General features: G+C 60.3%; 42 protein-coding genes. 22 read left to right on the top strand and 20 right to left on the bottom strand.

The annotated features are described in order from the left end of the window. Nucleotides 1-66: 66 nt before the first annotated feature. The gene (locus EJA70_RS10340; protein ID WP_008087386.1) at nucleotides 67-2,256 is read right to left on the bottom strand and encodes a patatin-like phospholipase family protein; all 2,190 of its coding nucleotides are present in this window, start codon (nucleotides 2,254-2,256) and stop codon (nucleotides 67-69) included. Nucleotides 2,257-2,327: 71 nt separating this feature from the next. On the opposite strand from EJA70_RS10340, the gene EJA70_RS10335 reads away from it, so the two are divergent. Beyond that, the gene (locus EJA70_RS10335; protein WP_016771139.1) at nucleotides 2,328-2,615 is read left to right on the top strand and encodes a SelT/SelW/SelH family protein; all 288 of its coding nucleotides are present in this window, start codon (nucleotides 2,328-2,330) and stop codon (nucleotides 2,613-2,615) included. Here the strand turns inward: EJA70_RS10335 and EJA70_RS10330 are convergent. Together EJA70_RS10330 and EJA70_RS10325 are read right to left on the bottom strand one after the other, a co-directional pair. Continuing rightward, entirely contained in the window at nucleotides 2,609-3,502 is an 894-nt protein-coding gene (locus tag EJA70_RS10330) for a DMT family transporter (protein ID WP_158830674.1), read from the bottom strand. The two genes, EJA70_RS10335 and EJA70_RS10330, sit on opposite strands and share 7 nt — an antisense overlap. Nucleotides 3,503-3,688: 186 nt before the next feature. After that, the gene (locus EJA70_RS10325) at nucleotides 3,689-4,453 is read right to left on the bottom strand and encodes an AraC family transcriptional regulator (RefSeq protein ID WP_158830673.1); all 765 of its coding nucleotides are present in this window, start codon (nucleotides 4,451-4,453) and stop codon (nucleotides 3,689-3,691) included. A gap of 133 nt (nucleotides 4,454-4,586) precedes the next feature. Here EJA70_RS10325 and EJA70_RS10320 point away from each other — a divergent pair, with 133 nt between their 5' ends. Then, nucleotides 4,587-5,402: a UDP-2,3-diacylglucosamine diphosphatase gene (locus EJA70_RS10320; RefSeq protein ID WP_008087323.1), complete on the top strand. Its 816-nt coding sequence runs from the start codon at nucleotides 4,587-4,589 to the stop codon at nucleotides 5,400-5,402. Between the two features lie 115 nt (nucleotides 5,403-5,517). Here EJA70_RS10320 and EJA70_RS10315 read toward each other — a convergent pair whose 3' ends face one another. Next, nucleotides 5,518-6,108, bottom strand: a complete 591-nt coding sequence (locus EJA70_RS10315) for an HD domain-containing protein (RefSeq protein ID WP_158830672.1) — start codon at nucleotides 6,106-6,108, stop codon at nucleotides 5,518-5,520. A 24-nt stretch (nucleotides 6,109-6,132) separates the two neighbouring features. Further along, on the bottom strand, nucleotides 6,133-6,444 hold the full coding sequence (locus EJA70_RS10310) for a DUF962 domain-containing protein (protein ID WP_158830671.1): 312 nt from the start codon (nucleotides 6,442-6,444) through the stop codon (nucleotides 6,133-6,135). 164 nt (nucleotides 6,445-6,608) lie between these two features. Here EJA70_RS10310 and EJA70_RS10305 point away from each other — a divergent pair, with 164 nt between their 5' ends. Then, nucleotides 6,609-7,670 carry an AraC family transcriptional regulator gene (locus EJA70_RS10305; protein ID WP_202949192.1) on the top strand — a complete coding sequence of 354 codons (1,062 nt, stop codon included), beginning with the start codon at nucleotides 6,609-6,611 and terminating at the stop codon, nucleotides 7,668-7,670. Here EJA70_RS10305 and EJA70_RS10300 read toward each other — a convergent pair. Beyond that, on the bottom strand, nucleotides 7,627-9,081 hold the full coding sequence (locus tag EJA70_RS10300) for a TrkH family potassium uptake protein (protein ID WP_008087314.1): 1,455 nt from the start codon (nucleotides 9,079-9,081) through the stop codon (nucleotides 7,627-7,629). The two genes, EJA70_RS10305 and EJA70_RS10300, sit on opposite strands and share 44 nt — an antisense overlap. 121 nt (nucleotides 9,082-9,202) lie before the next feature. On the opposite strand from EJA70_RS10300, the gene EJA70_RS10295 reads away from it, so the two are divergent. Next, nucleotides 9,203-9,769, top strand: a complete 567-nt coding sequence (locus EJA70_RS10295; protein ID WP_158830670.1) for a nitroreductase family protein — start codon at nucleotides 9,203-9,205, stop codon at nucleotides 9,767-9,769. A 95-nt stretch (nucleotides 9,770-9,864) separates the two neighbouring features. Here the strand turns inward: EJA70_RS10295 and EJA70_RS10290 are convergent, their stop codons facing one another. From EJA70_RS10290 to EJA70_RS10265, 6 genes are all read right to left on the bottom strand, one after another. Beyond that, a complete protein-coding gene (locus EJA70_RS10290) occupies nucleotides 9,865-11,205 on the bottom strand; it encodes a cell wall metabolism sensor histidine kinase WalK (RefSeq protein ID WP_158830669.1) in 1,341 nt (446 codons plus the stop codon). A 196-nt stretch (nucleotides 11,206-11,401) separates the two neighbouring features. Further along, a complete protein-coding gene (locus tag EJA70_RS10285; protein ID WP_123452623.1) occupies nucleotides 11,402-11,851 on the bottom strand; it encodes a Spy/CpxP family protein refolding chaperone in 450 nt (149 codons plus the stop codon). Between the two features lie 255 nt (nucleotides 11,852-12,106). Further along, complete coding sequence (locus EJA70_RS10280) at nucleotides 12,107-12,784, bottom strand: response regulator transcription factor (RefSeq protein WP_158830668.1); 678 nt, start codon at nucleotides 12,782-12,784, stop codon at nucleotides 12,107-12,109. Nucleotides 12,785-12,791: 7 nt separating this feature from the next. Further along, entirely contained in the window at nucleotides 12,792-13,202 is a 411-nt protein-coding gene (locus tag EJA70_RS10275) for a hypothetical protein (protein WP_008088823.1), read from the bottom strand. Between the two features lie 363 nt (nucleotides 13,203-13,565). Next, nucleotides 13,566-13,865 (bottom strand): YciI family protein, encoded by a 300-nt coding sequence (locus EJA70_RS10270; RefSeq protein WP_007919677.1) that lies wholly within the window; start codon nucleotides 13,863-13,865, stop codon nucleotides 13,566-13,568. 1 nt (nucleotide 13,866) lies between these two features. Next, nucleotides 13,867-14,466, bottom strand: coding sequence for a septation protein A (locus EJA70_RS10265; RefSeq protein WP_158830667.1), 600 nt, complete (start codon nucleotides 14,464-14,466; stop codon nucleotides 13,867-13,869). Between the two features lie 87 nt (nucleotides 14,467-14,553). On the opposite strand from EJA70_RS10265, the gene EJA70_RS10260 reads away from it, so the two are divergent. The 6 genes from EJA70_RS10260 (at nucleotide 14,554) to rluB (ending at nucleotide 19,542) form a co-directional block, all read left to right on the top strand. After that, on the top strand, nucleotides 14,554-15,417 hold the full coding sequence (locus tag EJA70_RS10260; protein WP_008088825.1) for a PHP domain-containing protein: 864 nt from the start codon (nucleotides 14,554-14,556) through the stop codon (nucleotides 15,415-15,417). Nucleotides 15,418-15,430: 13 nt separating this feature from the next. Continuing rightward, the gene (locus EJA70_RS10255) at nucleotides 15,431-16,060 is read left to right on the top strand and encodes an L-threonylcarbamoyladenylate synthase (RefSeq protein ID WP_038363745.1); all 630 of its coding nucleotides are present in this window, start codon (nucleotides 15,431-15,433) and stop codon (nucleotides 16,058-16,060) included. Further along, a complete protein-coding gene (locus tag EJA70_RS10250) occupies nucleotides 16,061-16,882 on the top strand; it encodes a ScpA family protein (RefSeq protein ID WP_008088827.1) in 822 nt (273 codons plus the stop codon). An 11-nt stretch (nucleotides 16,883-16,893) separates the two neighbouring features. Next, the gene (gene scpB / locus EJA70_RS10245; protein WP_158830666.1) at nucleotides 16,894-17,868 is read left to right on the top strand and encodes an SMC-Scp complex subunit ScpB; all 975 of its coding nucleotides are present in this window, start codon (nucleotides 16,894-16,896) and stop codon (nucleotides 17,866-17,868) included. A 104-nt stretch (nucleotides 17,869-17,972) separates the two neighbouring features. Then, nucleotides 17,973-18,164, top strand: a complete 192-nt coding sequence (locus EJA70_RS10240; RefSeq protein WP_008088829.1) for a DUF1289 domain-containing protein — start codon at nucleotides 17,973-17,975, stop codon at nucleotides 18,162-18,164. A 154-nt stretch (nucleotides 18,165-18,318) separates the two neighbouring features. Continuing rightward, complete coding sequence (rluB, locus tag EJA70_RS10235) at nucleotides 18,319-19,542, top strand: 23S rRNA pseudouridine(2605) synthase RluB (protein WP_158830665.1); 1,224 nt, start codon at nucleotides 18,319-18,321, stop codon at nucleotides 19,540-19,542. Nucleotides 19,543-19,774: 232 nt separating this feature from the next. Here rluB and EJA70_RS10230 read toward each other — a convergent pair whose 3' ends face one another. After that, on the bottom strand, nucleotides 19,775-20,740 hold the full coding sequence (locus EJA70_RS10230) for a leucyl aminopeptidase (protein ID WP_158830664.1): 966 nt from the start codon (nucleotides 20,738-20,740) through the stop codon (nucleotides 19,775-19,777). A gap of 72 nt (nucleotides 20,741-20,812) precedes the next feature. Then, nucleotides 20,813-20,950: a hypothetical protein gene (locus tag EJA70_RS30820; RefSeq protein ID WP_003222780.1), complete on the bottom strand. Its 138-nt coding sequence runs from the start codon at nucleotides 20,948-20,950 to the stop codon at nucleotides 20,813-20,815. An 893-nt stretch (nucleotides 20,951-21,843) separates the two neighbouring features. Here EJA70_RS30820 and EJA70_RS10225 point away from each other — a divergent pair. Together EJA70_RS10225 and arfB are read left to right on the top strand one after the other, a co-directional pair. Next, a complete protein-coding gene (locus EJA70_RS10225; protein ID WP_158830663.1) occupies nucleotides 21,844-23,256 on the top strand; it encodes an amino acid permease in 1,413 nt (470 codons plus the stop codon). A 189-nt stretch (nucleotides 23,257-23,445) separates the two neighbouring features. Then, complete coding sequence (arfB, locus tag EJA70_RS10220) at nucleotides 23,446-23,859, top strand: alternative ribosome rescue aminoacyl-tRNA hydrolase ArfB (RefSeq protein ID WP_007920134.1); 414 nt, start codon at nucleotides 23,446-23,448, stop codon at nucleotides 23,857-23,859. Here the strand turns inward: arfB and EJA70_RS10215 are convergent. The 6 genes from EJA70_RS10215 to phhA all read right to left on the bottom strand — a co-directional run bounded on the left by EJA70_RS10215 (nucleotide 23,856) and on the right by phhA (nucleotide 28,334). Then, nucleotides 23,856-25,043 (bottom strand): MFS transporter, encoded by a 1,188-nt coding sequence (locus EJA70_RS10215; RefSeq protein WP_178116844.1) that lies wholly within the window; start codon nucleotides 25,041-25,043, stop codon nucleotides 23,856-23,858. The genes arfB and EJA70_RS10215 overlap by 4 nt on opposite strands. A 114-nt stretch (nucleotides 25,044-25,157) precedes the next feature. Next, entirely contained in the window at nucleotides 25,158-25,376 is a 219-nt protein-coding gene (locus EJA70_RS10210; RefSeq protein WP_256677660.1) for a hypothetical protein, read from the bottom strand. 34 nt (nucleotides 25,377-25,410) lie between these two features. Further along, a complete protein-coding gene (locus EJA70_RS31085; protein ID WP_016987951.1) occupies nucleotides 25,411-25,542 on the bottom strand; it encodes a hypothetical protein in 132 nt (43 codons plus the stop codon). Between the two features lie 381 nt (nucleotides 25,543-25,923). Continuing rightward, nucleotides 25,924-27,117, bottom strand: a complete 1,194-nt coding sequence (locus EJA70_RS10205; protein ID WP_158830661.1) for an amino acid aminotransferase — start codon at nucleotides 27,115-27,117, stop codon at nucleotides 25,924-25,926. Beyond that, on the bottom strand, nucleotides 27,117-27,473 hold the full coding sequence (locus tag EJA70_RS10200) for a 4a-hydroxytetrahydrobiopterin dehydratase (protein WP_003222798.1): 357 nt from the start codon (nucleotides 27,471-27,473) through the stop codon (nucleotides 27,117-27,119). Before EJA70_RS10200 ends, EJA70_RS10205 begins: the two co-directional genes overlap by 1 nt. A 69-nt stretch (nucleotides 27,474-27,542) precedes the next feature. After that, nucleotides 27,543-28,334: a phenylalanine 4-monooxygenase gene (gene phhA, locus EJA70_RS10195; protein WP_158830660.1), complete on the bottom strand. Its 792-nt coding sequence runs from the start codon at nucleotides 28,332-28,334 to the stop codon at nucleotides 27,543-27,545. Between the two features lie 374 nt (nucleotides 28,335-28,708). Between phhA and EJA70_RS10190 the strand changes: the two genes are divergently transcribed. The 10 genes from EJA70_RS10190 to EJA70_RS10145 all read left to right on the top strand — a co-directional run. Continuing rightward, complete coding sequence (locus tag EJA70_RS10190) at nucleotides 28,709-30,271, top strand: sigma-54-dependent phenylalanine hydroxylase transcriptional regulator PhhR (protein ID WP_007920121.1); 1,563 nt, start codon at nucleotides 28,709-28,711, stop codon at nucleotides 30,269-30,271. Between the two features lie 271 nt (nucleotides 30,272-30,542). Next, nucleotides 30,543-31,283 carry a flagellar basal body rod protein FlgF gene (locus tag EJA70_RS10185; RefSeq protein ID WP_103305337.1) on the top strand — a complete coding sequence of 247 codons (741 nt, stop codon included), beginning with the start codon at nucleotides 30,543-30,545 and terminating at the stop codon, nucleotides 31,281-31,283. A 45-nt stretch (nucleotides 31,284-31,328) separates the two neighbouring features. Beyond that, the gene (gene flgG / locus EJA70_RS10180) at nucleotides 31,329-32,114 is read left to right on the top strand and encodes a flagellar basal-body rod protein FlgG (protein WP_008085973.1); all 786 of its coding nucleotides are present in this window, start codon (nucleotides 31,329-31,331) and stop codon (nucleotides 32,112-32,114) included. Nucleotides 32,115-32,166: 52 nt separating this feature from the next. After that, complete coding sequence (flgH, locus tag EJA70_RS10175) at nucleotides 32,167-32,862, top strand: flagellar basal body L-ring protein FlgH (protein WP_158830659.1); 696 nt, start codon at nucleotides 32,167-32,169, stop codon at nucleotides 32,860-32,862. A gap of 27 nt (nucleotides 32,863-32,889) precedes the next feature. Beyond that, nucleotides 32,890-33,978: a flagellar basal body P-ring protein FlgI gene (locus EJA70_RS10170; RefSeq protein ID WP_081500479.1), complete on the top strand. Its 1,089-nt coding sequence runs from the start codon at nucleotides 32,890-32,892 to the stop codon at nucleotides 33,976-33,978. A gap of 11 nt (nucleotides 33,979-33,989) precedes the next feature. After that, nucleotides 33,990-35,282 carry a flagellar assembly peptidoglycan hydrolase FlgJ gene (gene flgJ / locus EJA70_RS10165; RefSeq protein ID WP_158830658.1) on the top strand — a complete coding sequence of 431 codons (1,293 nt, stop codon included), beginning with the start codon at nucleotides 33,990-33,992 and terminating at the stop codon, nucleotides 35,280-35,282. Between the two features lie 22 nt (nucleotides 35,283-35,304). Then, on the top strand, nucleotides 35,305-37,365 hold the full coding sequence (flgK, locus tag EJA70_RS10160) for a flagellar hook-associated protein FlgK (RefSeq protein ID WP_158830657.1): 2,061 nt from the start codon (nucleotides 35,305-35,307) through the stop codon (nucleotides 37,363-37,365). A 13-nt stretch (nucleotides 37,366-37,378) separates the two neighbouring features. Next, nucleotides 37,379-38,950, top strand: coding sequence for a flagellar hook-associated protein 3 (locus EJA70_RS10155; RefSeq protein ID WP_158830656.1), 1,572 nt, complete (start codon nucleotides 37,379-37,381; stop codon nucleotides 38,948-38,950). A 123-nt stretch (nucleotides 38,951-39,073) separates the two neighbouring features. Next, nucleotides 39,074-42,646, top strand: a complete 3,573-nt coding sequence (locus EJA70_RS10150) for a glycosyltransferase (RefSeq protein ID WP_158830655.1) — start codon at nucleotides 39,074-39,076, stop codon at nucleotides 42,644-42,646. A 199-nt stretch (nucleotides 42,647-42,845) separates the two neighbouring features. Next, nucleotides 42,846-43,113: calcium-binding protein (locus tag EJA70_RS10145; protein ID WP_371924546.1), on the top strand; the 268-nt coding region annotated here is incomplete at its 3' end.

Raw genomic sequence — 43,113 nt, 5'->3', positions numbered from 1 at the left:
GCCGCAGGCTGCGATCTTTTGATCTTGCCTTAAAAAGATCGCAGCCTGCGGCAGCTCCTACATAGTTCAGAAGGTCTGGCCGAGGTTGAGGTACACCGCCTGCTCGTTCGCATCATTCAGCCCGTAACTGAAATTCAGCGGCCCCAGTGGCGTATCGAAGCCGATGAACACGCTCGCCGCATTGATGTAGCCACTGTCGAATTCATTGTCGTTGTTCCACGCCCGACCCCGTTCCAGCGAAGCGCCGGCGTACAGCGGGAAGTCCAGCGGCAGGTACGAACGCGGCGTCAGCCGGCGGTAGTACACCGCGCGCATCAGGCTGACGTTCTGCCCGGACACCGCATCCTCGCGGAACCCGGACAACTGCCGCGCACCGCCGAGCAGAAAACTCGACGTCACGACATTGGCATCGTCCAGCGTACGGCCGTAGCGGCCACCCAGGATCAACGTATCCGGCCCGTGACTCATGGCTTTGTCGAGTTTGAACTCCCATTGACGATAGCGTGTGTCCGAGCCCAGGCCGGGCTCGAACTGCATGAATGTCAGGCTGACGTCCTTGCCTTCGTGGGGGAAGTAGACGTTGTCCAGCGAGTCGTACGAGTACTTCAAACTGTAGAAACCCTCGTTGAAACTCTCGCTCGGCAGATCCTGATCGCCAATGCGCACATCCGCCTTGCCCCAGGCCTCACCCACCCCGAAGCGCACTTCGCCGTTGTTGCCGATCTGCCGACCGAGGTTGAGACCGAAACCGTAACGTTCTACGCGATACTGCGCGATCGGGTCGTTATCGAGCACCGAGTCGACGTTCTGCGCCTCGAACGAGGCATACGGTGCGACGAAGTAGCGCGAGCCGACGTCCAGCGGCTGATAGAACTCGGTGTACAGCTCCTGTTTGTCGCCGATCTGCGCCCGGGTCAACCATTCCGCACCGAGGCGGTTGATGCCGTTGATGCGATAACTGGCGCCGAGGTTGAAGGCGCTGTCGCCACGCATGTCGTCTGACAGGTTGAGGCCGACGCGCAAGTAATCGGTGCCGCTGCGCTTGCCACGGGCGCTGATCACCAGCGTGTGTTCCTGGCCTTTGTGCACTACGCGGTATTGCACCTGTTCGAAGTAGTCGAGGCCATACAAGGTGCCCATGTCCGAGTGCAGTCGACCCAGGTCGAGGGGCTCGCCGATGTGCTGACGGATGTAGTAGCGGATCACATCGTCGTCGACTTTCGAGTCGTTCTCGACGCGGATCGCGGTGATGATCGGCGTCCGTTGGCCGGGCGAACGGGCGGCGTTGAGCTCGGCGTCCTGGGCTTCTTTGGGTTTGAGCACGGCGAGGCGCGCATCGAGAACTCGGGTGGCGCGGTAGCCGGCGTCGATCATTTCCTGAGCCTTGCCGAAATCGGTGGCATCGAATGCCGCCAGCGGCGGCTGGATCAGCACATCAGAAGATTTCAGCGCCGCCAGTTGTTCTTCCGAGTTGCTGCGAGTCATCAGGGTAATCGACTGGTTCAATACGTCGACCACGGTGGTCAACTGCTTGCGGTTGCGCAGCGGTGTGCCGATATCGACGACGATGGCCACGTCGACGCCCATTTGCCGTGCCACATCGAGGGGGATGTTGTCGGTCATGCCACCGTCCACCAGCAGGCGGCCGTCGAGTTCGACCGGGGCGAACACGGCCGGGATCGACATGCTCGCGCGGATCACCTGAGGCAAATGCCCTTTGCGGAATACCACTTTTTCGCCATTGGAAATGTCGGTGGCGACGGCGCGGAACGGGATCGGCAGTTTGTCGAAATCGCGGGTGTCACTGGTGTGCGCCAGCAGGCTTTCCAGCAGCAGCGCAAGGTTCTGGCCCTGAATCACTCCCAGCGGCAGGCCAAGGCTGCCGTCGTCGCGGAAGCTGAGTTTCTGTTTCACCAGAAAGTCGCGGTCATCCTGCTTGCGCCGAAACGGCACGTCTTCGCGCGGCGGGGCATCGGAGAGCGCGGCTTGCCAGTCGATGTTCAGCGCGAGTTTTTCCAGCTCATCAATCTTGTAGCCCGAGGCATACAGGCCGCCGACCACCGCGCCCATGCTGGTGCCGGCGATCGCATCGATCTTGATGCCTTGCTCTTCCAGTGCTTTAAGCACGCCGATATGCGCCAGCCCGCGCGCCGCGCCGCCGGACAGCACCAGGCCGACTTTCGGCCGTGGCGCGTCACTGGCGTGAACCAGGAGTGGAAGGAAACCAAGCAGCAGGCAGAACAGCAGACGGCGCATTGTGAGTCTCGGGGCAAGCGATAAAGCCGGCTATTATAGCGGCGCCCTCTGTCTCAGGAGTTTCCGCGAACATGACCGTTGCCAAAGCTGAAGTTGTCATCACCTATTGCACTCAATGCCAGTGGTTGCTGCGCGCCGCGTGGCTGGCGCAGGAACTGCTCAGCACGTTTGCCGACGATCTCGGCAAAGTCTCGTTGGTGCCAGGCACCGGCGGGGTCTTTCACATCACCTGCGCAGGCGTGCAGATTTGGGAGCGCAAGGCCGATGGCGGTTTCCCTGAGGCCAAGGTGCTGAAACAGCGAGTTCGCGATCAGATCGATCCAGATCGCGACCTCGGCCACAACGACCGAACTCAGTGAGACGCGGCCTCGGCGGCGATGGTTTTCTTGTCGGCATTGCCTGACATTCGCGCCGACACGACGATGGCGACAATGATCAACGCGCCGCCGATCAACATCTTCGGCGTCGGGTTTTCATTGAACAGCAGCCAGGCGATGGTGATGCCGTAGACCGGCTCCATCGCGAACACTACCGCCGCCGTGCGCGCCTTGATCACCGCCAGGCTGGCGACGAACAGGCTGTGGGCGACGCCGGTGCAGAACACGCCGAGCAGGGCGATCCACAACCAGTCCAGCGCGCGCACTTCGCTCAGTTGCGGCGCCGCGACCGGCAGCAGACACAGGGCCACCACCACGTTTTGACACAGCGCCGCCTGCACCGCCGGGATGCGTCCGGAGCTGGCGCGGTTGGTCAGCGACAGCAGCGAGAACAGCAGCCCGGACAACACCGACCAAAGCAAACCGACGGTAGCGCCGCTGCCCAGATCGAACGCCGGGGTCACCAGAATCAGGCCGATGCTGACCAGCACCACCAGCAGAATTTCATTGGCACGGATGCGTTCGCGGAAGATCAGCCCTTCGAGAATCACCGTGAATGCCGGGAAGCTGGCAAAACCCAAGGTGGCGATGGCGACGCCGGCGATCTTCACCGAAATGAAAAAGCTCACCCAGTGCCCGGCCAGCAACACGCCGCTGAGGGCCAATCGACGCCAGTCCACGGCCTGAAGTTTTTGCCAGCCCTGTTGACTGGCAAAACGGGCGAAAAACGCCAGGGCGAGCACGGCAAAAGCGGCGCGCCCGAAGACGATTACGGCGGGGGAGGCGGCAGCGAGTTTGCCGAACACGCCGGTCAGGCCAAACATCAAAGCACCAATGTGCAGAGCGCCGAGGGCGGTACGCGGAGTCATTGCAATCCTTCTATCTAAATCACAGTCATTGACACAATTTCACTGTAGGAGCTGCCGAAGGCTGCGATCTTTTGATCTTGCTTGATCGTTCCCACGCGGAGCGTGGGAACGATCAACATCAAAAGATCGCAGCCTTCGGCAGCTCCTACATTTAAGCGTGTAGAGGTCAGTAAGTCTGTCGGCGGACTATCGTCGTTTGTCGCAGGAGTCGCGACGAAGCTGGCCGGGTGATGCGCCGAACTCGCGTAGCACGGCGGCCGAGAAGGCACTCTGCGAACTGTAACCGACGCGACTGGCAATTTCGCCCATCGGCAACAGCGTGTCGCGGAGCATTTGCACGGCCAGATGCAATCGTCGACTGCGGATGTAATCCATCGGTGTCTGCCCGCACTCGGCCATGAAGCGTGCATGCAGGCGCGCGCTTGAGAGCCCGGCAACCCGCGCCAGATCGGCAACCTGCAGCGGATATGCGGCGTTTTGCTCGATGTGCGCATCCAGCGCCGCATAGGGCAGGCGTCGGGCCGCCAGCTCGGCCGGCCGCGCCTGATTGAGGCTGGCCAGGAGCAACACTGAACCTTGCTGCGCGATCAACGGATCGCTGACCGGGCTGTTCGCCAGCCAACTGACCAACTGACTCTGCCCGGAATCCAGCGACAGACGCGCGGGCTGATCAAGCAAGCGGCGGCTGGCGTCGGCATGATCGCCCAGCGAGTCGACCAGCCATTGCCCGTCAGGAATATCCATCACCAGACAGCGGCTGCCATCGGGACTGCCGCAAGCGTGATGCGCACCCGAAGGAATAACCACGAAACTCTGCTGACGCACCTGACTGCCACAACCCTCGACTTCGAAATCCAGCGCGCCCGACAACCCGAACACCAGTTGGGCGTGTTCGTGGCTGTGCACGATCAGATCGTGGGTGTACTGACGCAGGGTGAGAATCGGGCGCATGAACAAGTCTCCGGGCAGGCCTGCAGTCTACACCGACCCGCATCGGGTGCGTTGTCACACGACTGACGCACGCTTGTCATGGTCGATTAACCGGGCGCGCGCACAGTGGCGAAAACATCGCAGAGGGTTGCCCATGACCAGCGCCGAGCTCGCCAGACCCAGTCGCAAACAACGGGTGCGAACCCTGTGGATCTCCGACGTGCACCTGGGCACGCGCGATTGCCAGGCCGAGCACTTGTCGACGTTCCTCAAGGGCTATCACGCCGACAAGATCTATCTGGTCGGCGACATCATCGACGGCTGGAAACTGCGCGGTGGCATGTACTGGCCGCAGGCGCACACCAATGTGATTCGTCGATTGCTGACCATGAGCAAGCGCGGCACCGAAGTGATCTACGTCACCGGTAATCACGATGAGTTTTTGCGCCGTTATTCGAAGCTGATTCTGGGCAATATCCAGTTGGTCGACGAGGCGGTGCACGTCACCGCGGACGGGCGCCATCTGCTGGTAATTCATGGCGACCAGTTTGATGTGATCACCCGATATCACCGCTGGCTGGCCTTCCTTGGCGACTCGGCCTACGAAGTGACCCTGACGCTCAATCGCTGGCTCAACCACTGGCGTGCGCGTTATGGCTACGGTTACTGGTCGCTGTCGGCGTACCTGAAACACAAGGTGAAGACGGCGGTGAGTTTCATCAGCGATTTTGAAGAAGCCATCGCCCATGAGTGCGTGAAGCGCGAGTTGCACGGGGTGGTCTGCGGGCACATTCACCATGCCGAGATCCGTAAGGTCGGCGAGGTGGATTACCTCAACTGCGGCGATTGGGTGGAATCGTGCACGGCGCTGATCGAGCATTGGGATGGCACGATCGAGTTATATCGGCTGGCGGATGCACAGGCCCGGGAGGCGGAGCTGAAGGCCGCCAAAGTCGCCGAACTTGCCTGATTCTCGGGTTTTTTAGAGGGCCTCATCGCTGGCAAGCCAGCTCCCACATGTTTTATGAGCGCCACAGAATCCTGTGGGAGCTGGCTTGCCAGCGATGAGGCCAGAACAAACTACATCAAACCGTGCTGTGTTCTTCCATCGCGGCCGTGTAAATCGAGTTCTTCGGCTGTGCAAACAACCGCTCCATCATCGGCTCGAAAAAGCTCAACGGCAGCGTGTCATAGTCAGGATCAAACGCCGCCGCATCGTACTTGGCGCAAAACTCGGCCGTCGCCTGAAACTGCGGATGCCCGGCGAATTGCTCGCGCAGATGCCGATCCATGCCCAAGTGATGAAAGAAGTAATAACCCTGAAACACCCCATGCTTCTCGACCATCCACAGATTCTCGGCACTGACGAACGGCTTGAGAATCGCCGCCGCAATGTCCGGATGGTTGTAAGAACCCAGAGTGTCGCCAATGTCATGCAGCAACGCGCAAACCACGTATTCCTCATCGCGACCATCACGGAAGGCGCGGGTCGCGGTTTGCAGCGAGTGGGTCAGGCGATCCACCGGGAACCCGCCGAAATCACCTTCGAGCAATTTCAGGTGGGTGAGGATCCGCGACGGCAATTGTTTGGCGTAAGCGCTGAAGTCGGCGGCGATGATCGCCCAGTCTTCCTGTGTGCCGTCCTTCATGTGCGTGAAACGGGCATTGGCATTCATCGGCAAACCTCTGGTTCTTATTGTTCAGAACGCGACGCGACCCAGAATCATGTCGCGGTACATGACGAAGTCGCCAAGCAGGCTGTACAGCGGATGCTGAAACGTCGCCGGGCGGTTCTTTTCAAAGAAGAAGTGCCCGATCCAGGCGAAACTGTAACCAGCCAGCGGCAAGGCCAATAACAGCAGCCAGGCGCCTTTGGCGATGGTCATCGCGAGAATGAAAATAACCAGCGTGGTGCCGATGAAATGCAGGCGCCGGCAGGTGCTGTTGCTGTGTTCGCTGAGGTAATACGGATAGAGCTCGGCGAAGCTGTTGAATTGCTTGATATTTTCCACGACCGCGGTCTCTGTGGTTATTGTTCTGGCGACGAGTTGTTCTGCGGGTAGCTTATTTGAGTCTAGAGTGATCATTGGCGTGGGCCAGTGACAATCGGCGCCACTTTAGTATCCTTCGCAAATCAGGCCGTAGCATGCGGCCCCTCATGTAAAAGAAAAACGCCATGAGCGAACGAACGACTTCTGCAAGCTGGGCGATGGGGATTGTCAAAGCATTGGAGATGGACGGCCTGGATTGCCGGGTTCTGTTCAAGCAACTGGGGCTCGATTACGCGGCTCTGGATGATCCGGATGCGCGCTTCCCGCAAGACTCCATGACCCGGCTCTGGCAACGGGCAGTCGAGCTGTCGGGTAATCCGGCGATCGGCCTGAACATGGGTAAAGTGGTGCGACCGGCCTCGTTTCATGTCGCCGGCTATGCGCTGATGTCGAGCAATACCCTCGCCGAAGGCTTTCAGCGGCTGGTGCGTTATCAGCGGATCATCGCCGAAAGCGCCGACTTGAGTTTTCGTCTGCTCGAAGAAGGCTATGCGCTGATTCTGACGGTGCACGGCGATCATCTGCCGCCGACCCGACAAAGCGCCGAAGCCTCGCTGGCCTGTGCCTTGGGCCTGTGCGGCTGGTTGAGCGGGCGTACGCTGCACCCGGTCAAAGTGCTGGTGCAGGGCGCCCAACCCGCCGATCTCGAACCGTATAAACAAGCCTTTCACGCGCCGTTGGTGTTCAACGCACCGTACGATGCGCTGATTTTCGAGCGCGCCGACATGGAAGCGCCGCTGCCCACCGCCAACGAGGCGATGGCGCTGCTGCACGATCGTTTTGCCGGAGAATATCTGGCGCGGTTTTCCGAGAGTCGGGTCACGCACAAGGCGCGGCAGGTGCTGTGCCGGTTGCTGCCGCAAGGTGAACCGAAGCGCGATACCGTGGCGCAGACCCTGCATTTATCGCAGCGTACGTTGCAGCGGCGCTTGCAGGAGGAGGGCACGAGTTTTCAGCAACTGCTCGATGACACCCGCCGCGAGCTCGCCGAGCAGTATCTGGCGCAACCGAGCATGACCTTGCTGGAAATCGCTTATCTGTTGGGGTTTGCCGACCCGAGCAATTTCTTCCGTGCCTTCCGCCGCTGGTTCGACACCACGCCCGGCGATTACCGGGCGCGGCTGTTGCAGGCGCCGGGTACGGTCAGTGACGCCAAAAGGCCGGAATACACAGCACAAACACCGTAATGATCTCGAGTCGGCCGAGCAGCATGCCGAACGACAGGATCCACTTGGCTGCGTCCGGCAAGGTGGCAAAGTTGCCCGCCGGGCCAATGGTTTCGCCCAGGCCCGGGCCAACGCCGGACACGGTGCTGGCAGCGCCGGTCAGCGCGGTCATCCAGTCGACGCCAAGCAGCGACAGCAGCAGGGCGATCACGCAGATAGTGATGGCGAAGAAAAACGAAAAAGTCAGAATCGAACGCACGATCTCTTCGTCGAGGCGATGACCGTTGTACTTCTGCTTGATCACCGCGCGCGGGTGAATCAGCTGATTAAGGTTGGCCTTGAGCAGGATGTAGGCGACCTGGAAACGGAAAATCTTGATCCCGCCCGCCGTCGAGCCGGAACAGCCGCCGACAAAGCCCAGATAGAAGAACAACATCAACGAGAAGTTGCCCCACAGGCTGTAGTCGCCGAGGGCGAAGCCGGTGGTGGTGACTACCGAGGTCACGTTCAGCGCCACGTGGCGCAATGCGTCCAGCCAATGCAGGTTGGTCGTCCACCAGTACCAAGTGCCGAGTACCAGCCACGTCACCAGCAACATGCCGAGCAGACCCTGCACCTGCTGATCGCGGATCAGCGCCTTGCGGTTGCCGCGCATGGTCGCCACGTACAGGGTGAACGGCAGGCTGCCGAGAATCATGATCACCACCGCCACCCAGTGCACCGCCGGTTGCGTCCACTTGGCCAGCGACTGGTCGGAGGTCGAGAAACCGCCGGTGGAAATCGCCGACATCGCGTGGTTGATCGCATCGAACGGGCTCATCCCGGCCCACCAGAATGCGAGGCTGCCGACAATGGTGATGCCGACGTACGCCGCCACGATCAGGCGCGCCACCATGTGCGAGCGCGGCATGACCTTTTCCGAACGGTCGGACGATTCGGTCTGGAACAGGCGCATGCCACCGATGCGCAACAGCGGCAGGATCGCCACCGCCATACCGATAAAGCCGATGCCGCCGATCCAGTGCAGCAATGAGCGCCACATCAGGATGCCGGGGGACATATCATCGAGATGATTGAGCACGGTCGAACCGGTGGCGGTGATCCCGGACATGCTCTCGAAAAACGAGTCGGTGTAACTGATGTGCTGGGTCAGCAGAAACGGCAGCGCGGCGAAAATGCACACCACCAACCAACTGCTGACGGTCAGCAAATACATGTCGCGCGGGCGCAAGTGAATGTGTTCGGGACGGCCGGGGATCACCAGCGCGAGGCCGGCGACGAAGGTGATCATGCTCGCCCAGAGGAACGACGGCAGGTCGCTGGTGCGATCAAAGATCACCAGCGTGGCCATGGGCACGACCATGGCGACGGCCAGGGTGATCAGGAAGATGCCGATGATGAAACCAATGATCCGTAAGGTCGGCAACGCCATGAAGTCCGCTCGGGCTGTGGTGGGAAGGGCGCCATTCTACCTGCGGGGCAGGGCATGTAAACCGGCATCCTGTTGGCAGATAAAGCTAGAATAGCCGCACATATTTTTCAGGAGGTGGCCGATGCAGGCTCTCGACGCGTTGCTCAACCGTGTTTCCGTTCCACGACTGGTCGAACCGGCCCCCACTGCCGAACAGCGTGAAGCCTTGTTTGCCGCAGCCTTGCGTGCGCCGGATCACGGGCATTTGCAGCCGTATCGCTTCTTGACTGTCGAAGGCGCTGCGCGCGAGCAGATGGGCGAGTTGCTGGCTGAAGCTGCGCAGCAGCAGGCAGGCGAAGTCACCGAAGCGATGATCGATAAGGCCCGCAATGGCCCGCTACGGGCGCCGCTGGTGGTTGTGGTGATCGCCAGGTTGCAGGATCACGTCAAATACCCGAAAGCTGAGCAGTTGCTCGCGGCGGGGTGTGCGGCCCACGGGATTTTGCTGGCAGCGTATGCGCAGGGGATTGGTGCGGTGTGGCGTACGGGGGATTTGGCCTATTCCCGGCACGTGGCGCAGGGTTTGGGCTTGGCGGAAGGTGAAGAAGTGATCGCGTTCTTGTACCTCGGCACGCCGCAGAAAGAACCGCGTGTGGCGGAGAAGGTAGATCTGACTGAGTTCGTCAGCGCCTGGCCGGGTAAAGCTTAAAGTCAAAAGATCGCAGCCTGCGGCAGCTCCTACATTGGAATGCGTTTTCCTGTAGGAGCTGCCGCAGGCTGCGATCTTTTTGCATCACCGAAAATCTACGGCTGAACCACCGCGCCCGGCACCAGCGGCAATTCCAGGCTGGCAATAAACCCGCCCTGCGGATGATTGACCAACGTCAAACTCCCGCCATGCCGCTCCGCCGCCCGCCGCGCAATCGCCAGGCCCAAACCATGTCCCGCCGCCGTCTGCCCTGGCGCCCGATAGAACGGCTCACCCAACTGACTCAAATGTTCGGCCTGCACGCCCGGCCCATGGTCGCGCACGCTCACAATAATTTTCTCGCCCTGACGTGAGGCCTGCATTTCAATCGCCTGACCCTCCGGGTTGAAACGCTGGGCATTACGCAGAAGATTATCGACGGCCCGCTCAATCATCGTTGGCCAACCTTTGAGTTGCAGATGCGGTTCCACGTCCAGACGTACCGTCTGCTCAGGCGAACCGAGTTTCGCGTCCTTCTGCAAAGTGCCGAGCAGCGCATTCAAATCCACGTCTTCCGCACTGGCGTTGTCGGCATCGACCCGTGCCAACACCAGAATCTCGCTGATCAACGCTTCCAGGCGATCGCACTCGCGGGTCAGGCGCGGCCAGAGCTTTTCGCGTTCTTCAGGGTTGGCTCGTTCGGCCAGCGCCAAGGCAATGCGCAGCCGCGCCAACGGTGAGCGCAGTTCATGAGAAACGTCGCGCAGCAACTGGCGTTGACTGCCGATCAGGCTTTGCAGTCGCGCACCCATGCGGTTGAAGTCGGTGGCGAGTACGCCGAATTCATCACGGCGGTTGGCCAGTTTCGCCAGGCTGTTTTGCTGATAGGTGGTCTGCCCCAGATCATGTACAGCACCGCGCAGACGGCTGAGCGGGCGGGTGATGGAGAAGGTCACCAGCAAACTGAACAGGGTCAGCACCACCAGCGCGATGCCCAACGCACTCAATGGCCAGAGCAGGCTTTCGCGGTGCCAGGCGTCGAGTTCCGGGTGCGGGATGCGGTAGATGAACAGGTAGGTGTCACCGGTTTTTTCACTGGTGAATTCGTCGGTCAGGCGGCGCCATGGCAGGCGACGGTCATCGTTGTTCTGCCGCGCTTCGAAAGCGGCGGCGCGGCGCGGGAAGGTGCCACGCACCACCGGATCGCCGGATTCGTTGAGCACCTGGACGTCGATGTGATATTGGCGTTTGCGTTGTTCGAGGATGTCCTGCGCGGCTTCTTCGCCTTGCGCTTCGTATGACTGCGTCCATTCAGCGGCCAGGGTGTTGAGGCCCGGATGGCGACTGAGGATCCACGCGTCCTGATTGAGCATATGCCCGAGTAGAATCGACAACCCGGCCACCAGTGCGATGGCCAGCCAGAAGCTCGCGAGAATACGCCAGAACAATGAACGCACAGAAAATCCTCAATCAAACATAAACCTTTGTAGGAGCTGCGGCACGCTGCGATCTGATCGTTCCCACGCTCTGCGTGGAAATGCAGCCGGGGACGCTCTGCGTCCCACAGTCAAAAGATCGCAGCGTGCCGCAGCTCCTACAGGGGCAAGTGCAAACAGGCCCGACGGGGTTAGCCGTCGGGCCATGGTCAGAACATTATTGCGCTTTTTGCGGCTGTTGCGCTTTCCACGCCTTGAACTCGGCCCATTCAGCGCGGCGTTCGGCCTGTTTCTTCTGGATCTCGTCGAATTTCTTCTGTTGATCCGGTTTCAGCACCGCACGCACATCGGTCTCGGCTTTCTTGTGGTTGGCCGCCATCTCGTCTTTCATGGCTTTCTGGTCAGCCGGCGAGAGTTTTTCCAGGTACTTGTCGACCACTTGCTTACGCTCGTGCATCTGCTCGCCCATGATCTTGCGGATCTGCTCGCGTTGTTCGCGGGACAGGTCGAGTTGGCTGTACGGGCCTTTGCCGTGCATGCCGTGCATCTGACCGCCGTGGCGTGGGCCGTCGAGCGGGCCACCCATCGGGCCGCCATCTTGCGGCATGGCCATGGCGACGGTTGGCAGAGCGGCAGCGAACATCAGAGCGATAAGAGTCTTGCGCATGGTGAATCTCCTTGTCTCGTTCCCGGTACGTTCCGGATGAGTTCAGATTACGGAGATCAAGGTCAGCGGCGGTCAGCACTGCGTAAAGCTTGGGTAAAGACGTTTCGCGCCCAACCTTACACATATCCCTGTAGGAGCTGCGGCACGCTGCGATCTTTTGATCTGTCTTTTAAAAACAAGATCAAAAGATCGCAGCCTGCGGCAGCTCCTACAGGTGGAGGCGTCGGTTACCGTTGGCCGGGGGATGTGTGCGGTTCAGAGGCTGTAGTAGTAACCGCGGCTGCGTAGGGCGACGATGCGTGGGCGGCCATCCGGGTGCGGGCCGATCTTTTTGCGCAGGTTGCTGACGTGCATGTCGAGGCTGCGGTCATACAGGGTCAGCTTGCGGCCGAGGGCGATCTGCGCCAGTTCCTGTTTGTCCAGCGGCTCGCCCGGTTGCTTGAGCAGGGCCTCGAGCAGACGGCTTTCGGACACGGTAAGGGTCAGTTCTTTCTCGTCGATGCTGACCACGCCGCGCACCGGGCTGAAACTCAGGTCGCCCAGTTCCAGCTGCGTCGACACGGCGGCCGGGTGACTGCGGCGCAACACGGCGCGCAGGCGAGCGGTCAGCTCGCGCGGGTCGCACGGTTTGGCCAGGTAATCATCGGCGCCGAGCTCCAGGCCGAGGATACGGTCCAGCGGCTCGCCACGGGCCGAGAGCATCAGCACCGGCAGGTCGGCATGGTCGCTGCGCAATTGCTTGAGCAATTCCAGACCGCTGCCGTCGGGCAGCATGACGTCCAGCACTACCGCCGCCGGGGCGGTTTCGGCCAACGCCTTGCGGGCGCTCTGGCCGTCGTGGCAGGCGCGCACCTGGAAGCCTTCCTGGCTCAACCAGCTACTCAGGAGTTCACACAACTCCTGGTCATCATCAATCAATAACAGCTCGCTCATGACTCACTCAATTTAGCCATTGCCGACGTTTTCGGCTTGCTCCACTGGCAAAGATACCGCAGAGCAGCGCCAATAGCGCTACTCCGGCTCCCGTGACGAACCACTGCTGCTGATCGGTCAGCAAGCGCGGCAGCGGGCTGGCCTGGGCTTCCTTGAGTTGCAGCTTGAGGCGCTGGTTCTCTTGGCGCAGTCGGGCGAGCTGAGCGCTTTCGCGTGCAGTGTCGGCACTTTGCAGTTGTTTACTCAACTCTTCCCGCTGCTGCTCGCTCGCTTTGAGGCGCTGTTGCAGCTCGGTGATCTGGCTGCCGGCGCTTAACGACAATGGCGTGGAGCTGCCGCCTTCGGTGGTTTCCTCACCATGGGCGGGCGCCATGATCGACAACGTCACCAACATCAGACACAACGGACCCTTGCGCATCGCGACACCTGCTTCCAAATGGATATTGGGCAGGTTGTCGGCAGGCAAACGAGAATAATGAGCGATTGAGAGCTGCAAGAATCAGGAAGGTTCATTGCGCCGGAGCAGACTTGCATTGGGTATAGGTGGTTTTGTGGTGCAGGTGGCTTTGTGGTGCAAGGGAGTTGATGGTGCAGGTGACTTTGTGGCGAGGGGATTTATCCCCGATGGGCTGCGAAGCAGTCCTGAAAAATGAGTATGCGGTGTGTCAGGCACACCACATCGAATGGCTTTTGGGGCGGCTTCGCCACCCATCGGGGATAAATCCCCTCACCACAGGAATCCCCTTTGTCACAGTAATCCTGTAAGGCCCTGTCTTCAGCGTTAAGGCAGAACCTGCTTGAACGGCTTCACGACTACATTGGCATACACGCCAGCGGCGATGTACGGATCAGCATCAGCCCACGCTTGAGCAGCGCTCAGGGAATCGAACTCGGCGACGATCAGGCTGCCGGTGAAACCCGCTGCGCCCGGGTCATTGCTGTCGACGGCCGGGTGCGGGCCGGCCAATACGATGCGGCCTTCGCCCTTGAGCGCTTGCAGGCGTTCCAGATGCGCAGGACGCGCGGCCAGGCGTGCTTCCAGTGAGTTGGCGACGTCGGTGGCAATGATTGCGTAGAGCATGTCAGTCCTCGGTTTTTGGTGTTGTTGTGGTATCGGCATCGTGCAGGTGGCGCGACAGGTAAATGCCCTGTGCGACCAGGAACAATACGGTCATGCCCAGGCTGCCGAACACCTTGAAGTCCACCCAGTAGCTCTGGAAGGTGAAGGCGACGAACAGGTTCGCGGCGCCGCAGAACAGGAAAAAAACGATCCAGGCGATGTTCAGGCGGGTCCAGACCGGATCCGGCAGGGTCAGCGCGTGGCCCATGATGCGTTTGATCAGCAGGCGGTCACCGATGAAGTGGCTGCCGATGAACGCGAGGGCGAACAGCCAGTTGACCACCGGCGCTTTCCATTTCAGGAAGGTCTCGCTGTGGAAGGTCAGCGTCAGGCTGCCAAACACCAGACAGGCGATCAGGGTCAGCCATTGGCTCTTTTCCAGCTTGCGCTGTTTGATGAAAAGCGCGCCGTACACCACCAGAGAGCTGATGATCAACATCGCGGTGGCGCTGTAAATACCGCCTACAGTGACTTCATGGCCAGCGATGTCGACGACCCGTGGATCAAGTTTGTAAACGATGAAGAACAGCAGAAGCGGGATGAAATCGATGAATTGTTTCACAGTGAGAGCCAGAAGCTGGATGTGGCGGCATAATAACAAACATATGGGCGCGCGATAGCGCCAGCTGATTTGAGGTTACAACTCCCCGTGAATGTTGATTTGCACTGCCATAGCACGGCCTCCGATGGCGCCCTGGCGCCTGCGGTTCTGGTTGCGCGTGCGTTCGAAAACGGCGTGCGAGTCCTGTCGTTGACCGACCACGACACCCTCGAAGGCCTCGCCGAAGCGCGTGTGGCTGCCAATGAGTTGGGCATGCAACTGGTCAACGGCGTCGAATTGTCCTGCACCTGGGGCGGCGCGACCATCCATGTGTTGGGCTACGGATTCGACGTCAACGCCGCGCCGTTGGTCGAGGCCATCGCCAAATTGCACGATGGCCGCTGGCTGCGGTCGGAAGAAATAAGCCGCAAGCTCGCCCTCAAGGGCATGCCCGGGGCCCTCGACGGCGCGCGGAAAATCCAGCAGGAGCTGGGCGACAGCGGCAACGCCCCGGCCCGTCCGCATTTCGCCGACTGGATGGTCCGCGAAGGTTTCGTCAAGGATCGCGCCGAGGCATTCCGCAAATGGCTCGGCGCCGGCAAGCTGGGCGACGTCAAGCTGCACTGGCCGACGCTGGAAGACACCGTCGGCACGCTGCGCGCCGCCAATGCCTGGGTCAGCCTGGCGCATCCGTGGCACTACGATTTCACCCGCAGCAAGCGCCGAAAGCTGATTGCCGACTATATTCAAGCAGGCGGGCATGCAATCGAGGTGGTCAATGGCCACCAGCCTGCGGAACAGGTGGGCAGCCTGGCAATCCTTGCCCGTGAGTTCGGTCTGCTGGTCAGTGCCGGCAGTGACTTCCATGGCCCTGGCGGCTGGTCCGAGATCGGCCAGTACCGGCCGGTTCCTGAGGACCTTCCACCCCTGTGGTGTCGGTTCAAACATGACACAGATATTGCCGCCGTCTGAACAGGTAGAGAATGTGAGTCAATTTTTCCAGATCCATCCGGAAAACCCACAAGCGCGCCTGATAAAACAGGCGGTCGAGATCATCCGCAAGGGCGGAGTGGTGGTTTATCCCACGGACTCTTCCTACGCCATCGGCTGCCAGATCGGCGACAAGACTGCCATCGAGCGTGTGCGACGCCTGCGCCAGCTCGATGAAAAGCACAACTTCGCGCTGATCTGCAGCGATCTGTCGCAACTGGGCAACTACGCCAAGATCGACACCGGCACCTTCCGCATTCTCAAGGCGCACCTGCCGGGGCCTTACACCTTTATTCTCAACGCCACCCGCGAAGTGCCGCGTCTGCTACTGCATCCGAAGAAGCGCACCATCGGCCTGCGCGTGCCGAGCCATCCGATCGCGCTGGCGCTGCTGGCCGAACTCGGCGAGCCGCTGATGAGCGTGACCCTGATCATGCCCGGCGATGAAGATCCGCTCAGCGATCCTTACGAAATGCGCCAATTGCTCGAACACCAGGTGGACTTGATCGTTGACGGCGGTTTTGGCGGCATCAAAGCCTCTACCGTGATCGACCTGACCGGCGACGACCCGGAAGTGGTGCGCGTCGGTTGCGGTGATCCGACGCCGTTCATGGTCGAGGCCTGAATGTCCGCAGTGGAAACCGTTGTCGATCCCCAGGCCGATGCTCAGCAGGAACTGCCGTTTGCCATGGTCTATGGCCAGGCGGTCATGGAAATGCCGCTCGACCTGTACATCCCGCCGGATGCGCTCGAGGTGTTTCTTGAAGCCTTCGAAGGCCCGCTCGACCTGCTGCTGTACCTGATCCGCAAACAGAACATCAACATTCTCGACATCCCGGTGGCGGAAATCACCCGCCAGTACATGGGCTACGTCGAGTTGATGCAGTCGGTGCGCCTGGAACTCGCCGCCGAGTATCTGGTGATGGCCGCGATGCTCGCCGAGATCAAGTCGCGAATGCTCCTGCCGCGTGCTGAAACGGTCGAAGACGAAGAAGACGACCCGCGCGCCGAACTGATCCGCCGCTTGCAGGAATACGAGCGCTTCAAAGCTGCCGCTGAAGGTATCGACAACCTCAGCCGTGTCGGCCGCGATGTGGTCGTGCCCAAGCTCGACGCCCCGGAAGCCCGGGCGCGCAAGCTGCTGCCGGACGTGGCGCTGGAAGAGATTTTGATGTGCATGGCCGAAGTGCTGCGCCGTGGCGACATGTTTGAAAGCCACCAGGTCAGCCGCGAGGCACTGTCCACCCGCGAACGCATGAGCGATGTGCTGGAACGGCTCAAGGGCGGCGGTTTTGTGCCGTTTGTCGAGCTGTTCACCGCCGAAGAAGGGCGACTGGGTGTGGTGGTGACCTTTATGGCGATCCTTGAACTGGTCAAGGAATCCTTGGTCGAGCTGGTGCAGAATGAGCCGTTCGCCGCGATCCACGTGCGAGCCCGAGCCGAATAACGAGTCGAAACATGAACCTGACTGAACCCCGCGAGCTGGCCCCCCTGCTTGAAGCCTTTCTGTTGGCCTCGGGAAAGCCGCAATCCCTTGAGCGTCTTTTTGAACTGTTCGAAGAAGGCGAACGGCCCGAGCCTGCGGTCTTCAAGAAAGCCTTGACCCTGCTCGGCAAGTCCTGCGAGGGCCGTGCGTTCGAGCTCAAGGAAGTCTCGTCCGGTTATCGCTTGCAGATCCGCGAGAAGTTTTCGCCGTGGGTTGGCCGCCTCTGGGAAGAGCGCCCGCAGCGTTATTCCCGAGCCTTGCTGGAAACCATCGCGCTGATCGCCTATCGCCAGCCGATCACCCGTGGCGAGATCGAAGACGTGCGCGGTGTGGCGGTGAACAGCAACATCGTCAAAACCTTGCTGGAGCGTGAGTGGATTCGTGTCGTCGGCTACCGCGACGTGCCGGGTAAACCGGCGATGTTTGCCACCACCAAGATGTTTCTCGATCACTTCAACCTGAAAAACCTCGAAGACCTGCCGCCACTGGCCGAACTGCGCGAAATGGAAACCGATCCGGTGCTCGATTTCGACGACGCGCCGGTGCCGCAGAGTCTGCAGGAACTGGCCGACGCCAGCGCCGAGCCCGAGGAGGAGAAAGAGGAAACCAGTTTCCATACCTTGCTGCTGGAACTGGACAGCATGGAGGAGGGGATCAAGACCGACTTCGACGACTTGCTGCGGGATGCGGCGGATGGTGAGGCGCCGACGGTTGAAGCAGAAGTTGAGTCTGAGCCTGAGCCCGTCATTGAAGTTGAACTTGAAACCGAGCCAGAAGCCGAACCGGAAGAGGACATTCTTGGCGTCGCTGAGGCCCGCGAGAAATTGTTGGCCGCCGTCGCTGCCCTCGAACAACCCACGCCCGAACCCGAGCTGAGCGAAGAAGAAGCCGAAGCTCGCGCATTGGCCGAAGCCATCGAAGCCGAACGCCGCGAGTTTGAAGACTGAGGGGCGCCGAAAAGATCGCAGCCTTCGGCAGCTCCTACAGGGGCCGCATTCCAATGTAGGAACTGCCGCAGGCTGCGATCTTTTGATCTCCCAAAGGTACCCAAATGAGTTCGACAAAAGACCCGTGCATCAGCGTCTGCAAATTCACCGACGACATCTGCCTCGGCTGTGGCCGCAGCAAACGCGAAATCAAAGCCTGGAAGAAACTCGACAAGGACGACAAGCGCACGGTGCTCGCCGAAGCCGCGCTGCGCCTGATCAAACTCGGCAACGCCGGCCGGCGGAAAAAGAAATAACTGCCGATCGATCAGCTAGTCTCTGATGCGCGATGGCGCACATCCGCGTATGATTCGCGACCCTTCGCCGATCCCTTCGGCCGAGAACCCAGATTTCAATGCTTCAGGCGCCCAATTCAGAGCGCCTGAACAGACCACACCGGGAGGTGCCCAGATGAGCGACATCATTCAGAAAGACGACCAGGAAATCGGCCCAGCAGGCGAAAAGCTGCAGAAAGTCCTCGCCCGTATCGGCGTCGGCTCGCGCCGTGACGTGGAATCCTGGATCAGCCAGGGCCGGATCAAGGTCAATGGCAAAGACGCCACCCTCGGTCTGCGCGTCGACCTGCACGACGCCATCACCATTGATGGCAAGGTGATCAAGCGCGAAGAGGCAGCCGAATCGGTACGCCGCGTGATCATGTACAACAAACCCGATGGCGAGATCTGCACCCGTGACGACCCGGAAGGCCGTCCGACTGTGTTCGACAAGCTGCCGCGTCCGAAGGAAGGCCGCTGGATCAACATTGGTCGTCTCGACATCAACACCACTGGCTTGCTGATGTTCACCACCGACGGTGAACTGGCCAACCGCCTGATGCACCCGTCCTACGAGATGGACCGTGAATACGCGGTGCGTGTACGCGGTGAAGTCGATGACGAAATGATCGAACGTCTGAAAGCTGGCGTGGTGCTGGAAGACGGCCCGGCCAAGTTCACCGACATCAAGCAGGCTCCGGGTGGTGAAGGCTTCAACCACTGGTACCACTGCGTGGTGATGGAAGGTCGTAACCGTGAGGTTCGTCGTCTGTGGGAATCGCAGGGTCTGGTGGTCAGCCGTCTGAAGCGCGTGCGTTTCGGTCCGGTGTTCCTCAACTCCGACCTGCCGATGGGCCGCTGGCGCGAAATGAGCCAGTACGAAGTCGACATCCTCAGTGCTGAAGTCGGCCTGACGCCGGTGGCGATGCCGCAACTGAATGCCAAGAGCAAAGACAAGCTTGAGCGTATGCAGCGCAAATCGTCGCGTCCGATGGGCAAGACCGAGCGCGTACGCACGCTGCGTCCAGCCGCTGGCGCGCCGACCGGCCCACGCCCAAGCCGCGAGCCGCAGATCGAAGGTGAGCGTCCAGGTCGCAAGCCAGTTGCCGCCCGTGACGGCGAGCGCGCTCCGCGTCCGGCCAACGGTCGCACTGAACGTGGCGAGCGCGGTGCTCCTGCCGGTCGCGGTACGCCAGTGGCGGATCGTCCAGCAGACACTACCAACAAGCGTCCGGCCAAGCCTGCGCCGAAGCGTCCGGGGATCAAGCTGGTTGACGGCGACAAGCCGTCGGGCAAGCGTCGTGGTGCTCCGGCAGGTTCGGGTCAGCGTCCGGGTTTTGGTCGCAAGAAGCCGGAATAACGCAGTTGTGAGCTTCTAGCGGCAAGCTTCAAGCTCATGCAAAAACGCCAACCTCAGGGTTGGCGTTTTTTTTTGTCTGGCGAAAGTCTTGTGGTGGCTGGGGCGGCCCCATCGCGGGCAAGCCCGCTCCCACAGGGTTTTCTGTCATTCACAGAATTTGTGTACACCCATGAAACCTGTGGGAGCGGGCTTACCCGCGATGAGGCCGGAAGCAGTCCCGTCAATTCCAGCCTTAAAAGACAAAGCGGCCATCAAACACAGGTTTGTCATCCAGCGCCAAAACACCGCCCGAGAAGATCAGGTCCAGGTGATGGCTGCCCTTGGCCCCGCCGCCCAGCCCCAGATGCAACCCACAGTGCCGCTCCTCAAACCCGGCATTACGCGCATACAAATCCTTCACGCCTTCATTGGTGCCAATCCCCAATTCCTCAATCCGCCGGTTCGAGGGATTCGCATCAAGGTACTTGTTGAAATCATGCTCCAGCCCCGGTACGTCCGTGGCGATGCGGCTGATGGTCGAGTTCTCGATCCATAACTCCAGCGGTGATTCGAGTACGCCGTATTTGCGCGCAAACGGAATGGTGCTGAGAAACGTACCTTTGAACTTCACATGGCCATTGATCGCTTCGCTGTGTGTAGCGATTTCGCCGGGCGCCAGGTCGAAGTTGCCGACGCCGTTGATGTCGGTCCATTTCTTGATGCTGCTCAGCGGCGTTTCAAACCATGAGCCTTCGTCGTCCTTGAAACTCAGCGTGGTCGCGTGGGACATGCGCTGGATCAAATGGCTGTTCAATCCAGCAATCCGCTGCGGCGTGACACTGAAGGTGTCGTAGAAATAATCGCCGTAATCCTTGAACAGCAGCGACTTCTTCCAGTTTTCCGCCATCACGCTTTGCAGCGCACGGACAAACTCCGGGCCGTCAGGGCGCGGATGGGGCAGGGTGGAAGAGTCGTAGAAAAAAATGTACAGATCGCTGTCGGTAATCGCTGAGGTCAGCGCTGCGGTGCTTTCCAGATCCAGGCGTCGAGCGCTGAACTGGAAGCGTGGATGATCACCAGCCTGTTCGGCGATGGCGCCGGTCAGTGCCTGGTAATCCTCCGTGTGGCCGAGCAAAACCTGCGCCGAATCGAGGCCGGCGAGGGCTGGGTGATGTTCGAGGTAGTAAAGGAAATGCGAGATCGCGCGGGGCTTATCCATGAGTCCTCCCTGACTGACCGAGAAGAAAAGCGGCTGGCACGACCGGCCGGATCGTGCCTGCCCGGGGATGTCTTACAGAGGCCACATCGCCGTGCCGAACGGAACCACCGCGTCGGCTTGCATCATTTCCACGGCGGCTTCGTGGGTCGGTGCTTCAAACCATTCGTCCAGTTGCAGTTCGGTATCCAAGTCTTTTTCCAGTGCTTGCATGGTCGATCTCCCAGATGGTTTTTTCACGGTTGTGACTGGCCGGTCAGTTGGCCGGCGAGACGTGAAGAACCTAGTTGAGGGTTTTTTGTTATGCAAAAAATTATTTATTTAATTTTTAAATAGACTTTTTATTCCGTTTTTCTGGGGTGGTTTTCTTATTTAAAAACAGAAAACTATCCGAGCCTTTGGATGCGCACCACAGCCACCGTCAATTTGCAGACGTCCTACAGATATTTCTGAATTGGCAATATTGCGTTACGCATCGTAAAGAAATATTTACGGAAAGTGCGCTAAACCCCAGTGGAACCATCCTTGATCCGGCGCTGTAAGGAAAAGCTGCCGCAAGCCCGCCGTTCGGCCACCGTGCGCGGCTCTGGCGCGCTTGTTTCAGCGACGTTTGCAGGGTGAGATGCGCCCCATGCCTGCCGTGCAGGTGCATAACAAGAAGGAGGCGCAATGAACGCCGTGACTGATCTCCACTTCTCTCCGTGGGACGGTTTTTTCCTCGTCCTCGTCGATGGCCCGCAAAGGCCTGACTCAATTTTTGCAGCCGCTCGGGCCTCCCGAGGCGGACACACGCAATCCCGGCAACCGCCACGCTGATCCAGCGGGGTCTGGCAGCAGGGGGTTAGCGGTGTACAATGCGCCGCGTTTTAACTGTGACCCTCTGCGTAATCGCGCAACCTCAAGGCCATCCGCCTTGTTCACTCCGCCGCGCCACAAGCGTGTCGGGTTCGATTTCGTCACAGATAAAAACAAACAGGTGACGCATGACCGTTGTAAATAAGCTGAACTCCTGGTGCCTGCGCTGGGGTTTGATCGGGGCTGCTTGAAATCGCAACCTTGCAGCAACGTCTACTGAACATCATCAAACCTTGCGTGAGACCTTTTTCATGAGTGGACAACCCTCGCAATCAGGCGAGCTGAAACGCGGCCTGAAAAATCGCCACATTCAACTGATCGCCCTCGGTGGCGCGATCGGTACCGGATTGTTCCTCGGCTCGGCCGGGGTACTGAAATCCGCCGGCCCGTCGATGATCCTCGGCTACGCCATCTGCGGCTTCATCGCCTTCATGATCATGCGCCAGCTCGGCGAGATGATCGTCGAAGAGCCGGTGGCCGGTTCCTTCAGCCACTTCGCGCACAAATACTGGGGCGGCTTTGCCGGTTTCCTCTCGGGCTGGAACTGCTGGATTCTGTACATTCTGGTGGGCATGTCGGAGCTGACGGCGGTCGGCAAATACATCCACTACTGGGCGCCGGACATTCCGACGTGGGTGTCTGCTGCAGCCTTCTTCGTGCTGATCAACGCGATCAACCTGGCCAACGTCAAAGTCTTCGGTGAGGCCGAATTCTGGTTCGCGATCATCAAGGTCGTGGCAATCGTCGGCATGATTGCGCTCGGTAGCTACCTGCTGGTCAGCGGCAACGGCGGCCCGCAAGCATCGGTAACCAACCTGTGGTCGCACGGCGGGTTCTTCCCCAACGGCGTCAGCGGTCTGGTGATGGCCATGGCGATCATCATGTTCTCCTTCGGTGGTCTGGAAATGCTCGGTTTCACCGCAGCGGAAGCCGACAAGCCAAAAACCGTGATCCCGAAAGCGATCAACCAGGTGATCTACCGCATCCTGATTTTCTACATCGGCGCGCTGGTCATCCTGCTGTCGCTGACGCCTTGGGACAGCCTGCTGGAAACCCTTAACGCGTCCGGCGATTCGTACAGCGGCAGCCCGTTCGTGCAAGTGTTCTCGATGCTCGGCAGCAGCACCGCCGCGCACATCCTCAACTTCGTGGTACTGACTGCGGCATTGTCGGTGTACAACAGCGGCACTTACTGCAACAGCCGCATGTTGCTGGGCATGGCCGAGCAGGGCGATGCGCCGAAAGGCCTGGCGAAGATCGACAAGCGCGGCGTGCCGGTACGTTCGATTCTGGCCTCGGCTGCGGTGACCGTGATCGCGGTGTTGCTCAACTACCTGATCCCGCACAGCGCGCTGGAACTGCTGATGTCGCTGGTGGTTGCGACCCTGGTGATCAACTGGGCGATGATCAGCTTCTCGCACTTCAAGTTCCGTCAACACATGAACAAGACGAAGCAGGCGCCGCTGTTCAAGGCGCTGTGGTACCCGTACGGCAACTATGTCTGCCTGGCGTTCGTGGTGTTCATCCTTGGCGTGATGCTGCTGATTCCGGGGATTCAGATCTCGGTGTACGCGATTCCGGTGTGGGTCGTGTTCATGTGGGTTTGCTACGTGATCAAAAACAAGCGCAGTGCGCAAACTGCGTTGCCTGCGACCGCCAAGTAAGCGCGCGCGCAGAAACGACAAACCCGGCCAAAGTGCCGGGTTTTTCATTTCTGCACATTTCCCTGTAGGAGCTGCCGAAGGCTGCGATCTTTTGATCTTGCTTGTTAAAAGATCAAAAGATCGCAGCCTGCGGCAGCTCCTACAGGGTTCATGGCGTATCCTGTGCGCTCTGAATACGGACGCTTTTCCATGCTGGTGATTTCCAACAACGTGCATCTGCCGGATGCCGAGATCGAATTGACCGCCATCCGCGCGCAAGGCGCCGGCGGGCAGAACGTCAACAAGGTCTCCAGCGCCATGCATCTGCGCTTTGACATCCCGGCCTCGTCCTTGCCCGAGTTCTACAAGGAACGGCTGCTGGCGCTGCGCGACAGTCGCATCACCAGCGATGGCGTGTTGATCATCAAGGCTCAGCAATACCGCACGCAGGAAGCCAACCGTGCTGATGCGCTGGAGCGCCTGGTCGAACTGATCCTGAGCGCCACCAAAGTCGAAAAGAAACGCCGCCCGACCAAGCCGACCCTTGGTTCAAAGAAGCGTCGGCTCGAATCGAAAACCAAGCGCGGCAGCATCAAGGCCGGGCGCGGCAAGGTGGATTTCTAGTCTTCGCGATACTTGGCGGTGTGCTTGTACAGATAGACGCTCAGGGCCAATCCGCTTAGCGAGGCGAGCGCGGCGAAGAGGAAGATCGAGGCAAAGCCGAATCCTGCGGCAATCGCCCCGGCCAGTGGGCCGGTGATCCCCAGCGACAAATCGATGAACAGCGAATAGGCGCCGACTGCTGCGCCACGGCTGGACGCAGGCACCAGATTCACCGCTTCTACGCCCAGCGCCGGGAACACCAGCGAGAAACCGAAACCGCTCAGTGCCGCACCGGCCAGCGCCCAGTGCGCATCCGGGGCCAGCCACAACAGCAGCAGGCCGAGGGTTTCCACCGACAGGCAGGCAATCGCCACGCGGAAGCCGCCGAGGCGGTTGATCAGGTTGCCGAACAGCAGTCGCGCACCGATGAAGCTGGCGCCGAACAGGCTCAGGCACAGCACCGCGTTTTCCCAGTGCTGAGTGGCGTAATACAGGGTGATGAAGGTGGCGATGGTGCCGAACCCGATCGAGCCCAGCGCCAGGCCGCAGCCGTGGGGGAATACTTTGCCGAGCACGTGCATGAACGGCAGGCGTTCACCGGCGACAATCGGTGCGGCGGTTTTCGGCCACGCCAGCAGCAAACCAATGATCGCCAGCAAGATGATGCTGACGCCCATGCTCCACAACCCCAGTTTGTCGACGAGCCAGACACCGAACGGCGCGCCGATCGCCAGCGCACCGTAACTGGCGATGCCGTTCCAGGAAATCACCTTGGCGGTGTTCGCTGCGCCAACCCGGCCGATGCCCCAACCAATCGAACCGGAACCGACCAGACTTTCGGCGCTGCCCAGCACCAGTCGACCGATCAATAAACTGATCAAACTGAGCATCGGCATGTTCGGCGTCCACGCCGAGATCAGCATGAACACCCCGCTCAAGCCGCATCCGGCCAAACCAATCATCACTGCACGTTTGCTGCCCTTGTTGTCGATGATCTTGCCGGCATACGGGCGGCTGAGCAGGGTGGCGAGGTATTGCACGCTGATCACCAGGCCGGCGATCACCGCACCGAAACCGAGGTCGCTGTGCACGTAACCCGGCAACACCGCCAGCGGAATGCCGATGTTCAGGTAACCGATGAAGGTGAAGAGGACGATGGAAACGACTTGCAGCGTGACCGCCAGGGGGCGCTGGGGCTCGGACATAGAGGACGACATGGGTAACGATCCACGGGGACGGCAGATTAGATAGGCTGCTTATGATACCGGCGCGGACGCGTGTGGGGCGGGAAAAGTAAAACTATTTGCCGGGTGGCGGCTTCAGGATTTGTCCGGGGCAACCAGTTGCGTGGTGACCAGAGCGGCCAGGGCGTTTTCTTCGCTGCCGAAACGGGCGAGCAGGGCGGCGCGTTTTTCCGGGGTAAGGCGGTTCCAGATCTCGATCATCTTCTCGGTGGCGCCGATCAGTACGGCAGCTTGGCTTTCAGAGAATTCGTCGGTCATGGCGGGCTCGGGGTTCAGGCAGTGTGGAAAGCGCATGTTAGCGCTTTCCACACGGTCTGTACGACGGGTCTTACTCTTCGTTGTCGGCCGGACGGCTCTCAACGGCTTCTTTCGGTTCGGGCTGCCCCGCACCGGCTTGTTGCGTGGTCGTCTGCTCAGGTACGTGCAGGCTTGGGAAGGGGAGATTAGGAATCTCGTGCATGGTTGCGCTCCTCGCTAAGTCTGTTGATAGATCTGGTAGATCCGCGCTTTTAGAAAGCCTGCGCAGGATACAGCAGGAAAAATGACAATCAGACTTTTAATTGAAAATAATGCGACAGATGGCCGCAGGGGAGCAAAAACCGGGAGTCACCGCAAAACAAATGTTGATCGTTCCCACGCTCTGCGTGGGAACGCCTCAATGGACGCTCTGCGTCCGCTGTTGGGACGCAGAGCGTCCCGGGCTGCATTCCCACGCGGAGCGTGGGAATGATCAACAAAACAAATGTAGGAGCTGCCGAAGGCTGCGATCTTTTGATCTTTGTTTTTAAAATCAAGATCAAAAGATCGCAGCCTGCGGCAGTTCCTACAGGTTATTGCGGTGTTATTTGCTGACGCTGGCGATTGCTTCGGCCAGCATCGCGAGGCGCGTGGCGTCGATGCCGGCGACGTTGGCCCGGCCTGAGCTGACCATGTACACGCTGTGATGCTCGCGCAGTTGTTGCACTTGCTCCGGCGACAGGCCGGTGTAAGAGAACATGCCGCGCTGCACGCCAATGTGCGCAAAACGCTCGCGTAGACCGTGAGGCTCCAGCGCTTCAACCAGACCGCTGCGCAGTTGCGCAATGCGCAAACGCATGGCTTCCACTTCATCGGCCCAACGGGCTTTCAGCTCTGGATCAGCGAGAATGGTCGCGACCACCGCAGCACCGTGATCCGGCGGTGTCGACCACAGGTTACGGGCGATGTTGGCCAGTTGGCTGCGGATGTCGATGAGCTTGTCGGCAGTTTTCGCGCAGACAATCAGCGCACCCGTGCGATCACGATACAGGCCGAAGTTCTTCGAGCAGGAACTGGTGATCAGCAGCTCGGGGATCTCAGCCGCGAACAACCTTGTCGACCACGCGTCCTGTTCCAGCCCATCGCCAAAACCCTGGTAGGCAAAGTCGATCAGTGGCAGCAGATTGCGGCTGCGGACCACGTCGAGCACGCGCTGCCAGTCGTCGTGGTTCAAATCGAACCCGGTCGGGTTGTGGCAGCACGCGTGCAGCAGCACCACATCACCTTTCGGCACTTCATTGAGCACGGCGAGCATGGCTTCGACGTCGAGACGGTTGTCGCTGCCCACATACGGGTAGTGACTGACCTTGACCCCGGCCGCAGCGAAAATCGTTTCGTGAATCGGCCAGGTCGGGTTGCTCAACCACACGCCTTTGCCCGGCAGGCATTGGGCGATGAAGTCCGCAGCCAGACGCAGGGCACCGGTGCCGCCCGGCGTCTGAGTGGCGCCGGCACGTTGTTCGGCGATCAGCTTCGAATCGGCGCCAAGCACCAACTCGTTGATGACTTTGCCGAACAGTGGATTACCGTGGCCACCGATGTAGGTCTTGGTGTCTTGGCTTTCGACCAGTCGCGCCTCGGCGATTTTCACCGCTTCAGGGATCGGCGTCAGTCCTTGGGCATCCTTGTAGACGCCAACGCCCAAGTCGAATTTGCGCGGGTTGGAGTCCTGCGCATACGCCTCCATCAAGCCGAGGATCGGGTCGCCGGGTACCCGGCCGATGGCGTCGAAGTGCATTACTTGCGTCCTTCTGCAGTCTTGGCCACTTCGTCAGTGCGCGCGGCCATGATGAAGTCGTTGCGGTGCAGGCCTTTGATCGAGTGGCTCCACCAAGTCACGGTGACTTTGCCCCACTCGGTCAGCAGGCCCGGGTGGTGACCTTCGGCCTCGGAGATTTCACCGACGGCGTTGGTGAAGGCCAGCGCGTGCTTGAAGTTCTTGAACAGGAAAACTTTCTCCAGCTGCATGATGCTGTCGCGCACTTCGATGTTCCAGTCAGGGATCTGCTTGATCAGGATCGGCAGTTCTTCGTCGCTGACTTGTGGCGCATCGGCGCGGCAGGCTTCGCAGTGGGCTTGGTTCAATGTGGACATGGTCTGTTCCTGAATTCGATTCTTGTTGGAAATTACTATCTTTGCACGCAAGTCGCGAGCGGGTTCTGCTCAGGCCGCTTTCGGCTTTGGCGGAAATTTCGGCGCATGCAGACCCAGCTGCATGCCTTGTTTGACCATGGCCATGATGTCTTCATGGGCCACGTCGAACAGGCGCTTGAGGTTCGGCAGGACGAAGTACAGCGGTTGCAGGATGTCGATGCGGTACGGCGTGCGCATCGCTTCGAGCGGGTCGAAGGTTTGATGCTCAGGTTCGTCCGACAGCGAATAAACGGTTTCTTTGGGCGAAGACAGAATGCCGCCGCCGTAGATGCGTTTGCCTTGCGGGGTATCGACCAGGCCGAACTCGATGGTCATCCAGTACAGACGCGCCAGGTACACGCGTTCTTCCTTGGTCGCTTGCAGGCCGAGTTTGCCGTAAGTGTGGGTGAATTCGGCGAACCACGGGTTGGTCAGCAGCGGGCAGTGACCAAAGATCTCGTGGAAAATGTCCGGCTCTTGCAGGTAGTCCAGCTCTTCGCGGGTGCGGATAAAGGTCGCGACGGGAAACTGCTTGCTGGCGAGCAATTCAAAAAAGGTCTGGAAGGGAATCAGCGCCGGAACCCGCGCGACCTGCCAACCGGTGGTCTCGCCGAGTACTTTGTTGATCTCGCCGAGTTGCGGAATGCGGTCGTGGGGCAGACCGAGTTTTTCGATACCGTCCAGGTATTCCTGGCAGGCACGCCCTTCGATCACTTTCAACTGGCGAGTGATCAGCGTGTTCCACACCGCGTGTTCTTCGGCGGGGTAGTCGATAAAACCTTGCGCATCGGGCTCGCGGGCCACGTATTGCGTCTGCTTCATACTGCTCTCCTGCTAGGGGAATTCGTTCTTGTTATGTCCAGCGATGGACTCAGAATTACCCGAGAAAAGGGTGGTGTGCAGTAGGTTAGATCAGGCCCGCGCAGGAAATTTCCGTGGATTTCGTAAAGTATTCGTTACGGTTTGGTTGATATCACGCGTTTACGGTGATTGGCAGGTTTGAAAAGGTCGACAACTGTCACATAATCTTGACAACTATCTGCGCGCCTCGACAGAAAACTCCGGCGCCGTCCCCTGTAGGCCTTCGCCTGCTCGCGATTGCGGTGTATCAGTCGCCATCAATATCAACTGACCGACCGCTATCGCGAGCAGGCGAAGGCCTACAAGGTTTCTCATCGTTTATTCGGGCGATTTATATGCGTATCAAAGTCCACTGCCAGAACCGCATCGGCATCCTGCGCGACATTCTCAACCTGCTGGTAGCCTACGGGATCAACGTCGCGCGCGGCGAGGTCGGTGGTGAGCACGGCAACGCGATCTACCTGCATTGCCCGAACCTGATCAACATTCAATTCCAGGCGCTGCGGCCGAAATTCGAGGCGATTGCCGGGGTGTTCGGCGTCAAGCGGGTAGGGCTGATGCCCAGCGAGCGTCGGCACATGGAACTGAACGCCTTGCTCGGCGCGCTGGAGTTTCCGGTGTTGTCGATCGACATGGGCGGTTCGATCGTCGCGGCCAACCGCGCGGCGGCACAATTGCTCGGCGTGCGGGTCGATGAGGTGCCGGGCATTCCGTTGTCGCGGTACGCCGAGGATTTCGATTTGCCGGAACTGGTGCGCGCCAACAAATCGCGGATCAACGGCATGCGCGTCAAGGTCAAGGGCGACATCTTTCTCGCCGACATCGCGCCGCTGCAGTCAGAGCATGACGACAGCGAAGCCATGGCCGGTGCGGTGCTGACACTGCATCGCGCGGATCGCGTGGGTGAGCGTATCTACAACGTGCGCAAACAGGAATTGCGTGGTTTCGACAGCATCTTCCAGAGTTCGAAAGTCATGGCGGCGGTGGTGCGTGAAGCCCGGCGCATGGCACCGCTGGATGCGCCTCTATTAATTGAAGGGGAAACCGGCACCGGCAAGGAGTTGCTGGCGCGCGCCTGTCACCTCGCCAGCCCGCGCGGGCAATCGCCGTTGATGGCACTCAACTGCGCTGGCCTGCCGGAATCGATGGCCGAAACCGAGTTGTTCGGCTACGGCCCTGGCGCGTTCGAAGGCGCTCGCGCCGAAGGCAAGCTCGGCCTGCTGGAACTGACGGCGGGCGGCACGCTGTTTCTCGACGGCGTTGGCGAAATGAGCCCGCGCTTGCAGGTGAAGTTGCTGCGCTTTCTGCAAGACGGCTGCTTCCGTCGTGTCGGCAGCGATGAAGAGGTTTATCTGGATGTGCGGGTGATCTGCGCAACGCAGGTCGACTTGTCCGAGTTGTGCGCGCGCGGCGAGTTTCGCCAGGATTTGTATCACCGTTTGAACGTGCTCTCGCTGCACATTCCGCCACTGCGCGAATGCCTCGACGGCTTGACGCCGCTGGTCGAGCACTTCCTCGATCAGGCCAGTCGGCAGATCGGCTGTTCACTGCCCAAACTGGCGCCGGCGGCGATGGATCGGCTCAGTCATTACCATTGGCCGGGCAACGTGCGGCAATTGGAGAACGTGCTGTTCCAGGCGGTTTCGTTGTGCGATGGCGGCACGGTGAAAGCCGAGCATATTCGCCTGCCGGATTACGGCGTGCGTCAGCCGCTTGGCGATTTTTCGCTGGAGGGCGGGCTCGACGAGATTGTCGGGCGCTTCGAGAAAGCGGTGCTGGAGCGTTTGTATTCCGAGCATCCGAGCAGCCGGCAGTTGGGTAAGCGGCTGGGGGTTTCGCACACCACCATTGCCAACAAGCTGCGTGAATACGAAGTCGGCAAAGATCCCGAAGCTTAAGATCAAAAGATCGCAGCCTTCGGCAGCTCCTACAGGAGTATGCATTTCAACTGTAGGAGCTGCCGAAGGCTGCGATCTTTGATCTGTTGCCGCCAAGCGGCATAACACCGCCGGTTTTTCGACTTCGATACATTTCCCCAATCCCCGAAATCTCCCCCAAGTCCTTTGTTTACCGGGCCTCGCGCCGCCAGAAAAAAGTTGGTCTGCAAATTGCTTATGGCTCAGCAGTACAGCGGTGGGCGGCAAACGTCCGGCATGCAGAGGAAAGAGTGTGGACAAGTACCTTTATGTGGCAATGACCGGCGCCAGCCAGAACGCACTGGCGCAAAAGGCGCATGCCAACAACCTGGCGAACATCTCCACCAACGGTTTTCAGCGTGACCTCGAGCAGGCGCGTTCGATGCCGGTGTTTGGTGACAGCTTTCCGGCGCGTGCGTTTGCCATGAGCGAACGGCCGGCCACCGACTTCACGCCAGGCTCGCTGGTGCAGACCGGTCGTGACCTCGACGTCGCCGTGACCGGCAACGGTTTTATCGCCGTGCAGAACCCTAACGGTGGCGAAAGCTACGTGCGCACCGGCAGCCTCAACATCGACGCCCTTGGCGTACTGCGCGCCGGCAACGGCATGCCGGTCATGGGCAACGGCGGTCCGATCGCCGTGCCGCCAGAGCAGCAAGTCGAAGTCGGCGAAGACGGCACCATCAGCATTCGTGCAATGGGTGAAGGCCCGCGCGTCATGGCGGAAGTCGACCGCATCAAGCTGGTCAACCCCGACATCAAGAACATGAACAAGGGCCTCGACGGCTCGATTTACACCAAGGACGGCCAACCGGCGCCGGCCGATGCCAACGTCAAACTGGTCTCGGGTTTCCTTGAGTCGAGCAACGTCAATGCCGTCGAAGAGATGACCTCGGTGCTGGCGCTGGCCAAGCAGTTCGAGTTGCACGTCAAGATGATGAACACCGCCAAAGACGACGACCAGGCCATGGCTCGGGTCTTGCAGATCAGCTAATTATCAGAACGTCGCGCCGTAAAACAGGCGCACGAGGAGAATCGAATGCTTCCGGCTCTATGGGTTGCCAAAACAGGTCTGTCCGCCCAGGACACCAACCTGACTACTATTTCCAACAACCTGGCCAACGTCTCGACCACGGGTTTCAAACGTGACCGCGCCGAGTTCCAGGACCTGCTGTATCAGATCAAGCGTCAGCCAGGCGCCCAGTCGACCCAGGACAGCGAACTGCCGTCGGGTCTGCAAGTGGGTACCGGTGTGCGCATCGTCGGCACGCAGAAAAACTTCACTGCCGGCAGCCTGCAAACCACCGAGCAGCCGCTCGACCTGGCGGTGGACGGTCGCGGTTTCTTCCAGATCCTGCAGCCGGACGGCACCACGTCCTACACCCGTGACGGTACTTTCCACCTCGACTCCAACGGTCAGGTGGTGAACGCCAGCGGCTTCGCTCTGGAGCCAGCGATTGTCATCCCGAACAACGCCCAGACTTTCACGGTCGGTCGTGACGGCACCGTGTCGATCACCGTTGCCGGCAACCCGGCTTCGCAAGTGATCGGCAACCTGCAAACTGCCGACTTCATCAACCCGGCCGGCCTGCAAGCCGTGGGCAACAACCTGTTCCTGGAAACCGCCGCTTCCGGTGCACCGCAAGTCGGTACGCCAGGGCTGAACGGTTTCGGTACCACGCTGCAGAACACCCTGGAAACGTCCAACGTCAGCACCGTTGAAGAGATGGTCAACATGATCACCACTCAGCGCGCCTACGAGATGAACTCCAAGGTGATCTCCACCGCCGACCAGATGCTCTCGTTCGTAACGCAGAATCTGTAATCAAGTCTATGAGGCGGCCATGAGGTCGCCTGCAACACCGTGAGGTAGGGTCATGAATCGCTTCGTATCTGTTCTGGCATTGAGTGGGGTCGTCTCGCTCGCGGGCTGCGTCGCTCCGACGCCCAAGCCCAATGACCCTTACTACGCTCCGGTGTTGCCGCGCACGCCGTTGCCGGCGGCCGCCAATAACGGCTCGATCTATCAGGCCGGCTTCGAGCAGAACCTGTACAGCGACCGCAAGGCGTTCCGGGTCGGTGACATCATCACCATCACCCTGAACGAGCGCACGCAGGCGAGCAAGAACGCCAACTCGCAGATGGACAAGAACAGTGACAACAAGATCGGCCTGACCTCGTTGTTCGGTTCCAGCCTGACCACCAACAACCCGATTGGCGGCAACGACCTGAGTCTGAACGCCGGCTACAGTGCCGACCGCTCGACCAAGGGTGATGCCAAGTCCGGGCAGAGCAACAGCCTGACCGGTTCGATCACTGTGACCGTCGCCGACGTGCTGCCCAACGGCATCATCGCCGTGCGCGGCGAGAAGTGGCTGACGCTGAACACGGGGGACGAACTGGTCCGCATCGCCGGTCTGGTGCGCGCCGATGACATCGCCACGGACAACACGGTGTCGTCGACCCGGGTCGCCGATGCTCGCATCACCTACTCGGGTACCGGCGCGTTTGCCGATACGAGTCAGCCAGGCTGGTTCGACCGTTTCTTCCTCAGCCCGCTGTTCCCTTTCTAGGTGGCTACGTTGAATTTCAAACACCTGATGCTGGCTGCGACGTTGATGTCCGCAGCCTTTGGTGCCCACGCCGAGCGGCTGAAAGATATCGCCAGCATTTCCGGCGTGCGTTCCAACCAGTTGATCGGTTACGGCCTGGTGGTCGGGCTTAACGGCACCGGCGACCAGACGACGCAAACCCCGTTCACCCTGCAGACCTTCAACAACATGCTCTCGCAGTTCGGCATCAAGGTGCCGCCGGGATCGGGCAACGTGCAGCTGAAAAACGTCGCGGCGGTGTCGATCAGTGCCGACTTGCCGGCGTTCGCCAAACCGGGTCAGCAAGTCGACATCACCGTGTCTTCGATCGGTAACTCCAAGAGCCTGCGTGGCGGCACCCTGTTGCTGACCCCGCTCAAGGGTATCGATGGCAACGTCTATGCGGTCGCTCAGGGCAACCTGGTGGTCGGCGGTTTTGATGCTGAAGGCCGTGACGGTTCGAAGATCACCGTCAACGTTCCGTCGGCCGGTCGCATCCCTGGCGGTGCTTCGGTGGAGCGTTCGGTACCGAGTGGTTTCAATCAGGGCAACAGCCTGACGCTGAACCTCAACCGTTCCGACTTCACCACTGCCAAGCGCATCGTCGACAAGATCAACGACATGCTCGGCCCTGGCGTGGCACAAGCCATCGACGGCGGCTCGGTACGCGTGACGGCACCGCTCGATCCGAGCCAGCGCGTCGACTATCTGTCGATCCTGGAAAACCTCGAAGTCGATCCGGGCCAGGCTGTGGCGAAAGTCATCATCAACTCGCGCACCGGCACCATCGTCATTGGCCAGAACGTGAAAGTTTCGCCAGCCGCCGTGACCCACGGCAGCCTGACCGTGACCATTACCGAAGACCCGATTGTCAGCCAGCCAGGTCCGCTGTCCAACGGCCAGACCGCTGTCGTGCCACGCTCGCGGGTAAACGCCGAGCAGGAAGCCAAACCGATGTTCAAATTCGGCCCGGGCACCACCCTCGACGAGATCGTGCGTGCGGTGAACCAGGTCGGCGCGGCGCCGGGGGACTTGATGGCGATCCTTGAAGCATTGAAGCAGGCCGGCGCGTTGCAAGCCGACCTGATCGTGATCTGAGGCCGACCTTTATGGATATGCGCAAAAGCGGTCTGGTCAGCAGCAGCGATTCGGGGTCTTACTCTGACCTCAATCGTCTGAACCAGCTCAAGGTCGGCGACAAGGACAGCGATGCGAACATGCGCAAGGTGGCGCAGGAATTCGAATCGCTGTTCCTCGGCGAAATGCTCAAGTCGATGCGTTCGGCCACTGAGGCACTGGGCCAGGACAACCCGCTGAACACGCCGGCAGCCAAGCAGTATCAGGAAATGTACGACCAGCAATTGGCGGTGTCGCTGTCCCGCGAGGGCGGTGGTATTGGTCTGGCTGACGTGCTGATGCGCCAGATGTCGAAGAACAAACCGCTGGCGCCGGGCGAGGCGGCTGCCGCGTCCGCCGCCAAGCAGGAAGCCGCCCTGGCCAAGGCCGCTGCCGTGGCAACGCCGATTGCTGCCGGCACCGTCGCCACCAACGGGCCGTTGTCTCGTCTCAATGGTGAGCGTCCGTTGTGGGCGTCGCGCTCGGTGAATGCACCGAACACGCAGTTGGCGCATCGCAATGACATGGAAATGATCAACCAGCGCCGTCTGGCCTTGCCGCCGAAACTGGCCGACCGTTTGCTCGCCGGCCTGGTGCCGTCGGCCACGACCAATGCCACGACGCAATTGCCGCAACGCGCGACGACTGCTGCGACGACCGGCTCCGGCGCGCTGTACAACGGCGACTGGCTGGCCCGTGCGGAAAACGAAAAAGCCTCCGGCGGCCAGATGCAGGTTTACGGTCGCGCCATGGCGCAGATTCCATTGGCACCGGCGAAAAAAGCCTTCAGTTCCGCCGACGAATTCGTCAACACCATGCTGCCGATGGCCAAAGAAGCTGCCGACCGCATCGGCGTCGATCCGCGTTATCTGGTGGCGCAAGCCGCACTGGAAACCGGCTGGGGCAAATCGGTCATGCGTGCGCAGGATGGCAGCAGCAGCCACAACCTGTTCGGCATCAAGGCGAGCAGCAACTGGAAGGGCGATTCGGCCCGTGCGATCACCAGCGAGTTCCGCAACGGTGCGATGGTCAAGGAGACGGCCGAGTTCCGTTCCTACGCCTCGTACAAGGACAGCTTCCACGATCTGGTGACTTTGCTGCAGAGCAATAATCGCTATCAAGAAGTGCTGAAGTCGGCCGATAACCCAGAACAGTTTGTACGTGAGTTGCAAAAGGCCGGTTACGCCACCGACCCGAACTACGCGACAAAGATTTCGCAGATTGCCAAGCAGATGAACGTAACTCAGAACTACGCTGCGGCGGGCGTTACGACAACGCCTCTATAAAACATAAAGTAAGGTTTGAACCATGAGTTTGCTCAACATCGGGATGTCGGGTTTATCCGCTAGCCAATCTTCGTTGATGGTGACCGGCAACAACATTGCCAACGTCGATACGGCCGGCTACTCGCGCCAGCAAACCGTGCAGAATTCAAAAAGCTCGATTCAGAACGGCAACCTCTGGATCGGCACCGGTACCACCCTCGCCGACGTGCGCCGGGTGTACAACAGCTACATCGATGCGCAATTGCAGACCACCACCTCGCTCAACAGCGATGCGGCGGCTTACCTGGGTCAGGTCACGCCGCTGGACAAGTTGTTGTCCGACAGCGGCACTGGCCTCAATGGTGCGCTGACCAAGTTCTTCGCCTCGGTACAGAACGTCAACGCCAAGCCGGGGGATGACGCCTCGCGCCAACTGCTGCTCAGCGATGCGCAAGCACTGAGCGCTCGCTTCAACTCGGTTTCCAGCCAGTTGAACGCGCAGAACCAGGACATCAACGGCAACCTGACCAGCATGGCTGATCAGGTCAACAAACTGGCCGCGACTGTCGCCCAGTTGAACCAGAAGATTTCTGAAATCTCCAACGCTGGCGGCCAGCCCAACGAGCTGCTCGATGCGCGTAACGAGACCATTCGCCAGCTGTCGACGTTCACCGGTGCACAGGTCGTCGAACGTGGCGGCAACATGGACATCTACCTGGGCAACGGTCAACCGCTGGTGATGGGCAGCAATGCCAGCAAGCTGGAAGTCACGCCTAGCAAAGCCGATCCATCGCGCATGGGCATCCAGATCAACAACGGTTCGACCAGCATCGACATCACCTCGGGCATCACCGGTGGCGAAATCGGCGGCCTGCTGCGTTATCGCAGTACCGTGCTGGACCCGGCGATGAACGAGTTGGGTCGTGTCGCGTTGGTCGTCGCCGACCAGATGAACACGATTCAGGCGCAGGGCATCGACAAGAACGGTGACTTCGGCAGCAACCTGTTCACCAACATCAACAGCGCCGCCAACCTGGCGTCGCGCAGCACCGCCACCCTCGGCAACAGCGCCGGTTCCGGCGACTTCGATGTGACCATCGAGGACACCGGCAAACTGACCATCAACGATTACAAGGTGACCTTCACCAGCGCCACGGATTACACCGTGCAGCGTCTGCCGGAAGGTACTGCAATGGGCGCGTTCAGCACCACCACCAACCCGGCGCCGGTGATCGACGGCTTCTCGCTGAAACTCACCAACGGTGGGGCTGCGGCAGGTGACACTTTCAAGATCAGCCCGACCCGTGACGCAGCCACCAACATCAAGACCGAGATGACCGACTCCAAGCGTCTGGCCATCGCCGCGCCGTTGGGCGCCGCCATCGCGGCAGGTGGCAGCGGTACACTGACCATTCCGGCCAGTGGTCAACCGACCCTGACCACCAAGTTCGACATTTACGACGCGGCCACCACCACCGCCATGCAGAACGGCTTGAAGAATTCGACGCCGGTCAAAGTGGTGTTTGGCGACCCGTCGGCTGACGGCACCACGCAGAGCTATCAATTGCTCGATGCCAAGGGTGGCGTGCTGAGCAGCGGTACCATTCAGCCGGGGCAGAACAACACCTTGAACCTGAGCATTCCGCTCAAGGATTCGACCGGTGCGCCGATCCCGCCAGCGCCTGCCACGCAGTACACCGTTAATTTCGACATGTCGATCGCCGGTTCGCCTGCCAAGGGCACCGCGATCAACGTCAGCCTGAGCCAGCCGGGTTCTCTGGACAACCGCAACGGCACAACGCTGGCGGGTCTGCAGACTGCGCAGACGGTCGACACCGGTTCGGCCAGCAAAGGTATTTCGCTGAATGACGCCTACGGCAAACTGGTCGAAGGCGTGGGTGCCAAAGCCGCTCAAGGCAAGCTCGACGGCGCCGCCACGGACGCAATTCTGGCCAATGCCAAAGGCGCCCGCGACTCGCTGTCCGGCGTCGACCTGGACGAAGAGACCGGCAACCTGGTCAAGTTCCAGCAGTACTACACCGCTTCCTCGCAGATCATCAAAGCTGCGCAGGAAATCTTCAGCACACTGATCAACAGTCTTTAAGGAGTCGTAGCCCATGCGCATTTCCACCGGCCAGTTTTACGAGTCCTCGGCTGCCAACTATCAAAAGAATTTCGCCAACGTGGTCAAGAGCAGCGAAGAGGCCAGCAGCCTCGTGCGCGTCAACACTGCTGCGGATGATCCGGTCGGTGCTTCGCGTTTGCTGCAATTGGGTCAACAGGCCTCGATGCTCGATCAGTATTCGACCAACATCACCACCATCAAGGCCACCCTCGGCCAGACCGAAGCGGTGATGACCAGCATCGGCAATGTGCTGCAACGCGCCAAAGAGCTGGCATTGGGTGCAGGCAACGCCGGTTATACCGACGCCGACCGTCAGGCGAACGCCTCCGAACTGGGTCAGATCGAAGAGCAGTTGCTCAGCCTGATGAACAGCAAAGACGAAAACGGCAAATACATTTTCTCGGGCTCCAAGGGTGACGTGGCGCCGTTCAGCCGCAACACCGATGGCACCTACAGCTATAACGGCGACCAAGTGACGCTCGACCTGCCAATTGGCGACACGCAATCGATGGCCACCAACAGCACCGGTTGGGACGTGTTTCAGCAGGCGATCAACACCAACCGTACGGCCACCACGCTGACCTCGCCGGCGGTGGATGACGGTCGTGTCGCGCTGTCCAACGGTCAGGTGCAGTCGGATGTCACCTACAACGCCAAGTTCCGTAGCGGCGAGCCGTACACCGTGTCGTTCCTGAGCAGCACCCAGCTGAAAATCACCGATGCGCTGGGTAATGACGTCACCGCCGAAGCGGGCCAGAACGGCGTGTTCAATTCCACCAACGCGGCCACGCAAACCGTGAGCTTCCGCGGCGTTGACCTGAACCTGAACATCAACCTCAAGGCTGGCGACAGTGCCAACCCGGACGCGGCGATTGCCGGCCACAGCTTCACCTTGGCGGCGAAGCCGGACAGCTTCAATACCTCGCGCAGCCCGGGCAACCCGTCCGCCGCCCTGGTCACGGGTGCGTCGGTGACCAACAGCACGGCTTACAACGCCAGCTTCCCGGGCGGCGGCGCAGTACTGAAGTTCACCAGCGCAACCGATTTCGAACTGTACGCCGCGCCAGTAACCGCTGACAGCAAGCCTGTCTCGACCGGCACCATGGCCGGCACTACCGCGACCGCCTCGGGTGTTTCGTTCAACGTGGCCGGCACGCCGGGCGCGGGTGACCAGTTCTCGGTCTCGGTCAACACGCACCAGACCCAGAACATTCTGGACACCGTCAGCCAGTTGAAAACGGCCCTGTCGACACCGACCAACAATGACCCGATCGCCATTCAGAAAATGAATGCGGCCGTCACCGCCGGGATCGGCAACCTGTCCAGCGGTATCGACCAACTGGCTTCCGGAGTCAGCTCGGTGGGTGGTCGCGGTGCGTCGCTGTTGACCCAGACCGACATCAACCAGAGCCTGTCGCTGGCCAACACCCAGACCCAGGGCGCGATTCGCGACTCCGATCCGGCTGAAGTGATGACCCGCCTGACCCTGCAGCAAACCATGCTGCAGGCCTCGCAACTGGCGTTCAGCAAGATCGCTCAGTTGGGCCTGTTCAACAAAGTCTGATCCCGGGCCTTCGCGATGACCTCGCGAAGGCTGGCGTCAGCCGAGTGAAAACCGTCTTTTTTCAGCGGTTCAGGGAGTGTGCTTGATCCAGGCAAGCTCCCGCCGCTCGCGAGTTCCCCCGCCGTGAAAGCAGCTCCTCTTGTCACCATCGCCATTCCCGCCTTCAACCCGCAGTTCTTCCTCGTGGCCCTGGAGAGCGCTCTAGGTCAGACCTACGGCAATCTTGAAGTAGTCGTCTGCGATGACAGTGGCGGTGACGAGATCCGCGAGATCGTCGATGCGTGCGAAGTGCCTGATGCGGTTCGCCTGTGTTACGTGCGCAATCCGCAGCGTCTGGGTTTTCAAGGCAACCTCACGGCGTGTGCGCAGCAAGCCAGCGGCGACTATCTGAAGTTGTTGTGCGATGACGATCAGTTGCTGCCTGAGTGCATCGCGCAACAGATCGCCGGATTCATCGATCACGACGACGTCAACCTGGTCATCGGCCAGCGGCAGTTCTACGACGAAGACTGCATCCTGCTCTCCGACCGCGTGGAAAACAGCTGCTTCTCCAAAGGCGTCACCTTGTTCAAGGGGGAGGATCTGCTGGGGATTCTGGAAACCAGCGTCTTCAACTTTCTCAGCGGCCTCAGCGGTGCGCTGCTGCGAACCCGTCATGCACTGGAATACTTGCCGGCCCTCACGCAGGTGGGTGAAGGCTTTGTCGCCAACCTCGATTTTGCCTTGTTCGCCTGCCTGCTGCGCCGCGGCAACCTGGTCGTGGTCGGGCAAATCCTCAGCCTCGAGCGTTTGCATCCGGGGCGTCTGAGCCAGCAACTGGCGGTCAAGGCGGCGGTGGTGACCGAGTTGGACTGGCTCAAGCAGATGCTCGCCTTGCGCAGCGGCGAACCGGCCCCGGCGCCAGGCTGGGTGCGGCATGTGCCGCTGGCCGAGGCCATAGAAGGGCAGGCCTATCCCTGGGAAGAAGCGGCTCTCGGTCGACAGTTGGGGTTCATTCAAACCCTGGTGAATTCGCGGGTGGGTCCGGATTGCGACAGTTTCACTGACATGTACCGGCAATGGTTGTCCTGCCGCCATCTGAACCCGTCTCAGCAGCGTCTACTCGAGGCGCGCGTGCAGAGTTGGAGCTGGCGCCCGCGCATTGTGCCGATCGTGATCGACAGCGAGGGGGATTTGCCGGCGCTGGAAGGCACCCTGAACAGTCTGCGCCTGCAAGCCTTCAGCCCGGAACAAGTGGTGGTGCTTTCCACAGTGCAGCACGCACCGGCCGACGGTGTGCGTCATGTGCCACTGGCGGTGGACGCGGTGGCTCAGTTCAACCACTTGCTGGCAGAACTGGACAACGCCGACTGGATCTACCTGGTTCGCGCCGGTGACCGCGTGCATGAGCTGGCGTTGCTGCTGCTCGCCGAGCGCATGGTCGAGATGCCGGATCTGCGCTGCCTGTACAGCGACGAAGGCGGGCTGCGTGACGAGGTCTCGATCGAACCAGTGTTCAAACCGGATTTCAACCTCGACCTGATGCGCAGCTTTCCCTATGTCGGCCGTGTGCTGGCGCTACAGCGCCAGCGCCTGCTGGAACTGGGCGGGATGGCGGCGGGTTTTGGTGAGCTGGGTGTGCATGACCTGCTTTGGCGCCTGGTCGAAAACAATGGCCCGCACGCGATCGGGCACATTGCCGAAATTCTCGTGCAATCCCCCCAGCGGCTGTCCCAGTGGCTGACACAACCGCAGGTCATCGATCAGGCACCGCAGGTGTTGGCGGCGCATCTGGCGCGGCTTGGCGTGCCCCATCAGATCCGTGCCGGCAGCCAGCCGATGATCAGTCGTGTCGATTACCTGCACGATCAATCAGCTCTGGTCTCGATCATCATCGCCACCCGTAACGAGCTGGCGGCGCTGGAGCGTTGCATCGACAGCCTGCTGGAAAAAACCGCCTGCCAGCGTTTTGAAGTGCTCATCGTCGACAACGGCAGCACCGCACAGGATGCCTGCAACTGGCTCGCGGCGGTTGAGCAAATGGGCAGCGACAAACTGCGCGTGCTGCGCTGTGATCACGGTGACAATCTGGCCGCGGTGCACAACTTCGCCGCCCGCCAGGCGCGTGGTGACTACCTGCTGTTTTTCAGTCCGTGCAATAACGTGATCAATCCTGAGTGGCTCGACGAACTGCTCAACCATGCCCAGCGGCCGGAGGTCGGCATTGTCGGGGGGCGCCTGGTCAGTCCGCAAGGGCGTATCGAAGGCGCCGCGCTGGTGCTCGGGCTGCGCGGTGCAGCGGGCGTGCCGAACCGTGGCGAACTGCTCAACACGTCGGGCTACATGCAGCGCCAGCAGACGGTGCAGAACTTCAGCGCTGTGGGCATCGACTGCTTGTTGGTGCGCAAGACGGTCTTCGATGAGGTGCTCGGGCTCGACGAAAAAGACCTGTCGCAAGCGCTCAATGGTGCCGACTTTTGCCTGCGCGTGAAGCAAAACGGTTATCTCGTGGTGTGGACGCCTTACGCCGAGCTGATGCGCGTGCCGGTGGCTTCCTACGCGGAACCGGCCCCACACATTCTGCAGAACGAGCAGAAAGATTTTTATCAACGCTGGTTGCCGCTGGTTGCCAGAGACCCGGCCTACAACCCCAACCTGAGTCTGGGCAGCAGTAATTTCAGTCTGGAGCCGGGCTTCAGGAATGGCTGGGATCCTTTCTCCCGCCAGTTGCTGCCCAAGGTCCTGGCGATCCCGATCAACACCTCGGCCGTCGGCCATTATCGGGTTACGCAGCCATTTCTCGAACTGGAAGCGGCCGGGCGCATCGTCGGCCATTTGAGCTATCACACGCCGACGAATATCGAGCTTGAGCGCGGCTCGCCAGACGTGATTGTGCTGCAGGGTCGCTACAGCCAGAACGCTGTCGACGAAGTGGCGCGAGTCAAAGAATCTTCGCGCGCGTTCAGGATTTTCGAGCTGGATGACTACGTGATCGATGTGCCGAAAAAGAACGCGCACATTCGCAAGGCGGAAGTCGGCGTCGACCAAATCGTGCGTCGTGGTATCAGCCTGTGTGACCGTGTGGTGGTGTCGACCCAGCCACTGGCTGATGCGTTGCGTGACATGCACCACGATATCCGCGTCGTCCCCAACATGCTCGCGCCACACCTGTGGGCCGGGCTGACCAGCCGTCGACGCACCTCGCGTAAACCGCGCGTTGGCTGGGGCGGCGGCACCAGCCATGACGGCGACCTGGCAATCATTGCCGACGTCGTTCGTCTGCTGGCCAACGACGTCGAGTGGGTATTCTTCGGCATGTGCCCACCGGCGCTGCGGCCGTTTATCCACGAATTCCATCCAAGCGTCGGCCTCGACGGCTACCCGGCCAAACTCGCCAGCCTGAACCTTGACCTGGCACTGGCGCCGCTGGAATTTCACATCTTCAACGACTGCAAGAGCAACCTGCGCCTGCTGGAATACGGTGCCTGTGGCTACCCGGTGATATGTACCGAGACTGAAGCCTATCGCGGCTATTTGCCGTGCACCAAGGTCGTGAGCAACAGTACCGAGGAATGGCTTGAAGCAATCCGCACGCACCTGTCCGACCCTGACGCGAGCTACCGCATGGGCGATGCATTGCGCGAGGAGGTGCTGCGCGATTACCTGTTGAAGGGCAGCAACCTCAACTATTGGGCCGAAGGTTGGTTGCCCAACTGATTGCGAGTGGATGTTTAAAAGCAGGCGGCCTCAGGGTCGCCTGTTTTGTTTGTAATGGTGGCGATACAAATCTTGCCGCACACCTCAAGTGCAATCGGCTTAGTGCCGATATATCGCCAAAGATTCGTTTATTGAAATGGTCCGTCAACACCGGGTCGACAGGTATCTGGTTCAACAATATGGCAAGGAAGATGTCGTAATGGCAGTGATAAACGGGACAAATGGCGTGGATACGCTGACAGGTACCAACGGTGATGATGAGATCAATGCCTTGGGTGGCAATGATGTGATCAAGGGCAGTGCCGGGGCGGACAAGATTGATGGGGGCGTCGGGTTTGATACTGTGGACTATTCGGGGTCCTCGGCTGGTATCAACGTCGACATCCGCAGCGGTGTGGGTAAACCGGGTATTGGTGGCGATGCTGAAGGCGATACTCTGGCCAACATCGAGAAAGTCATCGGCACCG

It is taken from the genome of Pseudomonas sp. PB103, from assembly GCF_009764635.1.
Classification (GTDB): domain Bacteria; phylum Pseudomonadota; class Gammaproteobacteria; order Pseudomonadales; family Pseudomonadaceae; genus Aquipseudomonas.
The sequence above is the reverse complement of the archived record's forward strand: the minus strand, read 5'-3'. Positions and strand labels throughout refer to the sequence as shown.

Bases quoted from the DNA above. Each gene is read 5' to 3' on its own strand.
- EJA70_RS10215 (WP_178116844.1), bottom strand. From the start codon at position 25,043: ATGTCCGAGCCCCAGCGCCCCCTGGCGGTCACGCTGCAAGTCGTTTCC.
- EJA70_RS10300 (WP_008087314.1), bottom strand. From the start codon at position 9,081: ATGGCGTTGCCGACCTTACGGATCATTGGTTTCATCATCGGCATCTTC.
- EJA70_RS10305 (WP_202949192.1), top strand. From the start codon at position 6,609: ATGAGCGAACGAACGACTTCTGCAAGCTGGGCGATGGGGATTGTCAAA.
- EJA70_RS10275 (WP_008088823.1), bottom strand. From the start codon at position 13,202: ATGCGCAAGGGTCCGTTGTGTCTGATGTTGGTGACGTTGTCGATCATG.
- EJA70_RS10325 (WP_158830673.1), bottom strand. From the start codon at position 4,453: ATGCGCCCGATTCTCACCCTGCGTCAGTACACCCACGATCTGATCGTG.
- EJA70_RS10340 (WP_008087386.1), bottom strand. From the start codon at position 2,256: ATGCGCCGTCTGCTGTTCTGCCTGCTGCTTGGTTTCCTTCCACTCCTG.
- EJA70_RS10315 (WP_158830672.1), bottom strand. From the start codon at position 6,108: ATGAATGCCAATGCCCGTTTCACGCACATGAAGGACGGCACACAGGAA.
- EJA70_RS10225 (WP_158830663.1), top strand. From the start codon at position 21,844: ATGAGTGGACAACCCTCGCAATCAGGCGAGCTGAAACGCGGCCTGAAA.
- EJA70_RS10320 (WP_008087323.1), top strand. From the start codon at position 4,587: ATGACCAGCGCCGAGCTCGCCAGACCCAGTCGCAAACAACGGGTGCGA.
- EJA70_RS10285 (WP_123452623.1), bottom strand. From the start codon at position 11,851: ATGCGCAAGACTCTTATCGCTCTGATGTTCGCTGCCGCTCTGCCAACC.
- arfB (WP_007920134.1), top strand. From the start codon at position 23,446: ATGCTGGTGATTTCCAACAACGTGCATCTGCCGGATGCCGAGATCGAA.
- flgJ (WP_158830658.1), top strand. From the start codon at position 33,990: ATGGATATGCGCAAAAGCGGTCTGGTCAGCAGCAGCGATTCGGGGTCT.
- rluB (WP_158830665.1), top strand. From the start codon at position 18,319: ATGAGCGACATCATTCAGAAAGACGACCAGGAAATCGGCCCAGCAGGC.
- EJA70_RS10335 (WP_016771139.1), top strand. From the start codon at position 2,328: ATGACCGTTGCCAAAGCTGAAGTTGTCATCACCTATTGCACTCAATGC.
- EJA70_RS10250 (WP_008088827.1), top strand. From the start codon at position 16,061: ATGTCCGCAGTGGAAACCGTTGTCGATCCCCAGGCCGATGCTCAGCAG.
- EJA70_RS10190 (WP_007920121.1), top strand. From the start codon at position 28,709: ATGCGTATCAAAGTCCACTGCCAGAACCGCATCGGCATCCTGCGCGAC.
- EJA70_RS10330 (WP_158830674.1), bottom strand. From the start codon at position 3,502: ATGACTCCGCGTACCGCCCTCGGCGCTCTGCACATTGGTGCTTTGATG.
- scpB (WP_158830666.1), top strand. From the start codon at position 16,894: ATGAACCTGACTGAACCCCGCGAGCTGGCCCCCCTGCTTGAAGCCTTT.
- flgG (WP_008085973.1), top strand. From the start codon at position 31,329: ATGCTTCCGGCTCTATGGGTTGCCAAAACAGGTCTGTCCGCCCAGGAC.
- EJA70_RS10270 (WP_007919677.1), bottom strand. From the start codon at position 13,865: ATGCTCTACGCAATCATTGCCACCGACGTCGCCAACTCACTGGAAGCA.
- EJA70_RS10210 (WP_256677660.1), bottom strand. From the start codon at position 25,376: ATGCGCTTTCCACACTGCCTGAACCCCGAGCCCGCCATGACCGACGAA.
- flgK (WP_158830657.1), top strand. From the start codon at position 35,305: ATGAGTTTGCTCAACATCGGGATGTCGGGTTTATCCGCTAGCCAATCT.
- EJA70_RS31085 (WP_016987951.1), bottom strand. From the start codon at position 25,542: ATGCACGAGATTCCTAATCTCCCCTTCCCAAGCCTGCACGTACCTGAG.
- EJA70_RS10280 (WP_158830668.1), bottom strand. From the start codon at position 12,784: ATGAGCGAGCTGTTATTGATTGATGATGACCAGGAGTTGTGTGAACTC.
- EJA70_RS10230 (WP_158830664.1), bottom strand. From the start codon at position 20,740: ATGGATAAGCCCCGCGCGATCTCGCATTTCCTTTACTACCTCGAACAT.
- EJA70_RS10295 (WP_158830670.1), top strand. From the start codon at position 9,203: ATGCAGGCTCTCGACGCGTTGCTCAACCGTGTTTCCGTTCCACGACTG.
- EJA70_RS10240 (WP_008088829.1), top strand. From the start codon at position 17,973: ATGAGTTCGACAAAAGACCCGTGCATCAGCGTCTGCAAATTCACCGAC.
- EJA70_RS10155 (WP_158830656.1), top strand. From the start codon at position 37,379: ATGCGCATTTCCACCGGCCAGTTTTACGAGTCCTCGGCTGCCAACTAT.
- EJA70_RS30820 (WP_003222780.1), bottom strand. From the start codon at position 20,950: ATGCAAGCACTGGAAAAAGACTTGGATACCGAACTGCAACTGGACGAA.
- EJA70_RS10200 (WP_003222798.1), bottom strand. From the start codon at position 27,473: ATGTCCACATTGAACCAAGCCCACTGCGAAGCCTGCCGCGCCGATGCG.
- EJA70_RS10205 (WP_158830661.1), bottom strand. From the start codon at position 27,117: ATGCACTTCGACGCCATCGGCCGGGTACCCGGCGACCCGATCCTCGGC.
- EJA70_RS10170 (WP_081500479.1), top strand. From the start codon at position 32,890: ATGCTGGCTGCGACGTTGATGTCCGCAGCCTTTGGTGCCCACGCCGAG.
- phhA (WP_158830660.1), bottom strand. From the start codon at position 28,334: ATGAAGCAGACGCAATACGTGGCCCGCGAGCCCGATGCGCAAGGTTTT.
- flgH (WP_158830659.1), top strand. From the start codon at position 32,167: ATGAATCGCTTCGTATCTGTTCTGGCATTGAGTGGGGTCGTCTCGCTC.